Consider the following 57,671-nt stretch of genomic DNA (forward strand, 5'->3'; position numbering starts at 1 on the left):
CAAGGAGGCCGACCAACACAAAGCACCGCCGCCGCCCAAGAACTACGGTGCGGACATTTCAACACTCATCCGCATGATCGAGGCGGGGGAGCTTTGATCCCGTTTCAACCCACTTTTACGAATAGCCTGTTTTTTAAGCGCCTGAAGTGATTCTAATGAATCAGTTCTGATTAGGGTCAACTTTGTGAGGAATAAATTATTCTTTCACTGTCATCTTTTGTGAACCACAAGTATCTGACTATCAAGTAAAAATGTTCGTAGCACGGCGTGCTCTATGGACAAACGCCTGTTTCGCCCCTCAAAGAGAGCTGGGATTCACATCCGTTTCAGTATTTGGCCGCGTGCAGCCAAAGTGCAACAGTGCAACCCGAGCCATCGAAAATCACCCTCATCAGAACTGATCGACATGATCGCATCAACATACACGGATGTCGATCCATGCGGCGAGTCCGGACTCGGGCTGCGGCATCGGCGCGACATGCTGGGCGCTTTGGGGGCCAAAGTCCCGCATTCCATACATATAAGTCACAGATAAAACGCATTTCGCGTGATTGATTCGCCAAACAGTTCGCAATACAGTGTCATATCACGATGCCAGAGCTTTCCTCGGGCTGCAGCATCCCGCTTTCCAGTAATTCAAGGTAGAGGTAGACACACCATGACCGATCGCATTGCCGTTCACGGCCTTCAAGTCGCTTCCGAGCTGTACAACTTCGTGGACAAGGATGTCCTGCCGGGCACGGGCGTGGACAGCGCCTCGTTCTGGAAGGGTTTCGACGCGCTGGTCGCCGACCTCGCGCCCAAGAACGCCGCCCTGCTGGCCGAACGTGACCGCCTGCAGAAGGAGCTGGACACCTGGCACAAGGCCAACCCCGGCCCCATCACCAACATGGCCGCCTACCGCGACTTCCTGACGAAGATCGGCTATCTGGTCGAGCCGCCCAAGGGCGCCAAGGCCACGACCGAAAACGTCGATGCCGAACTGGCCAAGATCGCCGGCCCGCAGCTCGTGGTGCCGATCCTGAACGCACGCTACGCACTGAACGCAGCCAACGCACGTTGGGGCTCGCTGTATGACGCGCTGTACGGCACCGACGCCATCAGCGAAGAAGGCGGCGCTGAAAAGGGCAAGGGCTACAACCCCGTGCGCGGCGCGAAGGTGATCGAATTCGCTCGCAACTTCCTCGACCAGGCCGTGCCGCTTGCCAAGGGTTCGCACAAGGATGCAACCGCGTACAAGGTGGTTGCCGGCAAGCTGGAAGTGACGCTCAAGGACGGCTCCACCACGGGCCTGAAGGACGCGGCCAAGTTCGTCGGCTATCAGGGTGATGCAGCGGCTCCGCAGTCGATTCTGCTGATCAACAACGGCATGCACATCGACATCCGCATCGACAACACCACCGCCATCGGCAAGACCGACGCGGCGGGCGTGTCCGACGTGGTGGTGGAAGCGGCTGTCTCCACGATTCTCGACCTGGAAGACTCCGTGGCCGCGGTGGACGCTGAAGACAAGGTGCTGGGCTACAGCAACTGGCTGGGCATTTTGAAGGGCACGCTGACCGAGTCGTTTGACAAGGGCGGCAAGACCGTGACGCGCGGCCTGAACGCCGACCGTGAATACACCGGCGCCGACGGCAAGCCGCTCAAGCTGCATGGCCGCTCGCTGATGTTCCTGCGCAATGTGGGCCACCTGATGACCAACCCTGCAATCCTGTGGGGCGCGGACAAGAAGGAAATCCCCGAAGGCATCATGGACGCCGTGGTCACCACCGCCATCGCCATCCACGACCTGAAGGGCCACGGTGCCAACGGCATCAAGAACAGCCGTACCGGCAGCGTGTACATCGTCAAGCCGAAGATGCACGGCCCCGCAGAAGTCGGCTTTGCCAACGAACTGTTTGGCCGCGTCGAGAAGCTGCTCGGTCTGCCCGAGAACACCGTCAAGCTCGGCATCATGGATGAAGAGCGCCGCACCAGCGTGAACCTGAAGGCATCCATCGCCGCAGCGCCCGCACGCGTGGCGTTCATCAACACCGGCTTCCTCGACCGCACTGGCGACGAAATGCACACCGCCATGCAAGCGGGCCCGATGGTGCGCAAGGGCGAGATGAAGACCAGCGCATGGCTGCAGGCCTATGAGAAGAACAACGTGCTCGTCGGCCTGACCATGGGTCTGCGCGGCCGCGCCCAGATCGGCAAGGGCATGTGGGCCATGCCTGACCTGATGAAGGCCATGCTGGAGCAGAAGATCGCCCACCCCAAGGCCGGTGCCAACACCGCCTGGGTGCCATCGCCCACCGGAGCCACGCTGCACGCGCTGCACTACCACCAGGTGAGCGTGGAAGACGTGCAAAAGGAACTGGAGAAGACCAGCGCCGACGACGTTCGCGACGACATCCTGGCCGACCTGCTCCAAGTGCCGGTCGCCAAGGACCCCAAGTGGAGCGACGCCGAGAAGCAGCAAGAGCTGGACAACAACGTGCAAGGTATCTTGGGCTACGTGGTGCGTTGGGTGGATGCAGGCATTGGCTGCTCCAAGGTGCCGGACATCCACAACGTCGGCCTGATGGAAGACCGCGCCACGCTGCGCATCTCCAGCCAGCACATCGCCAACTGGCTGCTGCACGGCATCGTCACCAAGGAACAAGTGCTCGACACGTTCACGCGCATGGCCAAGGTGGTGGACGGGCAGAACGCCGGTGACGCCAGCTACATCAGCCTTGAAAAGAACCCCCAGGGCGCCGCCATGCAAGCCGCGCAGGAACTGGTGTTCAAGGGCGAAGAGCAGCCTTCGGGCTACACCGAGCCGCTGCTGCACGCATGGCGCCTGAAGGTGAAGGCCGGCGCTAAGTAAGACGCGCCACCGTCCCTCGACCTCTCAAGAGCCCGCTGTTCGCAGCGGGCTTTTTTTGTTTCCCGAGCGGCACCGCTCTCCGGGTGGCTTCGCGCCATCCCAGTCATCCTCAGCCATCTCCCGCCCTCTCCCATGCCGCCTCGGGCCATGCACCGCAGGAGGAGCGCCGCGCCGTGCACCACTGACTGGCGGGGCGTTGGGCCAAGTCTTTGCTTTTGCTTTTGCTTTTGCTTTTGCGTTTGCTTTTGCCTTCTCAGCCCCACCACTGGAAAACATCTGTGATGTGTCGGCTTTTTCGGTCTTGCGGCCCTTTGCGCGCTTGATTGCAAACAAACCTTACGAAGCCTCCCCAGAACTGGGTATTTCCAAATGCTACTGCGCTTCCCGCTGGGTAAGAAGTTCAAGCCGGGGTGAATCGCAACGTCGGATGAGAGTTTTCGAGCGCAATATGTGTGAGCGATCACTCATTGAGAAAGCGCTATGAATTATAGATTTTCCATAGATTGATTTTTTCAACCGATATTTTGGTCACTCACAAAAGCAACAAATCTGTCACAAGTAGGCACGGGTGACCGGTTGCGTAATTGCTCGAGAAGTCAAAAATACAGACTATTGAAAACAACTTTTCAATAGATTTTGCGAGGAGCCCGCCGATTGAGGCGGGGTTGAACACCTTCTGCAACGCGCATGAAAAGCGCGTGCAACGAAGGGCCATCAGGGGGGGATTGCCCAACGGCAATCGACGACAAGATGAAGAAGATTCTTTCCGTCTTTGGTACACGGCCTGAAGCCATCAAAATGGCGCCGTTGGTCAAGGTGCTGGATCTGACGCCAGGCATCGAGAGCTTGGTGTGCGTGACCGGTCAGCATCGTCAGATGCTGGATCAGGTGATGCAGCTGTTTCAGATCCGGGCCGATTTCGATCTCGCCGTGATGCAGCCCAACCAGTCGCTCAACGGCCTGTTCACCCGTGCGATGTCCGGCGTGGACGAGGTGATCGCCAATGTGCGTCCGGACGTGGTGCTGGTGCATGGCGACACAAGCACCGCCTGCGCCTGCGCTCTGGCCGCCTTCCATCGGCGCACGCCCGTGGGGCATGTGGAGGCCGGGCTGCGCACCGGCAATCTCTCGATGCCGTTTCCCGAGGAAATGAACCGGCGCACCGTGGACGGCGTGAGCGAATGGATGTTCGCGCCCACCCTGACGTCCAAGGCCAATCTGCTGCGCGAGAACCTGCAGGGCCGCATCCACGTCACCGGCAACACCGTCATCGATGCCCTCGCCTCCACCTGCGACACGCTGCAGAAGGACGCCGTCCTCGGCGCCCGCATGCGGGCCGACTATCCGTGGATCGACCCTGAACGCAAGCTGATTCTCGTGACCGGCCATCGCCGCGAGAGCTTCGGCGACGGCTTTCGCTCGATCTGCGCGGCGCTCGCCGAACTCTCGGTGCGCCGCGACGTGCAGATCGTCTACCCGGTGCACCTGAACCCGGCCGTGCGCAACGTGGTGATGTCCTCGCTCGGCCAGTGCGACCGCATCCATCTGATCGAGCCGCTCGACTATCTCGACTTCGTCTGGATGATGCAGCGCGCGCACATCATCCTCACCGATTCGGGCGGCGTGCAGGAGGAGGCTCCGTATCTCGGCAAGCCGGTGCTGGTGATGCGCGACGTGACCGAGCGCCCCGAGGCCGTTGCAGCCGGCACGGTCACCATCGTCGGCACCCGCACCGAGCGCATTCATGCCGCCGTGACGCGCCTGCTGGACGACGCGCACTACCACGCATCCTTCGCGCGCCGCATCAACCCGTATGGTGACGGCAAGGCCTCGCAGCGCATCGTCGCGGCCCTGCTCGGCCGCAGCTTCCGCGAGTTCGGCGCTGGCGTGGACGAGAGCCCGTCCATCCCATCGGCGCACGCGGTGCCGATGCAGTCCGGCGGCTGAGGAGCCCACCATGTCCTCGCACAAGACTTCGCCTGCCCGACATGCGCCGGTGGGGCGGATCGTCGCCCACGCAAGCACCGCCATCGCCGCCACGGCCTGGTTGCTGACCAGCGTTTGCGCGCACGCCAGCCCGCTTGCCGAAGGACTGCAGCAGCTCGGCCAGGGGCAGCGGTTCGAACAGCGCATTTCGCTCACGGCACTGGGCGTGATGGGGCAATCGGTGAACATTCCCGCCGATTCGCTGCAGGAGTTCTACTGGCCGCAGCATGGTGCGGACAGCACACGTTCGCTGGTGATCACGACCCCCGCGAACCAGCCCGCACCGGCCCTTGCCGTCAACGGCGCGGCCACTGCCCTGCCACCCGTCACTCCGGGCAAGCCCGACGAGCTGGTGCGCACTGTGCTGCCGCTGGCCGGCTCCGCGCCCCTGGCGCGCATCGGCATGCAGGTGGGACCGCAGGCCCCCGCCACCTGCGACGCGAAAACCACCGGAGCGGTGGCGCTGAATCCGGAAACCTATCTGTCCTACCACGGCGCGGGCATGCCCACGCCCACGCCGAAGACCGGCACCTGGTCACAGGCCGTGGCCGCGATGCCCGAGCGGCCCTTCCTGCTGGTCGCTGCGCCTCCGTTGAGCCGTGAAACGTTCGACACCGCATGGCGCGTCGGTCTCGCGATGGCCAGGCAGGGACGGCAGGTCTCGGTGCATGCGCTGCCCAGCGTCGGCGACATCGTGGACACGCGCACGCTGAGCGTGCCGCCCGCACTCATGCCCATCAACGCCTTCGCGGCACTGAACGATGCGAGCGAACACCACGCCATCGCGAGCGCCGCCGAAATCGGCGCGCTGCTGATGCTCGATGCGGGTGGCCTGCTCGCCGACGTCGTCGTCGTGGACGCGCATTTGCAAAGTCAGCTGGCGAGCGCGCTCGATGCGCTGCAGATGCAGATCACCGACGAAGACGCGCTCGCCGTGTTCCAGCAGTGGCGCGACAGACGCATGCCGTTGGCCCGGGCCTCCGGCGCGCTTGCCGCGCTCGTGCCGACCCCGTTCGGCGCGCACAGCGCCTGGGCCATCAAGGCCGACGGCGCGGCCAGCATCGCGGCGCTCGACACCCACGCGCAATGGCAGCCGCTCACGGCTGTTGCCGACGGCGCCGCACGCCTTGCCAGCAGCCAGGCCCATCATCCGCTGCTGCGCGAATCCACCAACGGCCAGGCGCCACAGCAGCGGCAGCAGTTCACCGTGCAGGCCCCCCAGAACTGGGCCGCGAGCTTTGCGCTCACGCCGCCGCTGGCGTCCGGCCATACGCCGTCGCACATCCAGGTCAGCTTTCAACTGCCCGACAACGCCAGGCAGCAAAGCCCCGTCGGCGTGCTGCACTGGAACGGCATTCTGCTGGCGGCGCGCAATCTCAAGGGCTCGGGCGAGCGCGAAACGCTGGCCGCCGACATCCCCGTCTATGCCCTCAGCGCCATCAACGTGCTGCAGGTTTCGGTGAAGCAGGATGCGCCCTCCGGAGGTTGCACGCCGCCCACCGCGATACCCGCAACCGCGCTGCAGTTCGACGTGCGCTTCAACGCGGGCGCGGCGGCAGGTGCCGGCACGCAATCCACCGACAGGCCCGCGTTCGCCGACGTCATCAGCAGTCTGGGCAGAACGGCCGACATCGCCGTTCCGCAGAGCTATCTCACACAGGCGCGACGGGGTATCACGAACACCATTCAGCTGACTGCGGCCGCCAACGTCTCGCCCATCGCTTCGCGGCTCATACTGGTCGACGAAAAGAAATCCTTCGCGCCCACGCAGCCCTTCGTCGCGCTCGATGTGGACCTGCCCGGCACGCCGCGCGCCTTCGCGCTGCAGGACATGCAGGTCGCGCTGCGCGGCACGCCGATCAAGGGCCTGCCGTGGCCACGGGCCAGTGGCGTGACGGCGGTGCAGGCGGTTCACGCCGGCGGCCAGAACGGCCTGCTGTGGTATCCGCTGGGTGCAGAGACACGCGTGCGGCCCACGGGCCTGCTGGTCAATCACGGACGGCTCGCGCTGCTCGGCCCGGGCACCGAGGTCGCCTGGGTGAACGCCACCGGCTCCGTGGTGAGCGCCGCCGACGCCAACACGGCGGGGACCATGTACGAGTGGCGCAGTCTGTTTTCCTGGGGTGTCCCGGTGACGCTGGTGACGCTGGTCGTCTTCTTCGCGCTGCTGGTGGCCGCGGCCATCGCGGCACGCAGAGCCAAACGCAAATCGCAGGCAATGGAGGGAGCAACATCATGATGTCATCGCACTACTGGCCGTATCTGGTCGCCGACTACTACCACTGGCTCGAGATCGCCGGTGTCGTCGTGGCCCTCGTCATCTTCATCTCCAGCGTGGACGACCTGTTCGTCGACGCGTGGTTCTGGATCCGCAAGCTGTACCGCCGCTTCTTCGTGCGCGTGCGGCATGCGCCGCTGAGCAGCGAAGCGGTGCGCGCCAAGCGCGAGCAGCCGCTGGCGATCATGGTGCCCGCCTGGCTCGAATATGACGTCATCGCGATGATGCTCGAGAGCATGGTGAGCACGCTCGAATACAAGAACTACATGATCTTCGTGGGCACATACCAGAACGACGAGCGCACCAAGAACGAGGTCGAGCGCATGCGCCGCCGCTATCGCCAGCTGATCCGCGTGGAGGTGCCGCACGACGGCCCCACCTGCAAGGCCGACTGCCTGAACTGGCTGGTGCAGGCCATTCTTCAGCAGAACCAGCGGCAGGAAACGCCGTTCGCGGGCCTCATCCTGCACGACAGCGAGGACGTGCTCCACCCGCTGGAGCTCAAGTACTACAACTACCTGCTGCCCGGCGTGGACTTCATTCAGCTGCCCGTCGCATCCATCGAGCGCAACTGGTATGAACTGGTCGCGGGCACCTACATGGACGAGTTCGCCGAATGGCACACCAAGGACCTCGTCGTGCGCGAGAGCATGTCGCACATGGTGCCTTCGGCGGGCGTGGGCACCTGCTTCTCGCGCCGCGCGATGGACGCTCTGGCGCGCCAGACGCACAACCAGCCCTTCAACACCGACACGCTGACCGAGGACTACGACATCGGCGTGCGTCTGTCGCGCATGGGCATGAAGCAGATCTTCGCCAGCTTTCCCGTGGATCACCCCACCCGCCGCCAGACCTGGTTCGGCTTCGGCCCGCTGAAGGAAGAGACTCGCAAGCTGCCGCTCGACATCCGCGAGTTCTTCCCCAACACGTTCAAGACGGCCTACCGCCAGAAGGCGCGATGGACGCTGGGCATCGGCCTGCAGGGCTGGAGGCAGGTGGGATGGAAGGGATCGCTCGCCACGAAGTACCTGCTGTTCCGCGACCGCAAGGGCCTCGTCACGTCGTTCGTGGCGATTGCGGGCTACCTGCTGCTGCTGAACTTTCTGGCGTTCTGGCTGGCGGACAAGATGGGCTGGTGGCAGACCTATTTCCCGACGCAGTTCTCTCCGCGCGGCTGGGTGGGCACGCTCATCCTGCTCAACGGCATCGCGTTGGTGCTCAGAACCGTGCAGCGCGGCTTCTTTGTCAACCACCTCTACGGCTGGGAGCATGCGCTGCTCTCCGCGCCGCGCATGGTGATCGGCAACTTCATCAACGCCGCGGCCGCAGCACGCGCCTGGAAGCTGTTCATCGTGCACATCTTCACCGGCAAGCGCCTTGCATGGGACAAGACCATGCACGACTTCCCGTCCGCAGACCAGCTCGTGCAGCAGCGTCAGAGTCTGGGCGACCTGCTCGTGAGCTGGAAGGTCATCAACGACGAACAGCTGACCCACGCGCTGCAACGTCAGAAGCAACTGGGACTGCAGCTGGGTGAAGTGCTGATCCAGCAGCATCTGCTTGACGAGGACACCCTGCAGGAAGCCATCTCCTACCAGCTGTATGTGGAGGAGGTGTCGCGTCCAGCCCCACTCATGCCGGAGCCTGCATGATGCGCACGTTGCTCGTCAGCGCCAATGCGGCCGTCGCGCTCACGCTGGGCGCGGGCGCAGCCCATGCCGCGCCCCATGCGGCACCCGCGACAGCGGCGGCAGCGACTGCTCCCGCACAGGCCGCAGAGCGATCGCTCAAGGGCCAGGCCTACCGCACGGCAAGGCAAGCCTATGCGGCCTATGACGCCAAGCGCTATCCACAGGCCGAACAGCTCGCGCGTCGCGCGATCGCGTTGCGGCCCGACGTGCTGCGCTTGCGCATGCTGCTCGTCTACGCGCTGCAAAAGCAGGGCAAGATCGAGGACGCGCGCGCCGCCATCAACGAAGCGCAGGCCTATGGCCTGCGGTCCGACGAGCTGGATCAGGCCAAAAGCAATCTGCAGGCCGCTGGCGGCGCGGTGCAAAGCGACGCCTTCCGGCAGGGGTTTCCCATCGCCACGCAGGCGTTTGTGGACTACAACGCGCAGAAGTACGCGTCCGCCGCTCAGCTTGCCGAAAAGGCCTTCCGGATCGACCCATCGCAGGGCAACTGGGCACTGCTGTGGATCACCGCGCTCGAGGCGCAGAGCAAATTGCAAGCCGCCGTGGACGCGGCCGATGCCGCCATCGCGCTCGGCGCGCCGAACCACAATGACCTGCAGGCACGCAAACAGGCGCTGCTCAAATCCATGTCGGCAGAGCCGGCCGTCGGCGCCTATCGGGCACTGGGAGAGTTCCAGAACGACAACGCCGTCGATCTCGCCCGCAAGGCCGTCGACCTCGCGCCGGACACGCAGAGCCACCGCTTGCTGCTGCTCACCACGCTCGTGCTCGCCAACCGCATGGCCGAAGGCGAAGCGGCCGCCAGCGACGCGCTCTCGCAGGATGTGGAGGACACCAACGCGCTCGTCATGCGCGCGTATTTCCGCCAGCGCCAGCTCAAGACCGAACAGGCCAACAAGGACTTCGACGACGCCATGGTGCAGGACTGGCTCGACGACGTGCAGCGCACCGGCATCCGCCTCGTCGCCACCGACGCTGCGCTCGCCGTCGGCGATTTCGAGCGCGCGAAGGCGCTGCTTGCGCCGCTGCCTGCGGACGACCAGCCCGTGGCGCGGCGCCTCCAGCAGATCGCGGACCGCGAAGCGCCGCCCAAGGAGCTCACCCGCGCGAGCTACCCGCCGCCCAACATGGACTGCCACCTGACGCCCTACGGCTCGGTGTGCGACATGAAGCCCGCCGACGAGGCCAACACCGCCAGCGCCAAGGCCTATGCGGCCTACGGAAAGCAGGACTGGCAGGAGGCCATCGCCCAGGCGGAAAAGGCCGTGGAGCAGGACCCCGACAGCCCGCTGATGCAGAACCTGCTGACCATCACGCTCGCGACGGGCAACACCGCGCAGCAGTCGCGCGCGCTCGAGCGCATCAACGCCGAACTCCAGACCAAGCCCGGCGACGCCAACCTGCTGATGCAGCGCGCCTACATCCGCCAGCGGCGCAATGAATCGCTCGCGGCGCTCAAGGACTTCCAGGCCGCGCGCGCCACCGGCAAGGCGCCACCGCTCGCCATCCTCGACGAGGGCTATGCGCTCGCGCGTGTGGGCCGCAAGCCGGAGGCGGTGGCGATGTTCAAGCAGGCCATCGACCAGAGCGACGGCAACGAACTTGAGCTCACACCCGAGCAGCGCTACAACACACGAAGCGCCATCGCGGGCCTGTCGCGCGAATGGGGCGCGTCGGTGTCAACCAGCTACCGGGGCGCACGCGCTGCGGGATCGGGCCTCAACAACACGCCGATCACGACCGGCTCGGACTCGGTCTTCGGCATGGCCGATGTCTACTGGCGGCCACCGCAGTTCCTCAACGAGGGCAATCAGATCTTCGAGGTCTACGGCCGCGTGATGAGCACGCTGCATGCGGGATCGTCGAGCGCGCCGGAACAGTCCGTCATCGACCCCTGCACCGGCCGCCCGATACCGCTCGGTGCCAGCCGATACGACGGCGTCTCCGGCATGCCGACCACCATCGGAGCGCTGGGTGTGCGCTTCACGCCATCCACCGACTACGCCTTCTCCGTCGGTCTGGAGCGGCGCTTTCTGCTCGGATCGACAACGCGCTCGGGCTCGGTCACGCCCGCCTCGGCCGACCTGCGCTGCAAGCTCAGCGGACGCGATCCATCGCAGCCCGGAGCCCCCGTCGTCGGCAATGCGCAGTCCATCCTGTTCGACGCAAACGCGAGCCAGGGCGGATGGCTGGCCTACGCGACCTATGGCTTCTATCGCGGCACGGCGCTGCGCCATGACATGCCGAGCTGGTTCACGATGGAAGGCTACGTGCAGGGCGGCTACTACCGCGAAGACCTGTCCGCCAATTTCTGGATGCGCGACCAGAACACCGGCACCGACGGCGGACGCCAACGCGGCAAGTACCGGCGCGACCAGTGGTTCGCCAACGCCGAAATGCGCGTGGGCCGCAGCGTCCGCATGGACTCGGTGAGCGAGCGGCTGATGCTGTTTCCGCACTTCGTTCTCGCGGCCGACTACCAGCGCCAGAACTACCGCGCACGCGTTCCGCAGTTCAGCGAGGAGATGCGCGTGCTGGGCAACGGCTCGACCTGGTCCGCAGGCGCGGGTGCCGGCGTCAGCGCGCGCTACGCCTTCCGCGAGGATCACTACAACGCGCCGCGCTCCTACGTCGACTGGACCGTGCAGTACCGCACCAGCCTTGGCAGCGGCCAGAAGGACCGCGCCAAGGGCTGGTTCATGAGCCTCTCGCTCTGGTACTGAAACGGGCCATGGATGAGGCAACGGATGAGGCAACGGACGCACCGCAGGAGACACCACAAATGAAGCAAGACACCCATCACGATGAAAGCCTGCAGGCCCCGCAGCACACGCGTCGTGCGGCGTTGCGGATGGCCGCCGTCGCCTCCGCCATGCTGCTCACCACGCAGATCGCCTGGGCGCAGAACAACGCCTCCTCACTGGTCATCAAGGGCAAGGACGGATGGCTCTTCGCGGGCTGGGGCAGCCTCACGCAGGTGGACACGGCGGGCATCGACCGCTCCGTGCAGCTCGTGGGCCGCGTCAATCAGCTGCTCAAGGAGCGCCACATCGCACTGCTGCTCGTCATGCTGCCCGACAAGGTGCATTTCTACGCCGACAAGCTGCCCGATGGCACGAAGGTCAGCCCCGCCGTGGAGCAGCGCTATGCGCTCATCCAGGACAAGCTGCAGCGCGCCGGCGTTCGGACCTTCGACGATTTCGCCGTGCTGAAAAAGGTGAGCGCATCGGGTGCCGACGTGTTCTACCGCACCGACCAGCACTGGACACTCGACGCCGCCGACGCGACCGCTCAGGGCACGGCCGACGCGATCCGCCAGATCCAGCCGCAGCTCTCGGGCAGCACGGGCACGGGCACGCCGCTCGGCGCGCTCTCCAAGGAGCGGCGCTACGGCGATCTGGCCGAGATCTTCCTCACGCCCGAGGAAAAGAAGCAGGTCGGTCGCGAGGTCTATACCGTGCGCCGCCAGGCCGAGGGACAGGGCCTGCTCGACGATGCTCCCGCTCCGGTGCACGTGACCGGACACAGCATGGTCCAGCCGTATTTCGGCTATCCGCAGAAGCTCTCCAACCTGCTGGATCGTCCCGTGTCTTTGAACTGGAAACCCGGCAACATCGGCCCCTGGGTGATGCTGCTGGAATACCTCGAATCGTCCTCGTTCAAGCAGACCAGGCCGCAGGTGCTGGTCTGGCAGATGTTCGAGCCCAGCTTCAATCAAGGCCCCGATGCTGCGGGTCTGTGGGACAACGCGGCCGTCATGCCCGTCGACACATGGACGCAGCGCGTCACCCGCGCCCTCGGGAGTGCCACGCCATGACGCCGCGCGAAAACGCCCCGCCCTCCGCCGATCCGCCCAGCCGGGGGCATCGCGCCTCCGCCCTCGTCTGGATGGCGCTGCTGGTGGCGGGTCTCGGAGTGGGCATCTGGTCGCTCGCGCAGACCGAACTCAAACCTGAAAAATCGACGCGCGAGGCGTGGATGAACGGCAGCGCGGAGACCGCCATCAACCAGTCACTGCGCCTGCCCGGCCAGAGCTGGATCGAGATGGCAAGCGCTGCCACGCGCTACCGATTTCTGGGTGATCTTGGCGAGCAGGTCGTGCTCGGCTGCCCGCAGTGGATGTTCTATCACGACGGTCTGCGCGCGCAGCCGGGCACCGCGCCCGAGGTCGTTCAGCAGCGCCTTCAGCTGCTCGAGCACTGGCATGATCGTCTGCAGGCCCGCAACGTCAAGACGCTGGTGGTCGCCGTGCCCGACAAGGCGCGTGTCGAAAATGAATACCTGTGCGGCCGCACGATGAGCCGCAGCATGCAGGCGCGCTACGACGAACTGAGCAACGGGCTGTCCAAGCGCAGCATCCCCTTCGCCGATCTCCGCGCCACGCTGGAAAAGCAACCGGAGGACATGTACTTCCGCACCGATGTGCACATGAACGCTGCGGGCGCGCAGCGCGCAGCGCACGCCGTCGCGGCCCAAGCGATCGCGCTGCTGGGCGGCCAGCGCGGCGATCAGCGCTTCGACATCTCGGCGCCCAGCGCACCCGCGCCGCGCATGGGCGATCTGCTGGTGCTCTCGGGTCTCAAGGACGCGCCCGAGGGCTGGCGGCCCGAGATCGAATCCGCTCCTTCGCAGACGATCACCCCGGTGCGCAGCGGCGGACTGCTCGACGACACGCCGCCGCCGCGCGTGCTGCTGGCCGGCAGCTCGAACGGTCTGCGCAGCAACTTCGCCGAATGGCTGGGCAACGATCTGGGGCAGGAGGTGTGGAACCTCAGCATGGACGGCGGCCAGTTCGCCGGCGCGATGATCAAGGCGCTCAAGCAGGAGTCCAGCTGGCCGCAAAGCCTTCAGCTCGTGATCTGGGAGTTCTCTGAAAACACCTTGTCGCTGCCCTTGACCGACGACGAAAAGAAGGCGCTCAAGGAGATCACCGTGCCGGTTCTGGCAGCGGCCTCCACGCAGGGAGGGTGACGCACCATGCTGTTCAATTCCTACCTCTTTCTGCTGCTGTTCCTGCCCATCGCGTTGATGGGCTACTACGCCGCAGGCCGCGTCAGCCTCCGGCTCGCGGCGCTCTGGCTGTGCATCTCGTCGTTCATTTTCTATGGCTGGTGGAACCCGCAGTTCGTCGCGCTGCTGTCGTGCTCCATCGTCTTCAACTACCTTGCCGGGCTGCTGATCCTGCGCTTCTCGGGATCGCCCAGAAAGCAGTTGCTGATCACCGGCGCCAGCGTGATCGTCGACCTCGCTGTGCTGTTCCACTACAAGTATTTCGCGGCGCTGTTCAACTTCCTCAGCGAATGGGGGCTCACGCACGGCGCGATGGACACGCTGATCCTGCCGCTGGGCATCTCGTTCTTCACCTTCACGCAGATCGGCTTCCTGCTCGATTGCCGCTCGGGTCTGGTCAAGGAAAAAGGCTTTCTGAGCTACGTGCTCTTCGTGACCTTCTTCCCGCACCTGATCGCCGGCCCCATCCTGCACCACAAGGAAATGATTCCCCAGTTCGCGGACCCCGCGAACTACCGCTTCAAGGCCGAGAACCTGTCGATCGGCGGCGTGCTGTTCGTCATCGGCCTGGCCAAGAAGGTGCTGCTCGCCGACGGCATCGCGCCCTATGTGGACGCAGGCTTTGCGGCGCCCGGCGAGCTGCAGTTCTGGGGATCGTGGGCCACGAGCCTCTGCTATGCGCTGCAGATCTACTTCGATTTCTCGGGCTACTCGGACATGGCGCTTGGCCTCGCGAAGATGTTCGGCATCGGCTTTCCGCTGAACTTCAACTCGCCCTACAAGGCGGCGAGCATCATTGATTTCTGGGCGCGCTGGCACATCACGCTCACGCGCTATCTCACCGCCTATCTCTACTATCCCGTGGCGATGGCGGTCTCCCGCGCGCGCGAAAAACGCGGAATGAGCGTGGGCTCCAGCGCCGCCAGATCACCGGGCGGATTCGCCGCCACCATCATCGTGCCGACGCTGTTCACCATGGGCCTGGCCGGCGTGTGGCACGGCGCGGGCATGCAGTATCTGGTGTTCGGCATCTGGCACGGGCTGTGCCTGTCGATCAACCATGGCTGGCGCATCTTCGTGGTGGGCAAGAAGCCCGCCAACCAGCGCCACAGCGGACCGCTGATGCAAGTGGCCTGCGTGCTGATCACGTTCGCGGCAGTGCTGATCGGCCAGGCGTTCTTCCGCGCCGATGGCATGGGCAAGGCCTGGCAGCTCATCGAAGGCATGTTCGGCCTGCGCGGCTTCGAAGGGCTCGAATCGCTCGGGCACGCGGTGGGCATGTCGTTCGGGGACGCATGGCGGCTCGTCATCGGCCATCACCTGCAGGGCGTGTACATCGCGCTGCTGCTCGCCATCGCCTGGTTCACGCCGAACGCACACCAGATTCTGGGCGGCTTCTCGCCCGCGCTGTTCAAGACATTGAAAAACCCCAGCCAACTGCTGAGCTGGCGGCCCAGCCTCGGCTGGATGGTGACCACGCTGCTGCTGCTCGCGCTGTGCGTGGCCAACGTGCACAAGGAAACGCGTTTCCTGTATTTCCAGTTCTGACCCCCCGTTTTTTCAAAGAGAAGGAGCACCCCATGAGCATGAACGAAATCGAATCCCGCGCCGCATCGCTGATCGAGGGAATCATCATGACGCCCGTCGACTCGGAAACCCTGCTGATCGACTCCGGTCTGGTCGATTCGCTGTCCGCCGTCGACGTCACGCTCGCCGTCGAGCGCGAGTTCGGCGTGAAGATCCCGCCCTCGGAGATCGACGTGCATCTGCAATCGGTGCAGACGCTGGCGCAGTACATACAGGCGCGGGCACATGCCTGAGCACGATTGACAAGAAAACGGACTGGAATTCCGTGCGGGAGCGCCTGCTGAGCGGGCGCTCCGCGAAAGGAGAGCAACATGCGGTTTGACTTCGACACCTTCGAGTTCAGTGAACTCTCGGAACACCCCCGGCTTGCGGCGATCCACGACGCCTGCGGCCCCATGAGCTGGCAGGCGCTGCGCACCGCCGTGGACGTGTGGATGATGATGGCGACCGAGGCCGGTGCCCGCGCCGATCAGCCGCTGGTGATCACCGGCCACAAGGAGTCCGACTTCGTCGTCGCGATGCTCGGCTGCCTGCGGCTTGGCGTGCCCTTCGTTCCCATTGACGTCATCAACCCCGCCGAGCGCGTGCGTCGCATCACGGAACTCGTGCATGCGCGGCTCGTCTACGACGCGCAGACGCACCGCTTTGCCGCCACCGGACAGGAGGGCGCGGAGCTCGCCGAGAAGGGCGTGGCCTACATCATGTTCACCTCCGGCAGCACGGGCGATCCCAAGGGCGTGCAGATCGGACGCGAGAGCATGGGTCTGTTCGCAAGCTGGGTGCGCGAGTGCCTGCAGCTCGGCCACGCGCCGGTGTTCATGGACCAGATGCTCTTCAGCTTCGACTTCTCGCTGTTCAACTGGGTCGGCGCGCTGACCTGCGGCGGCACGGTGGCACTGTGCGCACGCGAGACCATCGAGGACAGCACCGCGTTCATGGACTATCTCGCGAAAAGCCGCGTGTCGATCTGGGCGTCGACGCCCTCGTTCCTGCGCCAGCAGATGCTGAGCGCCGACTTCACCGCCCAGCACCTGCCCGATCTGAAGGTCTTCGTGTTCGGCGCGGAGTCGCTCACGCCCACCATGGCCGAGGCGATCTGGGAGCGCTTTCCCGACATCCGCATCATCAACTCGTATGGCCCGACCGAAGCGACCTGCTCGACCACCTGGGTCGAGGTCGATCCCGTCATGCGCCGCGCCGCGCCGTTGCCCTTCCCCATCGGCCGTGCCAAGCCGTATGCCGACGTCTTCATCGAGGACGGCGAGATCTGCATCGCGGGCGACCATGTGATGCGCGGCTATCTGAACCGCCCCGATCTCAACGAGACCCGCATGTTCGTGCGCAACGGCAAGCGCGGCTACCGCAGCGGCGACATCGGCGACATGGATGCCCAAGGCCTCGTCACGTTCCGCGGTCGTCGCGATGACCAGATCAAGCTGCACGGCTACCGCATCGAACTCGCCGAGGTCGATGCGGCGCTCGCGCTGCTGCCCGGCGTGCGCGCAGGCGCGGCCATCGCGCTCAAGCGGCCCGACGGCGTGATCGTGCGCATGATCGGCTTCGTCGATCCGGACCACGCGGGCCCGCCCGGCCTGCATGCGCCCGGCGCCGGGCTTCAGGACTGGAAGGCGATTCTCGCGCGCCGCGTGCCGTCCTACATGGTGCCGTCCGAGCTGCTGGTCTGCCACGGCTTTCCAATGTCGCAGACCGACAAGGCGGACCGCAAGAAGCTCGAGCAGATGTACCGCGAAAGTCGCACGCCCGCCGCCAGCCGGCCCGTGCCTCGGCCGGATCAGCTCACGGGACAACCGGCATGAACCGCGCCCACCGCTTTTTCCCCGGCCTCGCGAGCGCGGCAGGCTGCGCGGCGCTGACCGCCGTGGGCACGCTGGCCATGCTGAGCACGCCCGAAGCGCTGGCCGAGGGCGCCTTCGGGCAGCTCTACGCCTCGCGTCCACCCGCTGGCTCGTCGTTCGTTCGCGTGATCAATCCGGGAACGGCACCGCTGCGCGTGAAGATCGCCAGCGGACCCGAGCAGACGCTCAAGGGCGACGTCGTCGCTTCAAGCTACGCCATCGTCAAGGGGCAGACCGAGTTCGTCGTGACGATCAACGGCAAGGCCTCGGCACCGCTCACGGTCGCGCCCGACAGCTTCACCTCGCTGATGCCTTCGTCGCCAACCAATGCCACGCAGCTCAAGGTGCTCGACGACTCCGCCGGCGCACCGCAGGATGCGTTGAAGGCCGGACTGCGCTTCTACAACCTCAGCGCGGACTGCAACGAGGGCGCCGTGGGCATCGCGCCTGCAGGCACGCCGCTGTTCAGCCCTGTCGCCTACGGTGCCACCACGGCGCGCGCCATCAATCCGGTGAAAGCCAGGCTGGTGGGCCGCTGCGCGCAGGTGGACACCGCCACGCTCGAGTTGCCCGCGCTGCAGCCTGGCGAGCATTTCAGCCTGTTCCTCATGGGCAGCGCGAGTCAACCCGTGCTGCGCGGCCAGCGCAGCTCAACCGATGGGTACAAACCGTGACCAAGAACCCGCCCGACCCTGCCTTGGAATCCAAGCGACCGCCGATGAACCGCACCGTTCTGCGTGAAGACCACCTGCTGCTCCAGACGCAGGTGGAGCGCTTCGTCAAACAGGAAATCCTGCCCTTCTACGCACAGTGGGAAGAGCTCGGCGTGACGCCTCGCGGACTGTGGCGCAAGGCCGGTGCGAACGGGCTGCTCAACTGCGCGATCCCCGCGCCCTGGGGGCAAGGCGGAGATTTCGGTCACGCGACCGTGGTGCTCGAAACGCTGGCGCGCAACAACTGCCTGGGCATCGGCTTCTCGATCCACTCCGACATGGTGGCCCCGTACATCCTGCATCTGGGCACGCGCGAGCAGAAGGACCGCTGGCTCACGCGCATGACCGACGGCGAATGCATCGGCGCCATCGCGATGACCGAGCCCGATGCGGGCAGCGATCTCAAGGCCGTGCGCACCCGCGCGCGGCGCGAGCGCGGCCACTATGTGCTCAATGGCACCAAGACCTTCATCACCAACGGCACGAACGCCGACATCGTGATCGTCCTGGCCAGCACCGCGCCGGACCTCGGTGCGCGCGGGCTCTCGCTGTTCGTGGTCGAACGCGGCATGCCCGGCTTCTCGCATGGCGTGCCGCTCAGAAAGATCGGCCAGCATGCACAGGACACGAGTGAACTGTTCTTTGACGATGTCAAGATACCGCTCGAAAACCGGCTCGGCGAAGAGAACGCGGCCTTCGAGCATGCAAGCGTCGAGCTGGCGCAGGAGCGCCTCGCGATCGCGCTGCGCGCCGGAGCGAATCTTGAAGGCATGATCGATGCGACCGCGCTGTACGTGAAGCAACGCAAGGCCTTCGGCCGCCGCGTCGTCGATTTCCAGAACGCGCGCTTCAAGCTCGCCGACGCCATCGCCCAGACCACCATGCTGCGCACGTTTCTCGACGATTGCCTTGGCAAGCACATGCGCGGTGAGCTCGATCCCGTCACCGCCGCCATCGCCAAGCTCAACGCCACCGAGATGCAGAACAGGCAGCTCGACGAGCTGCTGCAGCTCTTCGGCGGCTACGGGTACATGGCTGACTACGGCATCGGCCGCGCGTGGACCGACGCACGCGCGCTGCGGATCCTGGGCGGCACCAGCGAGATCATGCGCGACATCATCGGCAAGCGCATCTGAGGTCTTACCGACCGCTCGAGCGCGCCGCCGCTCAGCGCTGCTGCCTCTGCTGCGCGCGCATGGAAGACTTCCACACATTGCGCAGCTGCACGCCCTCGGCCGTGTCCTGCGAGACCCAGGGTTCGAGCGCGAACGCCACGACGCGCCTCGAGCCATAAGCCTGCGCCACGTTCCACTGCGCACGCAGGCGCTCAAGCCCGGCGGTCTGCGCGTCGAATTCGCCGGTCACGTTGGCCGCGCCCTGCTTCATTTCGAACAGCTCGACGATCAGATCGAAGTTCGCGCCGCGCTTGAGCAGCATCTGATGCAGAGGCTCGAGGTTGGTGTAGTTGTTCATGCCGTTCACGCCGACGCCGTCCTGGATCATCGGGCGCAGGACCACGCGGTCGAGGATGTAGCTCCACATGGTGGCCAGCTGCTCGGGCGTGCCCATGACGCTGTAGTAGGTCGACACGCTGGGCTCGCGGCCCGAGGTCTCGATGGCCACGTCCGACAGCTGCTTGAGCCAGCCCGCCACCATCTCGAGGCGCGCCTGCGAACGGCCGAAGTCGTACTGTTCGAGCTCATACGGGATGTACCAACCGGCGAACGCGGGATGCCTGGGCCAGGTGACCGAGCGCATGTAGGCGATGGAATTCGCGGCGATGTTCTGCAGGTAGTTGGCGACGTCGGCATCGCTCTGGCCGATCGCGGTCCACCAGCTCTCGTTGTAGGGCAGGCCGATGTGAACGCCCATGCCGAGCTTGGCGGCCTCGTCCATCAGACGCTGCAGCATGCGGCCACGCGCGTCCCACTTGTCCAGCGACTCGCCCTCGATCCCCACCCATTGCAGGAACAGCGAATCACAGCCGAGGTCCTTCATGCCGGAGAGAACACTGCGCCAACGCGCGTTGGTCCAGTCCATGTGCTCCTGCCAAGGCTGCAGGAACGAGCCGCCGGTCATCTGGGTGGTTTTGCAACCGGCCAGCGTCATGGCGCTGCCCAGGGCTACGGCTCCGGAAAAACGCAGCCAGTCGCGACGCGACAGGCCGTTGGAAACGAGGTGAAGTTTTGAAGACATGTCAACAACTTTAGCAACCGCATTACGAACATGCGGGTTTTTTGAAAAAGTTGGTCAATGGATGTGTCTACATGTTTTAACCTATTGATTTACATAGGTTTTTTTGAATTTTCCGTTCCAAAAACGAGTACCAGTCTTGATTCGAGTCAATTTTCACACGTGCTCTGAATCTTATATGTTCCACTTACTGGAAACTTACCGTCAATTATTTACAAAAGTTGCAATATTCAACCTTCGTGAGACGGCAAGGACTACATCCATTTCAGGCTGTTTGTGCTAGCTCCCCTCAGGGCGCCTTGCGCAGCACGAGAACGTCGATGCGGGATGGCACGCCGAGGCGCACCGCAAAGCCTGCCCACAGCCCCGCGCCGTTGCTCACGAAGAGCTTCATGCGATCCACGTCGTAGGTGCCGCGCACAAAACCGTTGTTGACCGGCGCGACCAGCCAGCGGTCCATGCCGAGGATGTGACCACCATGCGTATGGCCCGAGATCTGCAGCCCCACGCCCTGCGCCGCGTTCTCGCGCGCGAGCTTGGGCTGGTGCGCGAGCAGCAGATGGAAATCCGCACCCTTGGCCTGCTTCGCCACGGCGGCGATGTCGGGCGGCAGCCCCTCGGGCACGCCCGGGTCGGCGTTCTGCTGCGAGAGGCGGCCATAGGCCGGGTCACCGATGCCCGAAATCGCGAGCGTGCGGCCCTTGATCTTCACGCGCTGGGTCTGGTTCTCCAGATAGTTGAGGTGCTGCGCGCGGAACACCCGCGCCCAGGCTTCGTAGCCGCTGTAGTACTCGTGATTGCCGGGCGCGGCGAACACGCCGTACTTGGCGCGCAGCTGCGCCAGCGGCGCGAGGTTGCCCGCCTGGGTGGCGACGTCGCCGTCCACCATGTCACCGGGCAGCACGATGAGATCGGGCATCGCCGCCAGTGTGCGGTCGACGATGCCGTGCACATAGCGTGCGTTGTTGATCGGACTGGCGTGGATGTCGGCGATCACGGCCACGCGCAGCCCATCGAACTCGGCGGGCAGGCCGGTGAGCGCGATGTCCTGCTCGTGCACGTCCGGCAGCTTGAGCGCCTGCGTCACGCCAAAGGCCGACACCAGCAGCGAGATCACCACGCCAAGCCCCGTGGCGAGCCCACGCGCGCGCGGTGACATGCCCCCACCCACCAGCGCCAGCAGCAGACCGACGATGTCGCGCACCAACGCCATCACAAACGCCAGCGCGAGCGCGCAGAAGACCCAGCCCGCAGCCACCTGCAGCGGTGCGATCACGTCGTAGGCCAGCGTGGTGCTGCGCATCGCCCAGATCAGCGCGGCAGGCATGGCCCCCAGCAGCGCGGTGACAAGGAACGCGAACCAGAAAGCGCCGCGCTTCTCGCGCTGCAGCAGAGGCCACCACAGCCACAGGGCCACGGGCAAAACGATCAGGCTTGCGTAGAAAATCATGTGCTTGCTTTGAAAAACCGGACACTCCACTGCCGATACACTGCGCCTTGGAGTACCCCATGAGCCCCGCAGAACACGACGCCCCAGACACCAGCCACTGCCCACTGTGCGGACAGGCCAATCAATGCGCGATTGTCGCAGGCCTGCCGCCCGAGAGCTGCTGGTGCATGAATGAACCTGTCTCGCGCGAGGCTCTGGCACGCGTCCCCGAGGAGCAGCGCGGCAAGGCCTGCATCTGCCCGGCCTGCGCCCGCCCCGCACCCGCATCGGATTGACGCCAGAGCGGCCATTCACACCGCAGCGCGAAAACTGCGCATTTCGTGCCCTCGAACGGGCCCCCGTGCCTGCAGATATCACCAGCAGCCGATATGATTCGCGCTCGCTTTTTTCACTTCTGCAAAGGACCCGAAATGCCAACGTACCACATCGAAATGATGGAAGGCCGCACCGTCGAGCAAAAGCGCAAGCTGGCCGAAGAGATCACCCGCGTGAGCGTGGAAGTGCTGGGCGGCTCGCCCGAGTCCGTCGACATCCTGATCACCGACGTCAAGCGCGAGAACTGGGCCACCGGCGGCAAGCTCTGGCTGGACCGTCAGTGAGATGAAGGGTTTCCTGCAGGCCACCTTCAGTGGCTCTGCCTCGGCCAGCGCGTTGCGCGAGCGCTATGGCGATCGCTACCGCTGGCTGCTGCTGCTCTCCGTTCTGGCGGGCACCATCGCTTCGCTGATTCCCTCCACCAGCGTGAACGTGGCCATTCCGGCCATGAGCGCGTTCTTCGAGCTCGGGCAGGCTCGCGCGCAGTGGATCACCTCGGGTTTCATGGTGGCCTCCACCGTGTCCATGCTCACCACGCCCTGGCTGCTCACGCGCTTCGGCTACCGCGCCACCTATGTGGGCGCCGTTCTGCTGCTCATGGTTGGTGCGACCATCGGCGGCTTCGCACAGAATTTTCCGATGGTGCTGATCTCGCGCGTCGCCGAAGGCATGGCCGCGGGCATCATCCAGCCGATTCCGGCCGTCATCATCCTGCACGCCTTCAAGCCGCATGAACAGGGCCGCGCGGGCGGACTCTTCGGCATGGGCGTGGTGCTGGCGCCGGCCATCGCTCCCGCCCTCGGCGGCGTGCTCACCGACCTGATGGGCTGGCGCAGCACCTTCTTCATGGTCGTGCCGGTCACGCTGCTGTCGCTGTGGCTGGGCCTCAAGCTCGTGCCGCACTCCTCGCCCGGCGGGGCCGCCGTGGGCGAAAACACCTCGGGCCTCGACTGGATCGGCCTCTCGCTCGGCGCGGGCGGCACGCTGAGTCTGCTCAACGGCATGGCCCAGCTCCACCACGAGCCACGCGGCCCGGCGCTGCTGCTGCTCGCTCTCGCGCTGGCGCTGCTGGTGGGATTCGTGCTCTGGCAGAAGCTCATGCTCGCGCGCGGCCGCAAGCCGCTCATGGACCTGCGCCTGTTCCGCTGCCGCCCGTTCGTGATGGGCTGCATCGTCTCGGCGGTGTACGGCACCGCGATGTTCGGATCGACCTACCTGCTGCCGCTGTTCATGCAGATGGGCATCGGCCTGTCGGCAAGCTACGCGGGCAATCTGCTGCTGCCCGCCGGCATCGTGCTGGCGATGACCTTCCCCGTCGTCGGGCGCATGGCCGACCGCCAGCCCACGCACTGGCTGGTGAGCATCGGCCTCGGGCTGCTGGCGCTGTCGTTCGCGCTGATGATCTTCGTCGGATCGAGCACGGCGCTCTGGCTGCTGGCCGCCTTCATCATCGTCGGCCGCATCGGCCTCGGTTTCATTCTTCCGAGTCTGAACCTCGGCGCCATGCGCCCGCTCGACAAGTCGCTGATCGCGCAGGGATCGAGCACCATCAGCTTCATCCGCATGCTCGGCGGCGCGGCGGGCGTGAGCCTGTTCGGCATCGTGCTGCAGTGGCGCATGGAGGTGCACGAGGCCGACGTCGCGCTCGGCACCAAGGCCGCGCACCTGATCGCCTTCCACGAATGCTTTGCGCTGCTCACCGCGCTGTGCCTCGTCGCCATGGCCGCCGCCACACAATTGCGCTCTCCGCACCCCGCGACCGTCCGAAGCGACTGAGTTTGTACTAACCTATAGTGGTCACCAACCGGCCGCGCCTTGATGGGCCACGGCCGAACGAACGAACTGCGAAAGCCCCCCACGCATGTGCCAGCTATTAGGAATGAACTGCAACACCCCGACTGACGTGCGCTTCAGTTTCTCGGGGTTCGCCCAACGCGCGGGCAACACCGGCGATCACACCGACGGCTGGGGCATCGCGTTCTTCGAGGACAAGGGCCTGCGCCATTTCGTCGACCACGAGCGCGCCATCGACTCGCCTGTCGCCAAGCTGATCCGCGAGTACCCGATCCGCAGCAAGAACGTCATCGCCCACATCCGCAAGGCCACCCAGGGCGTCGTGAGTCTGGAGAACTGCCACCCGTTCGTGCGCGAGCTCTGGGGGCACTACTGGGTGTTTGCGCACAACGGCGATCTGAAGAGTTTCAGCCCCAAGCTGCACAGCCACTTCCAGCCGGTCGGCAGCACCGACAGCGAACAGGCCTTCTGCTGGATCATGCAGGAGCTGTCGAAATCGCACGCCTGCATGCCCAGCGTGGACGAGCTCACGCTCACCCTGCGCGAACTCGCGCCCGGCATCGCCAAGCACGGCACCTTCAACTTCCTGCTCTCCAACGGCCAGGCGCTCTGGGCGCACGCCTCCACCCACCTGTACTACCTCGAGCGCAAGCACCCGTTCACCCAGGCGCAGCTCTGCGATGAAGACCTCAAGGTGAACTTCGCCTCCGAAACCACGCCCGACGACAAGGTCGCCGTGGTCGTGACCGCGCCGCTCACCACCAACGAGGAGTGGACTGCGTTCAAGAGCGGCGAGCTCAAGGTGTTCGTGAACGGCGAATTGCGCTGAGAGGCTTTCAGGCCTTGATGCCCGCCGTCGTTCCCACGCCCGCCGCCAGATAGCCGCCATCCACCGGCAGCAGCACGCCGTTGACGTACGCCGCTCCGTCGCCGCAGAGGTAGACGATGGCGTTGGCGATCTCGTTCACCTGACCCATGCGCTTCGCGGGGATCATCGCCTCGAACGCGCGTTTGGTCTCGGGCGTGTAGTTCTTCTCGGTCATCGGCGTGAGCACCGGACCCGGCGCGACCGCGTTGACGGTGATGCCGTGGCAGCCCAGCTCCATGGCGAACTGGCGCGTGAGCCCCGCGATGGCCGTCTTTGACGTGCCATAGGCCACGCGGCCCACACCCGCACGTTCGGAGCTGATCGACGCCAGATTCACGATGCGTCCGTACTGCTGCGCGATCATGCCCTTGGCGGCGCGCTGCGAGCACAGGAAAGTGCCTCCCACGTTCACTTCCATCGCCTTGCGAAACAGCTCGTAGGAGCACTCCATCACCGAGGCCACCGGCATGATGCCCGCGCTGTTGACCAGCACATCGGCCGCCTTGCCGAACTGCTGCTCGACCGCGCCAAAGGCCGCATCCACCGACGCCGGATCGCTCACGTCGAGCGCCACCGCCATCGCGCAGCCCGCGCGCCGCGCGTTGAGCGCTGCCGCCACCGCACGGGCGTTGTCGATCTGGATGTCGAGCAACGCCACGCGATGCCCCGCATCGGCCAGCTGATGCGCCACCGCCTCGCCGATGCCCGAACCACCGCCGGTCACAACGGCCACGCGCGTCGATTCATTGTTTGTCATGGATGCCTCATCTCCGAATGGTGGAACTGACTTCGCCTCAGTGCGTCAGATGCACCATACCCGGAAATCGGCCCATGAGACAACTGGCGCGGAGGCCTGGTTTTCACGAGCCCGTCGTGCGAGGCTTTGCCAACACCGAGGCATGAAAATGATGCTCATCGGTGTTGTATCGCTTCGCGTCCTCGTTGAACTTCGTCGCGTAGGCCACGGCTTTTTCCTCACTGGGAAATTCAAGGCGCTCGTCCAAACGCATTCCCCATCCCGCTTCAGACTCAATGATCTCGACGCACCAGGTCTGAGGTGGAGAAGGCTTTGGGCTCTTCTGCGATTTCGGTCGAAACCTGGATTTCATTCCTGACATGTCTCCTCCTGTTGCGTGCGATGTGGACGCCATTGCAGCGGCGCGTTGGTTCGGAAGCTGGCGATCCTGCAGCCGTACTTCAGTTCCATGGCGGCGCATGGATCGGGTCGTGCATTTCCATCCAAAAAAATGCCACGGCCATAGCGCTCATACAGCTTCGCGACCTGCATCAGCGGCGCAACGGGAAACCGCCCGCAACCGCGAAATCCGATGTACGTGGAGGCGGGCGCAGCATGTCGAAACGCCTCGTGGATACCCGCGTGGATTTCGTCATTCCCGACGCGAAACCCGCTCTCGTCGGGAATCAAGCGCGCGAACGCGTAGTGAAACTCCCCGGAGCCCGTCCAGCAAACGGCATACACGTCCGCGCCATGATCGGAGTCGCTCACCTCCACTCTGACGCGCGCGGGCAGGCGCTGCAGATAGCGCGAAAAGATCAGCAGATCGGCTGAATGCCCGATCAGATCGCTTTCCGTCGTAGACGGTGCGCAGGGCTTTCCATCGGCGTTTTGCGTCGTCATCGTTGTCCCTTTCGAGTCAGTCAAATGGGCCGTGGCTCTTCATCGCGGCGCCACATAGCCGGGCGCCAGCGCGGCGCTGCCAGCGCCTTCGAGTTCGGCCGGGTCCGCCAATCGCAACCTGATTTCCTGCCCCCGCATGCCTGCGTCCGGGCTGCAATCCACCTGCCATTGGCGCATGACATACCCCGCAACCGCACCACGCAGCGACACCCGCAGGCGCCCTTGCTGCATCCCGAAGTCCTTCGCGATGACGTCCGGGTGCGGACGCGATGGATGTGGCACCAGGTTCAGCGTGAACAGGCGGTTCCACTGCACGTCGGCGCCGATCTGCTCGTCCTTGGAAGGTGGACTGGCGTCCTCCACGGCACGGGCGTCTTCCACGCGCGTCAGCACCAGATCTCGGAAGTGCCCCTTTGTCCGATCAAACGCGCGGATGTGCCAGCGCAATCCGGAATCCACCAGAGAATGGGGAACGATGACACGGGGGCTGGGGCCCTTCTTCATGGACAGATAGGTCAGCGCCAATGCCTGCCCCGCGTGAATGGCTCTGGTCACGGTCGCCAGCGTGCTCAGGTCGGGCTGGTTCAGACGCTTTGGCGATGCATGCGAAATGGTTTCACTGCTGCCCCCGGCATCCGCCGCCGATGCGCCCGTCGTCAGGGCCGCCAGCACCTTGTCGGGATCGTGTCGGAACAAGGGCTGGAAGGACGGCAGATAGCGATACTGCTTCTGTTCGTAGCTGACGTTGTGCGGCGCGAGTTGCCGGTACAGGATCAGATCGCGCGTGCCGGCGGCGGTCGCCACTTCAAAACGCTCCACGACGTGCTTTCGGGCCACCTCTCCGTAGAACCACACGCGAAACTCGATGAAGGCCAGACGCAGCCGTTGCGCGGCGGACAACGCGGACAGGGAATGGTCGTGCTCCATGGCTGTGTGCATGTTTCTAGTTGGACTCCGCAGCCATCAGGATCGCACGAACCTGCTCGTACTCGCGAAGTCGCTCGTAGTCCTTCGCGGTGGGGTTGGGAATGCGTGACAGGTCCATGTTGTCGGCGTTGTCAGCCAGCTTGACGGTTCGCGCAAGAGGGTCTGCCGCTGCGCGCCTTGCAGCTTCCAGACGCGTTTCACCGGGCCGCTTTGTCAGTGCCTCGATGGCCCTGACCACTTCGGGCGGGAAACCTTCACGCTTCAGATCGTCCAAGGTGACGCTGGTGTCCTCCACGACGTCGTGCAGAACAGCCACCATTTGCTCGAATTCACTTCTCACGCGGCGCATGACCCGAATCGAATGGAATATGTACGGTCGACCCGCCTTGTCCAATTGGCCCGCATGGGCGTTCTTGGCGATTTCGATCGCTCGCACCAAACAAGAAGAAGACATGTGACTCCTCAAAGCAAGTACAGGCCATCATACAACAAAAGATCAAAATGATTCTATTTTTCAAATCTTTTTGATTCGATTAATAACAGCAAGGCAAGTCCAGGTGTCTTGAATGCACATGCGTCTGCGCGACTCCAATGCCGGGGCGGCGACATCAGGAGGCCGCCTCAAGCGTGACCTGGTTTCGCGGAGCTTGTGGGTGGGCATTTCCGTCCACCGAATGCGCTGGGTGGCAGAAAAAAAAGCGGTATGAAAGTCTCCGTATGAAAAAGTTATTCAAACCCAAGTGTTCATGCGCACTGGCTATTGAAGGCTTTGAGTATTGTGGGAATTGAGGTGATGAATGCCCGGTGAATGCAGGTCATCTGATGGAACTCGACGGTCGCTTGGATTGCCTTTTTCGCGCCCATGGGATGGCTGCTGGGTGCCTCTATCGCCATGGTGTTTCTGTGTCCTGCCATGGCGCAGACCTCCATGAGCTTTGCCACGGCCCAAGAGGCACTGTTGAGCAACTCGGATCAACTGGGGGCTGCCACCAAAGCGGTGGACAGCGCCCGCCTGCGTCGTCAGGGCAACGAAGGGCTTGGTGGCCCGTCGCTGGCGGTCACCGGCATGGCCTACCGCTACTCGGTGAACGCCAACCTTGATCTGGACCCGGCGCGCCGCATGCTCAACGGCACGCTGGGCATGCTTCCAGGTGAACTGGGCGAGTCGGCGTCCAGCCTGCCGCAGTTGCCGTCCAACGTGGCGCTGCAGCGCGAAAAGAACAACGCCTCGGCCAGCCTGTCGTTGGTCTGGCCGCTGTACATGGGCGGGCTGACTGGCGCCGTGCGCAGCGGGCTCGATGCCGCCACGGATGAGGCGCTGGCCGATGCCGCGAACAGCCGCGAGTCTCTGCACGCGCTGCTGGTGCAGCGCTACTTTGGCGCGCAACTGGCCGAGCGCGCCGCTCAGTTGCGTGCGCGTGCGCTGGACGCCGTGCGCCGACACGATGCGGCCGCGCAGAGCATGCTCAAGGCAGGCGTGATTGCCAAGGTGGAGCGTCTGCAGGCGAGCGCGGCGCTGGCCGATGCCGAGCAGCAGGCGCGCAAGGCACGCGACGATGCCGAGCTGGCCGCCGCGGCGCTGGCGCGCACGGTCAAGGCTCAGTCCAAGGTGCTTCCGAGTTCTCCGCTGTTCGTGAGCAGTCGGCCGTTGCCACCGCTCGAGGAGTTCGTGTCCACCGCCGAGCGGCGCCACCCCGGCCTCGACAAGGTGCAGGCCAAGCGCCGCCAGGCCGAATCCTTGCATGACGCGCAGCAGGCCTTGCGCAAGCCGCAGGTGCTGGCCTTCGGCTCGCACGAGCTGACCACCAGCGGCAAACCCAACTGGATCGCAGGACTGGCTGTGCGCTGGACGCTCTGGGACAGCGTCGACCGCGATGCGCTGGCTGCGTCGTCGCAGCTCAAGATCGAACAGGCTGATCTGATGGAGGCGCAGGCGCGCAGCGACATTGCACTGCTCGTCGAGAAAAACTGGATGGGCGTGGAGCAGGCCCGCCGCCAATATCAAGCCCAACAGGCGCAGGAAAACCTCGCCCGTGAACTGCTGCGTCTGCGCGAGGCGGGTCTCAAGGAAGGCACCAGCACGCTGCTGGACCTGATCGACGCACAGACGAATCTCGCCAAGGTGGAGACACAGCGCGCCGAGAGCGCGAACCAATACATCCAGGCGCTGGCGGCCTTGCTGCAAAGCTCGGGACAGAGCGACGCTTTCCAGCTGTACATGGCCCAGGCTGACATCTTGATCCCTTCCGATGCACCATGACCTCAGACACAACAACTTCCCCTGAACCCAATGCGGCGGCGGCACCCCGTGACAAACGCCCTCTAGTCGCCATCGTGGTGGTGCTGCTGGTGATCGCGCTGGTGGCCTGGGGCTTCTGGCGCGCCGCGCAGCCCGCGCCGGCCTATTTCCAAGGCCAGATGGAGGCGCGCGAGGCCGACATCGCCCCCAAGGTCACAGCCCGCATTGCCAAGGTGCTGGTCAAGGAAGGTCAGCAGATCAAGCCTGGTGAGTTGCTGGTCGAGATGGACAGCCCCGAGGTGCGCGCCAAGCTGACCCAGGCGGAAGCCGCGCGCGATGCTGCCCAAGCCGTGGCCGACAAGGCTCAGGCAGGTGCCAGGCCGCAGGAAGTGCAGATGGCGCGCCTGAACTGGCAGCGCGCCCAGGCCGCTGCCGAGTTGGCCGACACCTCGTATCGCCGCGTGCAGAGTCTGTTCGACCAAGGCCTGGTAGCGGCGCAGAAACGTGACGAGGCGCTGACCAATTTCCGCGCTTCCCGCGATCAGGCACTGGCTGCCAAGGCGCAGTACGACATGGCGGCATCGGGTGCTCGCCAGGAGGACAAGGCCGCAGCCCACGCCCAGGCCCGTCAGGTTCAGGGCGTAGTAGCCGAAGTGGAGGCGGCGCGCGCCGAGACCCAATTGCGCAGTCCGGTAGGAGGCGAAATCAGCCAGGTGCTGGCCAAGGAAGGCGAACTGTCGCCGCAAGGCGTGGCCGTGGTCACCGTGGTGGACCTGAGCGACCAGTGGGTGGTGCTGAACGTGCGCGAAGACCAACTGGCCCGCTTCGCCCAAGGCAGCCGCTTTACCGCCCGCCTTCCGGCGCTGGACAACCGCGAGGCGCAGTTCGAGGTCTATTACCTCGGCGTGCTGCCCAACTTCGCCACCTGGCGTGCAACCCGTGCGGGCCAGGGCTTCGACGCACGCACTTTCGAGGTGCGGGCGCGTCCGGCCGAGCCCATTGCGGGAGCGCGGCCCGGCATGAGCGTGGTGGTCGAAGCGGCGCGTTGAGTTCCATGGCAAGCCCCTTGCTCGCCAGCCTGCGCCGCGAAGCGCGGCTGCTGCGCGGCCGACCCTGGGATCTGGCCATGATCAGTTGGGTGCCGCTGCTGGCGGTGCTGCTGTTGGCCTGGATATTCGCAGCCGGCCTGCCGCACCGGCTGCCGATCGCCGTCTGGGACCAGGACCACAGCACTCTGTCACGCCAGTTGGTGCGCATGCTCGGCGCGACACCGGGGTTGTCGGTGCGCGCGCAGGTGCTCAACGCCTCGGAGGCGCAATGGGAGCTGCAGTCCATGACCTCATACGCGGTCGTGCAGATACCGCCGGACTTCGCCCGCGACGTGAAGCGCGGCCTCGCTGCCAACGTGGTGCTGATGCACAACGCACAACTCGCCACGCATTCGAGCCTGATCCAGCGCGACGTGCGCCAGGTGGTGGGCACGCTGTCGGCCGGCGTGGAGATGCAGGCCCGCGCCAAGCGTGGCGACCCGCGTCAGGCGCTGCAGATGCGCATCGAGCCTGTGCGCACCAGCTTGGTGTCGCTGTTCAACATCTCGACCAACTATGAGCAGTTCCTTGCGGCGGCGCTGATCCCGGCGCTGCTGCACATTCTGGGCATGACGGCCGGTGCGTGGAGCGTGGGGCGCGAGTTGCGCGACTGCACGCTGGGCGACTGGGTACAGGAGTCCACGGGCGGCCGGCCTGCGGGGTGGTCTGAGGTGCTGAGCGCGCTGGCCGGCAAGCTGGCGCTGCCCTGGCTGAGCCTCACGCTGTGCGGAATGCTGGCGCTGCTGTGGCTCACCGTGGGGCGCGGCTGGACGGTGGCCGGCAGCTTTGCCTGGGTGGCGCTGGGCCTGACGGCGCTGGTCGCGGTGAGCTTGGCCATGGGGGCCTTGCTTGCAGCGCTCACGCTATCGCTGCGCACCGCGCTGTCGGGCGCGGGGCTGCTGTCGGCACCGGCCTTCGCGTTCAGCGGCGTGGGCTTTCCACTGCTGGCCATGCCTGCCTCAGCGCGCGGCTGGGCGCTGTCGATGCCCTATACCCACTATGCGCGGCTGCAGCTGGAGCAGTTCCAGATGGGCGCCTCCATCGTGCAGAGTCTGCCTGTGGTGTGCGGCCTTGTGCTGGCCACGCTGGTGCTGACGCTGTTGGCGACAGCAGGATTGATGCGGGGGCTCAAGCGCCCCGATAAATGGGGAGGACGCTGAGCATGGCGGGCCGTTCTTCCTTCCTGCGAGCCTTTCTCGATGCGCTGCGCGCTGTCATCAGCGACAAGGGCGTGGTCATGCTGCTGGTAGGCGCGCCGGTGCTCTACGGCTTTTTCTACCCCTGGTTCTACGGTCAGGAGGTGGTGCAGCGTGTGCCCGTAGCCGTGGTGCAGCAGGACGGTAGTGGCCTGGCGCGGCAGGTGCTGCGCTTTGCCGAGGCCAGTCCGCGCATCGCCGTGGCGCTGGTCACCGGCGACGAGGGCGAGGCCCAGCAGGCGCTGCTGCGCGGCGAGATCATGGGCTATGCGCTGCTGCCCGCCGACATGAAACGCGACGTGGTGCGCAGTCAGAACGTGGTGGTTCCGGTCTATGCCAACGGCGCCTATCCGCTTGCGGCCAAGCAAGTCCAGTACGGCTTTGCCGAGGCCGTGGGTACGGTGTCGGCCGGCATCGAACTGCGGCGCCTGCGCGCGGGCGGACAGAGCAGCCTGCAGGCCGCCAGCAGCCGTTCGCCCATCAACCTGCAAATGGACGCGCTGTTCAACCCCACCGAAGGTTACGGCAGCTTCGTGGTGGTGGCAGTGGCGGTGTTGATCTTGCAGCAAACCCTGCTGATGGGCGGCGCGCTGCTGGTAGGCACTTGGCGCGAGCGCGGCGAAGCCGCTGCACCGCCGCACGTATGGTTGGCGCGTCTGCTGGCGTTGTGCGCTCTGGGATGGCTCTCGGGCCTGTATTACTTTGGCTGGATCTTCGTGTGGCACGACTTCCCGCGCGGCGGCAACCCTTTGGGCGCAGTGTTGCTGCTGGCGGTGTTTGTGCCAGCCGTCGCAGGCCTGGCCGCGCTGCTGGGCTGGTGGCTGGGCAACCGCGAGCGCGCGATGCAGATGCTGCTGTTCACCTCGATCCCACTGGCCTTCCTCGCTGGTTTCAGCTGGCCCGCCGAGGCGCTGCCCACGCTGCTGCAGTGGCTGCGCTGGCTGTCGCCAAGCACGGCCGCCATCCAAGCCTCGTTGCGCCTGAACCAACTGGGCGCACCGGTGGATGCCGCCCTGTTCCAACTGACAGTGCTGCTGGCTCTTGCGCTGGCGGCATGGCTGGCGATTCTGTGGGTGGGACGCAGCAAAGACAAAGATTGAAATCGGTACACTCAGGATGCTCAAGGCGTTTGCAAGTCTTCCCACCTTGGCATGGTTGGACCAATAACCTGTTTCGTCCAACTTGACTAGGTAGCTCGCCTGTAGACATTGCGCGAATTTAGCGAGCGTCGTCTACAGGCTGGGAGTGACAGTCCCGAGTCAGCGGCACGGATTGAACATCACGAAAACTAGCTGGAAGCACGCATCTGGGTGCGACCATTCACCATAGACTGAGAGATGACATAAGAGCTTCCACATCGAGTGTCGGCGGCGATCAACAGCTGAATTTGATGCTCCCTGACTGCAATCACCAAGAATCGGCATTCAAGGATTTCCGCAGCCCTTGACGCCGACCACTCCGCCCCGGCCCCTTGGCGACGATTCAGCATCCATTCGGGCAAAATCCAGCCGATAGGAGTAGCCTGGAGTCAGGTCTGCCGGGAAGCCCACCTTGAAGAATGGAACAACATCAATGGCACTGACGAAAAAGGGCGAGTTCATGTACGGGACGACGTCCGGCGACACCCAAGCCGAGCTGCGCAGCTATAGCGTTGCGAATGGCCATGAGGCCGTCCGGTTTGCCTCGTCCAAATGCGATTGCGGGTGCCGGACTTTTGCGCTGCAGACAGATGAAAACGCCGGCGTGGCAATCCGCACCTGCAGCGACTGCGGGCAGGAACACCTCATGGGCGACAGCGCGGACTACGTTGAAGAGGCCGCCCCCGACGGGCACGTGTGCGTGTGCGAGAACGAGGTGTTCGAACTGGTATCCGGAGCCTCCGTGCACAAGGGCACACATGACGTGCGTTGGTACTACATCGCTTGCCACTGCGTGGAATGCAATCTGGTTGGGGTCTTCGCAGACTGGAAGTGTGAACCAGGTGATGCGGCGGCCTTCCTCGCCAAGGTGTGAGCGCGCCCCCCGCTGAGATCCTGCTCGTAGGCTCGAGCGGCCGAGTAGTGTCATGAGTTGGTTGGTGAACTTGGCTGTACTAATGACGGCAATCGCTGCAGACCCGCGGTTGGTGTTTGGAGGCCCGTTTAGGCTGGCTCCAGTCGTTCGAGATGTACCCAGGAAGGATCGCTTCCACGAATACCGGCCAATCGTAGCCATTAGCGTTGAACGACTGTTGCTCATTCAACAACGGTCGCTTGAGTGTGGAAGGCGCAAGCTGTGTAATTCATTGCGGTCAGGGATGCAAGCGTGCCGTGCCCTAGATCAGCGCCAAGAGAATGGATATAAAGAAAGGAGACGGCGCGATGAAACTCTTGGCCCAGGGCACACAAGCCTTGCGACCACATTAGTCACAAGTTTTTGGGATCGCTAGCCCTAGAAAACTGCGAATGACCGGATTGATTAGATGAGGGCATCTTCGCAAAGCAGCAGCGACGAGCATTACCGTTCCCGCAACGGTCAAAGCGATGGGTCATGGAAGCGATACTGGCGTCCCCGCTCATTAACAATGCTGACATGGCGCAGAGCGTCAGCGTCAGCGAAACCTTGCTGCCTAAGAACGGCATAGAGTTGGTAAAACTCGCCCTTGAGGTTGCCGGCGAAGATGCCTGGATCGTCAGAGCCGAGGGATACCATGATAGGCGTGTCGCCATCTTGCACATGGCCAGGAATGCCCATCCAGCGAAAGGCATGGTGCTCTTCAAATCGTTCGTATTGACTGATGCGTACGTTACTACTTGGCAGTGTTTCAATGACAACCCGGCGATCAGCCACATGTCTCATGAGGGCCTGCTGCAGTCGAAGATAGATGGCAGGTGTGAAAAGCGTATCTTGGACTTCGATGCTGAGGAGTGATTCACTGCGCTTCCAAAGCTCGCGGTCATGCTGCCACTGCCATAAAAGCGACAACGCTTCCCCGTCTTGTTCGTTTGCTTCACTCACCAGCCGAGCTTCTTCGCGCAGGCTGTCGACCAGTGAGGTATTTGTCCAGCGCCAGTCGGGATTATTCTGCAGCGAAGCCACGAACCCCATGTGTAGACCGCGCAAATGCATTGCCCGTTCAAACAGGTGGGTAGAAATAGGTGCTTTGAATACCTGTTCAAGCAAGTGCTTGAGTGCCAGCTCGACCTGATACGCCTGTACAGTGGTGTCTTGCAGTTCGCGCAGCAGTTTCCAGGCGGCCAAGAGGTCTAGGAGTCGCTCACTGCGTTTCAGGTGGAGCGTGCTGGGCATGCGCTCCAGCCATAGTTCCGGTTCAATGCCGAGTGCTGTGCCGTGGCCAATGCGTGCACCATCGCGCAGATCCAGCAGCTCCAAAGCATCCAGCATATGTCGTATGCCGGTCAGAAGGTGAGGAAAGTCTTCACCGACATGAAAACTGCGGTGCCCAAGCCCCGCGCGTGTAGCTTGCCGGAAGATGCTGGCAAATACCTCTGGCGGCGCATGCAACTCGTTGGCTGCGCCATCGACGCCACGAACCCAGCGATGCAGCCTTGGATGATCTTTCAGCGTCGTACGCAGCTGTGCCATCTGCACCTCCAGCTTGCGTCGTAGCTTGTAGTGGCGGTACGAGCCGCCTTTGTTGATGTCCCAGTCTACCTTGATGAAATGCGCCACCAGCGCCAACTGCTGGCGACGCGGCCATCGCACTTCGGCGCTTTTGCTCACGATGTCCAGTGCTTCGAGCACGCTGCGCAGAGAGGTTTTGTCGACGTCCACCCTGCTGTCATTTCCCTCCTGCAAGTACTCCAGATAGTCCAGCAGGATGATCTTCAGTAGCTGTGTATTGTCGGTAGCAGTGGATTTTGGGGCAAACCGTCCTTCCAGATAGCTGCTTTGGCTTCGCTGCGCATAGACGCCGTGCATGTCTCGTAGCCGCTGTAGATAACGCTTCTCAGCGAGGCTACGCAGTTCGGTGTGGGTGAACTTCTGGAACTGATCGAAACCGTACAACTCTTCACCTTGCACCATCAACGAACGGTACTGGTTCTGCAACAACAGGTACAAATGCAATATGCGATCCACCTGAGGAGGCACGGAGTGCTGGCGCAGCAACTGAGTCATCCAAGCTAATTCCGCTGTCAATGCGTCTGCAAGGGTGTTGTGCAGCGGATTGAACTCCTTTGGCAACGTGGGAGCTGGGGCCGATCGGGTCCATCCGCGCAAATCGTCTGCTCGCCAAGGTAAGGGGGAGTGATCCGAGGAAGGCTGCTGCGCGAAATACACTAGCCAGCCACGCAACTGCCTTGCCAGCATGAGGTCATGCCGAAACTGCGTCGGGTTGAAATCGGTGTCGTGCAGTCGAGCCAGCTCGTGCACCCGTTCACTGGCAGCACTGCGCTGTGCCTCCTGCCACAGGGCACTGAATTGTTTCACCTCTTGGTCTGGCCGGGCCATGGCGCGTAACCAACATTGCTCTGCAAAGCTACTGCCGTTCAGATGTAAGTGACTTTCGTGCAGACCTTCGCGGCTAATGTAGTCCTCCACCGCAGCATCGCGTGGCGTGATACACGGCAGCAGCGGTGGCTGGCCGCGCCCAGGGAGTTTTTGGGTAGACAGATGCTCGACAGCTAAATGACCTCCCCGCTTGAGATGCAGCGCCTGCATGGCAGCCATAATAGGCATGCCGCTCACGCGACTCAGTACGCTTTGCTGCCACTCGCCGAAAAAATTCAGGCGAACGTGCACTTCTCCATGTTGTGTCTCCAAGTAGCGCTCAGCCAGAAGTCGCAAGGCGCTGGTAGCGAGTTGACCGTCCTTCAACCCCTCTGCCTGCGCCGCCTTAAAGCCCAGATCGAAGACATGATCCGGCAACCGTGCCTGCCAGGGTTGATTGCTGAGGTAAAGCTGTTGGCGGAGATCTTGTCCTTTTTGCGGTTTGGACCAGTCGCTGGTCAGTAGGTGCTGACGGAGTAGTGAGCTGCTTAGCGTGCGGCAGCACAGCAGGGCAAGTTGGGGTGTATGTACTGTGGGCATCGATTAGCCAGACACAATGGCGCCTAAATCGTTGCCAACTGCCTCGTAGATAAATGAATTAGGTTGAGGTGCGGTCATCCGGAAACTGTGGTTTGTCCAATCTTTTCCCAGACCGCTTCGCTGCACAAGGTTGATTCAGCGATCTCAAGGGAAATCTTTGCCGTCTTTAATTTTGCATTCAGACTTCTGATGAACTCCTTTGTATCCTCCTCATCCTTGATTAAGCCCAGCACAAGTGGACACGTCGCTATCATGAAGGTCAGAGGTGCGATGTCTGGTGTGACATCCACACTGCCGGCTGAGGTCTCACTAGCAGGAGTCAGAAACTTCTTTGTCACTAAGCTGCGAGCGGTCCTAGGGTTGCGCCTGTCGATAGTTCCGTGCGTCGATTTGTCTTTTCTGTGGTGATAGTCGACTTCTTCAACGAGGCATGCGTTGATCAGGGCCAGAGCAAACAATTCCATAGCTTTGCTGCAGCGCGCCTTGTCCTGTGTATTCGCGCGCATGGCTGATGAGATGTTGTCCAGGCTGAAATACAACCGATTCCAGATCTTGCCCATCAGCACGGCTGAAGGACTGAAAAGTTTTTTAAGATCTTGGCTAGCTTTCAGCCAGTGTTCGATCTGAGTTAACAGAGAGTCGATTCTCGTCTGTTCGACACTGTCGTCATCCTCACCATCGTCAACCTCTGTGTCGGCATCCTCATCCCAGTTGGGCATTGAGACGGTCTGCACCCCCATGATTTTGAACAACTGCCTCCTAATGCCGTCGGTGTCGTTAACGTCAAAATCTAGCAGATTGGAAATCAGACCTAAAGTGTTAAAGATGGACAGGTAACGCTGGGTGTTACTAGGGCTTTTGACGGCGGATTGACTGAAAGCGATGGCGGGGTAGGTACTATCCGCGCTGCTATCGAGTGCGGCGCGAATTTGCGCATCAAAAGTTTTGACATCCTTAGCATTTTTGACACGCACACCAATAATGCCTTGGCGTAACTGCAGACCTTTAGCGGTTCTTGCGCCCAGCAGTGCGGCGGTGGCATGCAGGGACCAATTAAGCGCGTTGTCTTTTCGGCCAACAGACAGGTACTGCTTTACCTTTAGCTGCAGTGCGTTTTCCTCTCTCGCATCGTTGGCACCGCGTGCCCCAGGTTTTTTGGAGATACTGACCGCTGTCAAGTGGAGGATATGGCTGCTGCCGACCATGCTCACCATGTAAGTGATGGCTTTAGCCGGATCGTGCTCACACAGCCTGGCCACATCTGCCGCCAGCGACACGTAGGCATTGCGTAGCGTAGCGTCGCGTGACTGTGGTCGCAGGTAGATGGCAGTATCTGGCTCGCCGTCCAACTGGCACAGATCGAAGGCGGCATTGATGGCCGCATGCAGATCGCCTTCTGCAATGTTCTCGACATCAATGTCATGCCGGTATAGGCTGCTCAGCGCCGTGGCACGCAAAGCGCCGGCGGCGGCTTCACGCGCAAATGCGGTGCCCTTGGAGCTCAAATGATAGTAAGAGAACAAGAGTTGCAGCACGGAACGTACGGGCAGCTTCAGGACATACTCGCGGAACAAGTCGAGGTCGAGGCGATCTCGCAGGCGCAAGCCCTCGGTAGCAATGGCATCAATTGCCTCTGGCAGATACACCTCTTTCCCATCCCCTGGCCTTTTGACAATGAATGCTGGTAGGCCGCTGCGCACCTTGTCTTTACGCTTTCTTTCGGTGAGCGTGTGCAGGGTCTTCAACTGGACCCGCCGCTGGATAGGGAAGAGCTTGAGCAGGTATTGCTCTTCCAAGTGCGTCACCATACGAGTTTGCTGCGTTTTGCGCTCTAAGGAGAAGCCCTTTTCATTGCTGGCGAAGTCTTGCTGGAAGTGGTTCTGTACCAGAAGCGAGTACATTTCCATGTCTCCGGTCACTAGTACCACCATTTGTGGTGTGTCCAAGTATTTGCGGATGCATTCCAGTATCTCTATGGCATAAGCGAACTTGGTGTCCGCGTCGTCAATGGCCAAGAGCAGAGCTTCGGAGTTGTGGGCCTTGCAGACCAACGCAATGGTCTGGTGCAACAGACGGCGCAGGCGTTGGCTGTCAGCCGCACGGTCCAGGCCGTAATCTAAGAATAGTTCTGCGTCCAAGTCTTTGAGGCTGTCTGTCTTGGAGACAAACAGGTGCAAACCACCGGCCATTTCCTTGAAGAGGGCCCGGAACTCCTCCTGGCACTTCCCCCAAGCGTGTCCGCGGTGATGGCTGCTATCCATCAGGCGCTTCAGGTTCTTGAGGATATGCAATAGCACGATTTCGCTGGACTCGATGCGGCTGGGGTCCAGATATAGCAAGGGCGTAACAGACACTGTGCCACCCTCTTTGTATTCTGCCTGTCGCTCATTCACATTGGCGTATGTGTATCCCAGAAAGGTGGATTTTCCCGCGCCTCGTGTTCCGTCAATGAAGTAGGTCAGGCCACTTCCGTGCGGGTACAGTTCTTCTTTCTCAACATTGTTTTGGGCCTCCACCGTGGAGACCTTGGATTTGGCTTGGACTAAGTCCTTGCGGATCTGCTGAAGCAGCGTGTCAAAGGCTTCACGCTGAATTAATTCAGCACCTGAACTCACCGGTCGGTTGTGATTGCTGGAATTAAGGTTGATCACAATATCGCTGTCGGACATAGCAGGTGTATGAGTTCGTTGGGGAATTGGTCATCATAGCGTTACAAACCGTATCACCAAGCTCATCTGCGCATTCAACGGCGTCCGCTCGGTGTTGATTTTCATCCAGAAGTGATCACTAGCTAAATGGTAACTGATCACCAGAAACCAGAGGTTGGATCATTCGCAGCACCGGCGCTCGGATGATCGCTGAATAGCCATCAGTGACAGTTGTGATGCGGCGGTGAACAGCAGCAACCGCCGCAAAGCGGGAGTTCGCGGATGGACGCCTGACTCACAGTGATTGCTGCGCCCCGCTATTGACAAGTCTTTAACTGCATCCAACCAAGTAGCGGTCAATTCAACCGCTTGTCCGATCAACTGATATATACGCGCGGAGCGATGTTAAGCAACATACCCCACGCATTCAGCCTTCCCTCAAAAGCTCGCGCGCATCCCCAGCATCACGCCCGTCTGCCCCTGCCCAGCCACGGCAGCACCAGAGCCACTCGCAGCACTGCTCACGGAGGTGGTCAGAGCTCCGCGATTGTTCATGCGCCCGGCTGTGGCGTAGACCGATGTGCGCTTGGACAAGCTGTATACGGCCCGCACGGCGAACAAGGTTGAGCGGTCTCCTGTGGGGCTGTCTTTGAACGACAGTCGACCCACCATGGCCTCAAGCGACACCGAGGGGGTGGCCGCATAAGCACCTTCAAGGAAGTAGATGTTGCTGCGAGGCTGTACGGCGTTGCCATCGTTGTCGCGGTAGATCATGCCACCGCCAACTTTGAATGGGCCTTGCTTCACGAAGCCATTCAATGTCACGCGCATGTCGTGTTTGTCGCTGGTGACAAGCCCTCCAGCCGCTCCTTTGGCTCCTTTGATTTGGCTGTAACCGGCGGCCACACCCCAGCCCGGAGTAACGTACTTGACCATGGCGGACATTGCTTTGCAGGCCTGTGCGTCTGCAGAATTCTCGCCTGCGCAAACGGTGCCTGTGGCGGAGGGCACGGTGTCACGGCCAAAGCTGTAGTTGGCAGCCACGGTGAGGTTATTGAATTTTCCATTGTAGGCAATGGCGTTGTCAAAACGTGCAGCTGGAATGTAGGACTCCAGAGAACTCAGGCTGTAAGCATTCGGTCCGAAGACCGTGTAGTCGTTGAGTGCCAGAGAGAAGTTGTCGTACTGACGGCCGAGGGATACTGTCCCCCAGTTGCCGCCGATGCCAACGAACGCCTGACGTCCGAACATGCGCCCACCTTGATTGAGTGAGCCTGTATCGATGCCGAAGCCGCTTTCCAGCACAAACTGCGCATGCATGCCACCGCCCAGATCTTCAACGCCACGAAAGCCCAGGCGCGATGGAACGGAGCCGCTCAGATTGGGCATGCGAACCAACGATTTGCCGCTGGGACCTGTCTTGCTCAGGTATTCGACTCCGGTATCCACCATGCCGTAGATGGTCACGTTGGGAACAAGCCTTTGCACGGGCTGGGCATGGCTGACCATGCTGGCCGTCGCTATGCAAATGGCGGTCACCAGTTTTGCGTTTGGGTGGTTCACTGTTGTCTCCTGTTGCCTTGAAATTTTGGACTGGCGCCTCGTCAAATCATGCGCCGCATCCGCCTCTACTGCGGCCCGACCGGTGCGCTTTGCCGCGCCGGACACGGCCCCTCCTCCGGGCGCTTCACATCGCCGGAAATTCGTGGTTCTCATGAAACCCGGGCTTGATTGCCCGGACAGCGGATCAGTTGTTGTCGACTTTCAGCCCCATACGGGCTGCGATCAGATTGCGTTGCATCTGCGATGTGCCTGCACCAATGGTCACGCTGCGTGCATCGCGGAAATGACGTTGCATGTCGAACTCCATGCAGTAACCGTAGGCCCCCAGAATCTGCATGGCGTTGTTGGCCATGCGCACATACGCTTCAGATGCAAAGAGTTTGGCAATGGAAATTTCCTTGAGCGCATCTGCCCCACTGGCAAGCGTCCATGCGGCACGCCACATCATCGTGCGTGAGACTTCCAGATCGGCCTGCATGTCCGCCAACATGTGAGCGATGGCCTGGTTGGTGCCAATCGGACGTCCGAACTGCTTTCTGTCCTTGGCGTATTGCAGGGCATCATCCAAGATGGCTTGCATACCGCCGATGTAGCCTGCAGTCACGGTGACACGCTCCACTTGCAAGCCAGCCATCACCACCTGCCAGCCGTTGTTCTCGCCGCCCACCAAGCGGTCAGCCGCCACGCGCACGTCGTTGCAGTGGATCTCATAAGTGCCCGTGCAGCGGCGGCCGAGCATGTCGAGCTTGCGCAACTCAAGGCCTTCGGAACGGTTATCCACCAAAAAGAGCGACATTCCCTTCCGGTAGTGCGCCTTGGGATCGGTTTTCACATACATGTGAATGATGTTGTCTGGCGCACCAGCCGATGTGGCCCAGAGTTTCTGGCCGTTGATGAGCCAGTCAGTGCCGTCGCGCACGGCGGTGGAGCGCATGGCTCCTACGTCGGAGCCTGCTTCAGGCTCGGAAATCGAGACCGAAAATTTCACCTCGCCTGCGAGCAGCTTGGGCAGCAACTGGGCCTTTTGCTCCGTAGTGCCTTTGGCGAGTAAGTTCAGACCGCAGAACAGCGATGCGCCAAGCGCTGTGAAGAAGTCAAAGCTCTTATATGAGATGGCCTCCGCCATCACGGCTAGATCAATCACGTTGCCGCCCATGCCGCCATATTCTTCAGGGAACGGCAGACGCAGCAGCCCCAGATCCACCCACGCCTTATAGAGCTCTTCAGGAAAGCGCTGCTCACGATCGCACTCGCGGATGTACTCCGGCGTAGCCAATTCGTTCATCACCCGAGTCACGCCGTCTCGCAGCATGCGCTGCTCTTCGGTAAAGCTGAAATCCATGCCTGTCATCTCCGTTGTCTGAGTTCTCGTGCGCAGTCATCGCTTTGCGGTCAGATCCTTGTGCCCCGAATTCACGAAGCGTGTGCTCAGTGAGCACACGCCCCATGCCCCACCAGGAGAAGGTTGCACGCCGGTCCTGCGGCTGCTCTGCGTCTGGATCGCGGATGCCTTTGTTGGCGTTGGAGTGCATCCGTTACGTCGAATGCATGAAGTCTATGACGCACATCTATAAAAATCAATATGCTGACCTTTTGGTGTTTTCCCTTGTTGTAAATTAAATCATTAGGTCAGACTATTGACCTAAAAATGACACACGCAATCATCAGTCACAGGTGATGCGCGTGGCATGAATCAATGAACCAACGACAAACAGGAGACGCCATGAACCCTTCTTCCCCCCCTTCAACGAAGCGACGCTGGATCAAGGCTGCAGCGCATCTGACGCTGGCCGCAGCGGCCGTGCTGACGCTGCCTGCACACGCACAGACCTACCCCAACAAGCCCGTGCGTATGATCGTTCCATACGGTCCCGGCACTGCACCCGATGTGCTGGGTCGCATCACGGCAGATGCCTTGCAGCGTCGACTGGGACAGGCCATCGTGGTGGAGAACCGCGCTGGAGCAGGCGGCAAGATCGGTACCGAAGCGGCAGCGCAAGCGGCTGCTGACGGATATACCTTGTTCCTCGGAACCAAGGATTCGCAGAGCATCATCCCCAACCTCTACCCCACCTGGAACGTCAAACCTCATCAGGCGCTGACGCCCGTGGCAAGCCTGGCCCGGATCGAGAACGTGCTGGTCTCTCACAATGGCTCCGCCATCAAGGCCTATGGAGATATGGTGAGCCAATCCTCAAAGCGCGAGCTGTCCTACGGCTCGCCAGGCATCGGCACCAATCTGCATCTGATGGTGGAGCTGATCAAGGCTCGCCAAGGACTGCAGCTCATGCATGTTCCTTACAGCAAGAGTTTTTCCGAAGCCATTCCCGCATTGATGCGCAACGACCTGGATTTGGTGGTGGCCGGTCTACCCCCAATGTTGCCTTTCGTGAAGGATGGCCGTCTCAAGGCCATCGCCATCACCGGCACCAGCCGATCGCGCTATGCGCCCGATGTGCCGACCTTTGCCGAGCTGGGAATTCAAGATCTGGAGACTGGCGGATGGTTCGGCGTCTTCGTCCCCACGGGCACGCCCGCTGCAGCTGCCACGCGACTGAATCAGGAGCTGGCCGCAATCGTGAAGAGCGACGAGTTCCGCACCCGCCTGGAAACTCTGGCCGCCGAGCCATGGGCCGCCTCCCCAGCCGATCTCAATCAGATCATCGAGAAAGAACGCACGCGCTGGGGCAAGCTCATCCAGAGCAGCAATATCGTGCTCAATTGATCTGCTCGTTTTCCTGATTCACCATTCAGTTGCGCTGCAATGCAAGACCATGCATTGCACGCAGCTCTGAACCCCATGGAGGTCAGATATGACCGGCTTTGTTGCACCCCTTAGATTCATGAGCCTGTTGGCAAGCACACTCGCGATCTGCCCCTCCGCGGCTATGGCAGACACCTTTCCCAATGCACCGGTTCGCATTGTCGTGACATTTCCGCCAGGCGGCGGTGCTGACTCGGTGGCTCGCCTGATTGCGCAGCAACTGGCGCTGCGCCTCAAACAACCCGTGGTGGTAGACAACCGCGCAGGAGCAAATGGCTCGATAGGCGCAGCCTCGGTTGCCAAAGGTGCAGCCGATGGCTACACCTTGCTGCTGACCGACCGCGGTGCTCTGGGTATCAACCCCAGTCTGTACCGCAGCCTTCCATACGACCCACTCAAGGACTTCACCTACGTAGGCATTGCGGCACACTCCCCCTATGTACTGGTACAACGCGCAAACCTCGCACCGCGTAAGATGAGTGAACTTGCAGCCATGGCCAAGTCCAGTCCTTGTCAGCTCAACTACGCCAGCTTTGGGCAAGGTAGCCTGCCGCAATTGGGCATGGAGGCGCTGAACACCAGATATGGTGCCTGCATCACGCACGTTCCTTACAAAGGCGGAGGCCCGGCGCTGGCTGCCGTGGTTTCAGGCGAAGTGGATCTCGCGCTGTTGGCGCTTGGCCCTGCTGTCCCGCAAATCAAGTCCGGCCGCATCGTGCCGCTTGCCGTGGGTGGACAAAAACGCTCCGCATTGCTTGCGCAAGTCGCCACCACCGCTGAGCAGGCTGACTCGGCGGACCTATTTCCCGCAACCTGGTTCGGATTCGCTTATCCCCGGCAGACATCACCCGCCATCGTCTCGCGCATGTCAGGCGAAATCCGGGCGGTGTTGCAACAACCAGAAATCCGCAAACGCCTGCAGGAAGACGGCTACGAACCCGGTCTGGCCGACGCGCAGGAGATGACTGCCGCCGTCGTGGCCGACGTCACGCGCTTCGCCGGCGAACTGGGCCGACTTGGAATTAAGCCAGAATAGAGACTTCCATGTAGCATCTACCCCCATGGCACAACGTCTCCAAATAGAAAAAAGCAAGATTGCACGTTACCTTCAGCTGGCAACTCTCTTTCGCAGCCGGATTACCAGTGGCCAATGGGCGGTGGATGAACGCATTCCCAATGTGGACGATCTGGCGTTGGAGTTCAACGTCGCCCGCGGCACTATCCGCGAAGCGTTGGACGTCATCGCAGAAGAAGGCTTGATCGAACGTTTCCGCGCAAAAGGTAGTTTTGTGCGGAAATCGCCGGCGGTCAACGTCGTGCATCACCTTGAGACCGACTGGAACTCGCTGATTGGCACACACAAGGATGCCAAGGTCACGGTGCTCGACCATGTTCATGGCGCCAATCTGCCTCACTACGCGCTGTCCGAAGGAACGCCCGTCAACGAGTACGAAATGATGCGCCGCCTTCACAAACGTGATGGCATTCCTTACCTGCTGGGTCGTTTCTATCTGGATCGCGAGTTGTATCAGTTGGCCACGCCCAAGCAATTTCGCACCGAACCAGTGCTCGCAATACTGCACAATGTTGCCAACGAAAGGATTGCTCACGCAAGGCAAACGCTCACCATCGCGTCTGCCGATCTGGAAATGGCAGAGTTATTGGACATCCCGCTCAACGCCCCCGTTGCCAAGGTATTCCGCGTCGCCGTCGACCATGCAGGCAATCTGATCTACGTGAGTGAAGGCTTCTACCGCGGCGACATGGTGAAGCTGGAAATCAAATTGAGATAGAAGGGACGAGTTTCTTGATCGTCCTTGGGCTCATGCGAGCTTTAGGGGGTCGAGCTACTTCGCATTCAGGTGCAAACAAATCGCCCAGGTGCACCTGAAACCCTCAATAGACTGGACGCTCAATTGCACGGCTAGAGCGGGGGCAGGAATTCGAGGGAAACATTACATGCATCCGCATCGAACTCCAATGAAGCCATGTCCGTACAGGAATCAAGCATCATGCAGACACATGAAATCCGGTGCGACCGAGTCCTTCCATCTCCACCGATACATATTGACCTCGCTTGATCCACTCCGCGGGGGTTGCACCTCCTGCCAACACCACCCATCCCGCCTGAAGCGGCTCTCCAGCTGATGCGGATAAACGCGCTGCGGCCACCAACGAGCGTAGCGGGTGCCCAAGAATGGCGGCAGTGGAGCCGATCTGGATCAGAGCATCATCCATCGACATGACCAGTCCCAAGTTTGAAAAGTCACATTTCGGATCGTGCCATGCACCGATAACGTAGCCGCTGGATGACGCATTGTCTGCCACCACGTCAGGCAAAGAAAACTTGAAATCTTCGTAGCGTGAGTCGATCACCTCCAATGCGGGAGCAATGGCTTCGACAGCTGCCAATGCTTCCATCAAGGTCGCGTCTGGTGCTATGGGGCGTTTGAGCATGAACGCCAACTCAGGCTCCACGCGTGGATGCACGAAGCGACTGAAATCCAAGGTGCCACCGTCCTCGATCAGCATGTCGCTGGACAGGCGCCCCCAGATCACGTCATCGATGCCCATCTGAACCATCTTGGCACGACTGGTGAAACCCATCTTCACGCCCGTGCGGCGGGCTCCGCGCGCCAAGCGCAGTTGCATTGCGGCGGACTGAATGGCGTAGGCATCGTCCATGCTGAGTTTGCCCTGCGGATCAATCTGTGCGATAGCGCGGCCTTCATGCGCGGCGCTGTCCACCTTGCGGGCCAGGTCGTTGATATTCATTGCGAAGCTCCCTCTTTTGAACTGGTTTCGAATTCAGCGCGAACATTGCCAAGACCGTTGATGCGCACGTTGAAGATGTCGCCTGCATTCACCGGCACCATGGGGCCGAGTGCGCCGGAGAGGACCAGGTCACCCGCACGCAGTGGTGTGCCCAGACGTGCCATGGTGCGAGCAAGCCACACCACGGCGTTCACAGGATTGCCAAGACACGCAGCACCCGCGCCGACAGAGACGGGTTCGCCCTTGCGCTCGATGAGCATGCCGCACAGACGCAGATCGATCTCACTGAGCTTGCGCGGTGTGGTGCCCAGGATGAATGCGCCGGATGATGCGTTGTCCGCCACCGTATCCACAAAGCGGATGTTCCAGTTGGCGATACGGCTGCCTACGATCTCCACCGCTGGAAGAACATAGTCCACGGCATGCATGACGTCAGCGTGCCCGGGGTTGGTCATGTCCAGATCACGCCCCAGCACGAAAGCAATCTCCGCCTCCACCTTGGGCTGATGAAGCTTGTGAAATGGCACGGGCTCACCATCGCCAAAGCTCATGTCGTCGAACAGCACGCCGAAGTCCGGCTGATCCACACCCAACTGCTTTTGTACAGAACGTGCCGTGAGACCGATCTTGCAGCCCACCCGGCGGTGACCGGCCTGCATGCGCAGTTCATTGTTCAGGCGCTGGATGGCATAAGCCGAGTCAGCGTCGAGCGTAGAAAATTGCTCTCTGAGCGGCTGAATGAACTGACTGTGGGTGCCCGCATCGCGCAGCATCTGCGCCGCGAGCTGGATATCTTGAGAGGTCATTGAATGGTTTCTTGCTTCAAAAAATCGGATGAAATGAACAAGCCTCAGCGAAGCCCGATCTCCAAAGTGAACGTGTCGCCGCGGTACAAACCTTCGGCCAAATAGATCAGTCGACCATTGCAGTCCACCGCCGTCCGACAGACCTTCACGGTAGGCGCGTTCAGCGGCAATTCCAGCAGTCGTGCCACTTCCAGATCGGCCGTACCTACCGTGAGTATCTGATTGGCAGAGGCGATCTGGTCACCCGCGATGTCTTGCAAAATAGGCAAGGTGGGCTCGCGCAGAAAGCGCTTGGGCGGTCCCTTGCGATACAGCTCGCGGTCAAGGTAGAAGCGCCCCACCAGATAGGCATGCTGATCACGCAGATGCAGCCGCAGCATCATTTCGTACTCCGGCGCAGGCTCGCCCATTTGCGCGGCGTAGGCTGGCAGCGTTTTGACATGAGCCTGTTCCAGCACCCTGATCTCCACCCCCTGGTGCGATTCGATCATGGACTTCCAATCGCTCTCCAGGTGGTGAATGCCCTTGGGTGCTGGCACTTTGATGACGAAGCTGCCTTTAGCGCGAAAGCGCTCGATCAGTTCTTCTTCGGCCAGCACGCCCAGAGCCTCGCGAATGGTCCCGCGTGCCACCTGGAACTCATCCGCCAATTGCTCCACATTCGGAATGCGCTCGCCCAAAGGCCACTCTCCCGAAACAATGCGGTTGCGAAACAAGGTGGCCAGTTGCAGATAGCGTGCAATGCGGCTGCGGCTGATGTCAGAGTAAACAGGCATATCCCAAGCACTCCCAGAATTCAGCGTGCCTCAACGGCACACGAAGTTGGCCGCATCATCGATGCTGCCGGAACCCGAATAGCGGGCAACGGCCGGGTACGAGCACAGCGGACGGGTCCGACCAGCGGGTATGTTGCCCAAGCCGTTGTTCTGAGCGGCCGTGCCCGCCGTGGCCACTATGTTGTCAGGAGTCTGCCCCTTTTCAACCCAGGCGACCAAGGGGGTGAGCAGATCGAACTGATCGGTGGCCGGTCCACCGCTGCAGTGATTCATGTCGGGCACCGCGATCAGGCGTGCATAGTTCTGCACATTGCCCGCGTCGTTACCCTGCTTAAGGCCCTCGTACCAAGCAACAGAGTCATTGAACGAGAACACCGGGTCTGCCGTACCATGGAAGACGATGATCTTGCCGCCACGGTTCTTCAGCACGCTCAGATCCTTAGGATTGGGCGGTGTCATGAACTCCATCGGCGACTGGCTGAAGACCGTCGTCGTACCGGTTACGGCAGCCTCGGCCTTGTCAAAATCGTAGTGGATCGCAGAGTCCAGCAATGTGGCACCGAGTCCTGTCAACACACTCGGATCCGCAGGGGGCGTGCTGAAAACGAAGGCTCCTGATACAGCACCCCGCGCGAGTGTCTGGCCGTATTTGTCTGCGCCTTTTCCTGCACCATCGGTCGTGCCCGTCTTCCACGAGCGCCAGCCCGGCGCATCCAACCCCGACGTCAAAGGCCAATCGCTGTAAAGCGTCTTGCCCGCAGAATCCTTGGGGCCTGCAAAAATTTTCTTCACTGCGCCCAGTTGGGTGGCGGTCAGACAACTGCCATCCGCAGCACCGCCGGGAGCACAGACAGCCACGTCCTTGTCGAGCGAAAAGGCCGTCTGGCAGGCCTTCACATCCGCCACCATGCCGTCCGTTGCACCGTCCAGCGCATCGCACTTGGCGACGATCTTGCTGTTCAGATACGTCAGATCACCCTTGCCAAGAGCCGACCAGATGGCCGGGCGCTGTGTGACCGGATCGGTTGATTGCGCTGCGTTCATCAGTACTTGAGCATCCCAATACTGAGCCACTGCAGCACGGGGCAGATTGATGCCTGGATTGCCAGCGAGAATGCCGTCGTACTCGTTGGCGAACCGGTAGGCAGCCACCATACTCAAACGCCCGCCGTTGGAGCAACCCGCCATGTACGAGCGGTCTGGTCCGCGTCCGTAAGCTGCCGCGATCAATCCCTTGGCCATCGGCGTGAGGGCACCTGCTGCTGCGTAGCCAAAATCTGCCCGAGCCTGTGGGTCCAGCCCGAAGACCAGTGCAGAGATGCCAAGGCCGGTTTCGGCGTCATCGGGATAGGCCTTGTCCGGCACGTGACCCGAGTCCGAGGTGAGCACCGCGTAGCCCTCCATCAGTCCATTGCTCTTGGGTGCGCCGCCCAGTTTCTGCCCGAAAGCGCGGGTGGAATCCGTGGTGATCACCCCTCCACTTCCGCCATTGGCCTGATGGAAGAAGCGTCCATTCCACTGCGCTGGCAAGCGCATCTCGAAGCCGATCGCATAAGCCTTGCCGTCAATGCCTGTGCGCGAGTTCATGTTTCCGCTGATCAGGCAGTGTGCAGGCATGCTGAGCGTCACACCACCGACGGAACTGCTGACCTCGCCCGCAGCCTTGCTCACAGCAGAGGCGATCCTGGTTCCGGTGAAAGAGTAGCCCGTCAACGTCTCGCAAGATGCAAGTGTTCCGGGGCGTGCCTCCGTCAATTGCGGTGGCTCTTCATCGTGCGAGTTGCTGCCAGAGCACGCAGCCAACAGCAAGGCGGAACCAACGATACCCAGGGCCTGCAAGCCCGCAATGGAATTCAACTTTTGAGTCATAGCGATACTGAAAAGACAGGGACGGGAAAATGAACGAACGAGCTCACCCGCACCACGGATGTGGTGAGCTCGGGAGTCGTGCGATGGTTAGCGGGCTTGCTGCGTTGGCGCTGCCGGGTCGATGCCCAACTCGCGCAGCACTTCGGCCGTGTGTTCACCCAGCACGGGTGGCGGATAACGCGTAGGCTCGCGCCCACCGTCGAACAGCACAGGACGCTCGATGCAGGTCACATCGCCCATTTCGGGATGCGTCACGGTGCGGAAAGTACCGCAAGCCTGCAACGCCGGATCGGCCATCACCTCATCCACACGGCGCACTGCGGAGTGCGGCACGTCGGCATCTGTGAGTGCCTTCAGCCAGTATTCACGAGGCTGCTTTGCAAAGTATCCACGCAGCACTTCGGTCAGCACCTTGAAGTTCTGAATGCGTGCCCCACGGTTGCTGAAGCGTTCATCTGCTGCCAGTTCTGATGCCTGCAGCGCCTTGGTGAAAGACTGCCAGAACTTCTCGGGTGACGAGAGCTGCACGCCCACCAATTCACCATCCGCGCAGCGGAAGGCAAACGTGTGCGAGTAGGCTGCGCGGGTGGTCGACTCCATCAGCGTGCCTTCCCGCGTGAAGCTGGCGAAGAAGTCCGGCATGAAGGACATGGCGGTCTCCGCCATGTTCACATCCACTCTGCGCCCTTCACCGTTTGCGGCTCTGCCTGCCAGTGCTCCCAGAATGCCGTAGCAGGCGTACATGCCAGCCACCTGATCGGCAATCGTCGGCCCACGCACTTCGGGGTCCTCCGGATCGAGAAATGCGTTGAGCATGCCGCTCTGCGCCTGACCGATGGCGTCGAACGCGGGACGGTCAATGCTCTCACTTCCCGGTGGAAATCCTGCAATGGCGCAATACACCAAGCGCGGATTGCGAGCGCGCAGCACATCGCAGCCAATGCCCAGTTTGTCTAGGCCGCCGGGGCGGAAGTTCTCCAGCACCACGTCGGCCTGATCGGCCATGGCGAGAAAAACCTCGCGATCCGCAGGGCTCGACAGATCAAGCTTCACGCTGCGCTTATTACGGTTGTACGCCACGAAGTTGGGGCTGTACTGTCCGCCTCTGAACGAGCGGAAGGGGTCACCCTCCGGTCGTTCGATCTTGATCACCGTAGCACCAAGATCCGCCAGAAGCAGCCCCGCATAGGGGCCGGTGATGAAGCTGCCAAGCTCCAGCACTACCACACCAGCCAGAGGCTCGGTGCGGGCCGTCACGGTTTGTGCGGGAGCTTGGCTCAAGATGCTTCCTTTTCGCCCTGCTCTTCTGCGCCACGCTGGTACTCACCGTAACCGGGGCGATAGGTCTTCTCATCCAGGAACTGGGTCATGGCTTTCTCGCGACCACCTTCGCGATCAAGGAAGCGCATCTCGCGCTCCTTGGCCAGCAGGTAGTCAGCCGCCTGATCCACGCTCATGCCACGCACCAGACGCAGGCTTTCCTTGATGGTACGAAGTGTTTGTGGGTTCTTCTTGGCCAGTTCCTGCGCCAGTGCTTCGGTGCGTGCGCGCAGTTGCTCGCCAGGAACAGACTGCGTCACCAGCTTGATTTCTGCAGCCTTCTTGCCATCGAGTTGCTCGCCGGTCATCGAGTAGTACACGGCGTCGCGATAGGACAGACCGTCCACAATCACCTTGCCCACCAGGCCACCCGGCAGAATGCCCCAGTTGACTTCGGAGAGACCGAACAGCGCCTCATCCGCAGCAATGGCGAAGTCACACGCGAACAGTTGCACGAACGCACCGCCGAAGCAGTAGCCGTGCACCATGGCAATGGTGGGCTTTGGGAAGCTTGAGAGCAATGTCCAGCGCCATTCGTGATTGGCCAGACGCGCCAGATGACGCTCACGTGGCTTGTCGTCAAGCTCGCGGAAGAACAACTTGATGTCCTGGCCCGCGCACCAGCTCTCGCCCTCGCCGCCCAGCACCAGCACGCGCACCTTGGGATCCTCTGCCAGTTCCTTGAGCACATCCACCATCTCGAAGTGCAGATCCGGGCTCATGGCGTTGCGCTTATCCGGACGGTTGAGGTTGACCCACGCGATGCCGTCATCGGAAATAGTGACTTTGACGTTTTTGAGTTCGTTGAAATTCATGAGAGTGTCTCCTGTGGACTGAAAATTGAAATGGTTGAATCAGAGATTGATGTGGATGTTCTTGACCTGCGTGTACGACAGCAATTCTTCGAACGACTCCTCACGGTTGTTGCCCGATTGCTTGGTGCCGCCGAAGGGTGCGGGGAAGAAATGGCGGGCCGCGTTGTTCACCCACACATAACCGGCTTCCACGCGACCATCGGCGCGGTGTGCAGTCGCCAGGTTGGTGGTGTAGATGCCTGCAGCAAGGCCGTACTCCACGTTGTTCACGTCCTTGAACATGGCATCTTCATCGCTCCACTTGATGATGGAGAGCACCGGGCCGAAGATTTCTTCCTGTGCGATGCGCATGCCCATGTTGGCGTCGGCGAACACGGTCGGCTCGATGAAGAAACCATTGGCGAGATGTGCGCCTTCCGGATGCTTGCCACCTGCTACCAGACGGGCGCCCTCCTTTTTGCCCAGCTCGATATAGCTCATGATCTTGTCGTACTGCGCCTTGGAAACGATGGCACCCATCGTGGTTTCCTTCTCAGTAGGAATGCCAGGGCGGAACGCCTTGACCCCCTCCACCACGCCTGCAACCACCTGGTCGTAGATGGACTCGTGCACGAACAGGCGGGTCGTGGAACTGCATGCCTGTCCGCACCATGTGAAGCACATGCCTGACACAGCGCCCGCGATGGCGCGTTGAATATCCGCATCCGGATAAATCACCAGAGCGTTCTTGCCACCCAGCTCCAGACTCACATGTTTGAGCTTGTCTGCAGCACCACGTGCAATCGCTTTGCCAGTGGAGATGCTGCCGATCAGCGTGACCTTGGGAATCAGGTCGTGCGCCACCAGCGCCTCGCCACAGGCCTGTCCACCAGTGATCACATTCATCACACCGGCAGGCAGCACGCCGTCAATGAGTTCCATGAGGCGCAAGGCGGACAGAGGTGCCTGCACCGGCGGCTTCATGATGACCGTGTTACCCGCTGCCACCGCGGGTGCCATGCGGCTGGCAGTGAACATCAGCGGATGGTTGTATGCCACGATGCGAGCGCATACGCCGAAAGGCTCGCGCACCGTCATGTTCACCACATCGCGCCCCATGGGAATGGTTGAGCCACGCTGCTCATAGACCAACCCTGCAAAATAATCGATGAGCTGGGTAGCGATATCCACGTCATGCATTAGCGCGGTCACGGGGTTGCCGCAGTTCATGGCATCGACGGTGGCCAGCTCTTCCTTGTTGGTGCGCATGATGTGCGCGATCTCGCGCAGCGCCTTGGCACGTACGTCGGGCGATGTCAGACGCCATTCCTGAAAGGCCTTGTGGGCTGCTGTAGCTGCTGCATCCACGTCGGCGGCATTGGCCTCTGCGCACTGGCCCAGACTCGCTCCGGTGGCGGGGTTGAATGTCTCAGCATAGCCTCCCTTCGGCTTGTGCCATGCGCCGCCGTAATACAGGTCGCGTTGTTTCGGCAGGTATTGCGCGATGTCTTTTTCACGGGACGAAGCGTTGTTCTCGTACATGTCTGGGGTCTCCTTGGGAAATAGTTGAATCGTGTCTGTTTGAGTCAATGATTACGCAGGAATGCGCCAATCACCTGAATAAGCCCGCTCGGGTTGTCACCGGGCAGGTCGTGCGAGCCCGTTATCTCGGTCGTTAGCACGCGTGGATTGACTTCGCGAACCTTCGTGAGCGTTTGCGGTGAGAGCATGTCAGAAGTGCTGCCCCGCACCACTGCGGCAGGCATGGAAAGCCCGGCCACCATGCCCCAGAGGTCCTCTTTCACCGGCTGTGATTTGCCTGTGAGAAGCACCTGCCTGAACTGGTCGCGATAGTGAAGATCGCGCTTGAGAGATAGCCCCTGCTCCGTAGGCCGCAGGAACGCTTTGAAGCGAAGATAGGTCGACGAATCCGGCAGCTCGCCCAAAATGCCGTGGTATTCCAGTGCGTCATCCACACTGGCGAAGAAGTCCGGCTGGTTGCCGATGCGCAGTGCCACGTTCCTGCGACCCGCAGCCTCCACATCGGGAGCAAAATCCAGGCACATCAGGCCTTCCACACGCTCTGGATACCATGCTGCGGTACACAGGCAGATGCGCCCACCCATCGAGTGCCCCACCAACGTGGCCCGGGGCCATGCCAAATGGTCCATCACCGCCACGATGTCTTGCGCCATGGTGCGCAAACCGTAGTCACGTGTCGGGCTCCAGCCGGACTCCCCGAAGCCGCGCAAATCAATGGCCACCACTTCGCGATCGATCGCCAGTTCCGTAGCGACACCAATCCAGTCATACGAGAAGTAAGACAGTCCATGCACGATGACGACAGGCGTCTCCTTCGCTGCGCCGTTGGCGGGCGCAAAGCGCCGGTAATGAATCTTGACGTCACCCGACGCCACACTGCCGGTCTCGCCATATTGCGGGTTCATTCCACAATCCTCGGTTCGTTGATTCGATAACATTGCATTCACGCCTCAGCCGTCATGACGCCCATGCCGGTCAGCCATTCGGGAATGGCATCGTAGTAACGCTCCTTGGGTGTCAGCGGTGTACCACCCGCGATCTCCTGCGCGGCAGCGGCAGCGGCAACCCAGCAGCGCACCTCGTGCCCGCCGAAGCCCGCGCGGGTATCGATTTCGAAATCGTCGATGGCATCGAGCGCATCGAAATCCAGCTTCTGCATGTGGCGCATGAATGACTGGTCCCACGCCACATCCGGCGGCATGCAGGGCCCGCGCCCCACAACCAAATCGCGCGCTGCCTTCACCACGCGAGCCTCGCGAGCCTGCAATTCCTCTACGCTCGGCGTAGCACGCTTGATGAGTCGGCGAGCCACTTCATAAGAGGTCTTGGCCAGCCTTGGCGTTGGTGGATCGTGCGAGAGACCGCCAGAGCCCAGAACCGCAACACGCAGCGATTGAGTGGCGAGAAAGCGTCCGATCTCCGCTCCCAGCTGGCGAATACGCCGCATCGACGGTCGCGGATCCGCGGCGCAGTTGATGAACACTGGCAGCACGTCATAGCGCGCCAGCGCTCCGGTCAATTGCACCAATGGAATGGTGAGCCCATGATCCACCTTCATGTCGTGCGAGATGCTGATGTCGAAATCCTTGCCATGCAGATGCCGCACGCAGTCCATCGCAAGATCACGCGGCACACGCAGCGGCCCGCCCTCTGCGCCCCAATCCCGCGAGCCTTCCGCTGCTGTCCCCATACAGAACGGCGGCATCATCTCGTAGAAGAAACCATTGAAATGGTCTGGTGCAAACATCACCACCACATCGGGCGCAAAGGCCTGAAGCTCCCGGGAGATCGTCTCCATCGTGCCAAAGAAAGCAGCTTGGCTGTCTCCCTGAGACTCTTCGATTCCGGTGAGCATCAGAGGGCTGTGAGAACAGCAGATCATCTGTACGGACATGGCGTCACCCCTTTAAACGTGAACATCATCCAGCGTGCTGGCAGCGAAAATTTCATCCACCGACAGCTTGCGTACCGCAAGTCCCTGCTCGAAGGAGTAGCGTGTCATGGCTTCGAGAACCTTGCGATTCTGCGCAACGCCATACGGCCAGAAATCTTCACCCATGACTTTTTGCGTGCTTTCCAATTCGGCCGTCACCCAAGGCAGACCAATCTTGAGCGCGGTGACCTCCATGAGTTCCTGATCCGCAATGCGTTTGGCCTGTGCAAATGCCTTGTAGACACTGGCCGCAAGCCACGGGTGCTTCTCTGCCATGTCCTTGCGTACACCCACGGCGTGCATCAGCGGAAACAGACCCGTGCGACTGAAATATTCCTTCTCTGCCGCTCGGTAATCTTCAAACAGGCGCTTGACTGGCACGCCCGGTTTGCCCAGGCACGACGGCGCACGAGCCGAGATCACAGCATCCAATCCCCCGTTCGCCAACAGCTCCGAAAGCGAGGACGAACTGGCCGATGTGAGCGGAAACCCTTCAGGCAGATTCAGCGGAAACTTGTCCTTGCGGCCATGCTGCTCCAGACCACCTTGCACCCAGTGGATGTCGTGCGCCTCGATGCCAAAATCATCCTTGAGAAAGCCACGCACCCACAGCGCCGCCGACTGCTGATACTCCGGCACACCGATGCGCTTGCCGCGCAGATCTGCAGGCGAATCAATACCACGATCCGAGCGTACATACACCGCCGAATGCCGGAAAGTGCGCGACACGAACGCAGGCACCGCCACATAGGGTGCAATGCCACGCGAGAGTGCGATCAGGAATGGGCTCAAACCGATCTCCGCCACATCGAACTCACCATGAAAATAAGCACGATGAAAACACTCTTCAACCGTCATGGCGAGGAAATTGACATCGCATCCTTCTACTTCAACCCGCCCGTCCATAAGCGGACGAACCCGGTCGTAATCCCAGGTAGCGATGGTGATCGGCAACCGCGCCATTTCGTATTCCTTGTTTGATTGATGATGGGATGAAGTTTATGTCAAAAAATCAAAAGTACATAGTTTTGATCTTTAGGTGCTTACACCAGTGACCAACGAAAGCCAAACAATCAAACTATTGATCTTTTAAAGAAGTGCAGAGACAGACAAAGATGCAAAAGCAACGACACCCAAGCAGGCTCCTCCCTTATAAAATCACCCCTCTTTCAGCATGTCTGGTGGGCGTGTTGACGGTAGGAACCGCTATCTCCTGCCATGCACAGCAGCAGCCCTATCCCACCAAAGCCATTCGAGTGATCGTCCCCTATGGCCCCGGCACCGCACCAGACACCATCGCACGCATCGCCAGTGACGGTTTGCAAAAGCGCCTTGGCCAATCGCTCGTGATTGAAAACCGCACGGGCGCGGGCGGCAAGATCGGCACTGAAGCAGCTGCGAATGCAACGGCAGACGGTTACACCCTCTTTCTAGGCACCAAGGACTCGCAAAGCTACCTGATCCACTTGCATCCGACCTGGTCCGTCAAGCCCGATCAGGCCCTCAAACCCATCGCGGGACTTGCCAAAATCGAGAATGTCCTGCTCACTCGCAACAACGCATCAGCCCCAGCATCGCTGAGCGCCATGCTCGATACAGCGAGCAAAAAAGAGCTCACCTACGGATCGCCTGGCGTGGGCACCAATCTGCACCTGATGGGTGAACTCCTGAAATCCGGGCAGAAGAATGTGAAGCTGCTGCACATTCCCTTCAGCAAAAGCGCAGCAGAAGCTCTCCCTGCAGTCATTCGGGGTGACCTCGATCTGCTCTTCTCAGGCCTGCCACCAGCACTCCCTCTCATCAAAGACGGCAAACTCAAGCCTCTCGCCATTACTGGCACAGTACGTTCACGCTATCTGCCCAACGTGCCGACGTTTGCGGAAAGCGGCATTCAGGGTTTTGAAACAGGCGGCTGGTTCGGCCTGTTTGCACCATCGGGAACACCCGCTTTCATGCTCAAGAAACTCGAGACGGAAATTGCATCGGTAATGCAAGAAGCGAGCTACAAGGAAAGACTGGAAAGCCTCTCCGCGGAAGTCTGGACCGCAAGCCCCGCCGAGCTAAGCCGCGTAATAGAGGTGGATGGGATGCGAGCGGGGAAATTGATTCGAGAGAATCGGATCGCCGCTGAGTGAGTTGCATGGTCGCAAGCCAACCCATCGC

General features: G+C 61.8%; 46 protein-coding genes. 25 read left to right on the plus strand and 21 right to left on the minus strand.

Annotation, left to right across the window (positions count from 1 at the left end; all coding sequences use genetic code 11):
• Nucleotides 1-658: 658 nt before the first annotated feature.
• The 12 genes from ISG32_RS25985 (at nucleotide 659) to ISG32_RS26040 (ending at nucleotide 19,114) form a co-directional block, all read left to right on the plus strand.
• On the plus strand, nucleotides 659-2,854 hold the full coding sequence (locus ISG32_RS25985; protein WP_194773919.1) for a malate synthase G: 2,196 nt from the start codon (nucleotides 659-661) through the stop codon (nucleotides 2,852-2,854).
• 750 nt (nucleotides 2,855-3,604) lie between these two features.
• Entirely contained in the window at nucleotides 3,605-4,801 is a 1,197-nt protein-coding gene (gene wecB / locus ISG32_RS25990; RefSeq protein ID WP_194773920.1) for a non-hydrolyzing UDP-N-acetylglucosamine 2-epimerase, read from the plus strand.
• A gap of 10 nt (nucleotides 4,802-4,811) precedes the next feature.
• Nucleotides 4,812-7,079: a hypothetical protein gene (locus ISG32_RS25995; RefSeq protein WP_194773921.1), complete on the plus strand. Its 2,268-nt coding sequence runs from the start codon at nucleotides 4,812-4,814 to the stop codon at nucleotides 7,077-7,079.
• On the plus strand, nucleotides 7,076-8,770 hold the full coding sequence (locus ISG32_RS26000) for a glycosyl transferase family protein (RefSeq protein ID WP_194773922.1): 1,695 nt from the start codon (nucleotides 7,076-7,078) through the stop codon (nucleotides 8,768-8,770). The genes ISG32_RS25995 and ISG32_RS26000 overlap by 4 nt, the downstream gene beginning before the upstream one ends.
• Complete coding sequence (locus ISG32_RS26005) at nucleotides 8,767-11,535, plus strand: NfrA family protein (RefSeq protein WP_194773923.1); 2,769 nt, start codon at nucleotides 8,767-8,769, stop codon at nucleotides 11,533-11,535. Before ISG32_RS26000 ends, ISG32_RS26005 begins: the two co-directional genes overlap by 4 nt.
• A gap of 59 nt (nucleotides 11,536-11,594) precedes the next feature.
• Complete coding sequence (locus tag ISG32_RS26010; RefSeq protein WP_194773924.1) at nucleotides 11,595-12,629, plus strand: alginate O-acetyltransferase AlgX-related protein; 1,035 nt, start codon at nucleotides 11,595-11,597, stop codon at nucleotides 12,627-12,629.
• Nucleotides 12,626-13,783 carry an alginate O-acetyltransferase AlgX-related protein gene (locus ISG32_RS26015; protein WP_194773925.1) on the plus strand — a complete coding sequence of 386 codons (1,158 nt, stop codon included), beginning with the start codon at nucleotides 12,626-12,628 and terminating at the stop codon, nucleotides 13,781-13,783. The genes ISG32_RS26010 and ISG32_RS26015 overlap by 4 nt, the downstream gene beginning before the upstream one ends.
• Before the next feature lie 6 nt (nucleotides 13,784-13,789).
• Nucleotides 13,790-15,370, plus strand: coding sequence for an MBOAT family O-acyltransferase (locus ISG32_RS26020; protein WP_194773926.1), 1,581 nt, complete (start codon nucleotides 13,790-13,792; stop codon nucleotides 15,368-15,370).
• A 32-nt stretch (nucleotides 15,371-15,402) separates the two neighbouring features.
• The gene (locus ISG32_RS26025; RefSeq protein WP_194773927.1) at nucleotides 15,403-15,642 is read left to right on the plus strand and encodes an acyl carrier protein; all 240 of its coding nucleotides are present in this window, start codon (nucleotides 15,403-15,405) and stop codon (nucleotides 15,640-15,642) included.
• Between the two features lie 78 nt (nucleotides 15,643-15,720).
• The gene (locus tag ISG32_RS26030; protein ID WP_194773928.1) at nucleotides 15,721-17,226 is read left to right on the plus strand and encodes an AMP-binding protein; all 1,506 of its coding nucleotides are present in this window, start codon (nucleotides 15,721-15,723) and stop codon (nucleotides 17,224-17,226) included.
• Entirely contained in the window at nucleotides 17,223-17,939 is a 717-nt protein-coding gene (locus tag ISG32_RS26035; RefSeq protein ID WP_194773929.1) for an alginate O-acetyltransferase AlgF, read from the plus strand. The genes ISG32_RS26030 and ISG32_RS26035 overlap by 4 nt, the downstream gene beginning before the upstream one ends.
• Before the next feature lie 44 nt (nucleotides 17,940-17,983).
• Nucleotides 17,984-19,114 carry an acyl-CoA dehydrogenase family protein gene (locus tag ISG32_RS26040; protein WP_194773930.1) on the plus strand — a complete coding sequence of 377 codons (1,131 nt, stop codon included), beginning with the start codon at nucleotides 17,984-17,986 and terminating at the stop codon, nucleotides 19,112-19,114.
• A 31-nt stretch (nucleotides 19,115-19,145) separates the two neighbouring features.
• Here ISG32_RS26040 and ISG32_RS26045 read toward each other — a convergent pair whose 3' ends face one another.
• Both ISG32_RS26045 and ISG32_RS26050 read right to left on the minus strand, forming a co-directional pair.
• A complete protein-coding gene (locus tag ISG32_RS26045) occupies nucleotides 19,146-20,174 on the minus strand; it encodes a DUF4434 domain-containing protein (protein ID WP_194773931.1) in 1,029 nt (342 codons plus the stop codon).
• A 286-nt stretch (nucleotides 20,175-20,460) separates the two neighbouring features.
• Nucleotides 20,461-21,621 carry a metallophosphoesterase gene (locus ISG32_RS26050; protein ID WP_194773932.1) on the minus strand — a complete coding sequence of 387 codons (1,161 nt, stop codon included), beginning with the start codon at nucleotides 21,619-21,621 and terminating at the stop codon, nucleotides 20,461-20,463.
• A gap of 59 nt (nucleotides 21,622-21,680) precedes the next feature.
• Here ISG32_RS26050 and ISG32_RS26055 point away from each other — a divergent pair, with 59 nt between their 5' ends.
• From ISG32_RS26055 to ISG32_RS26070, 4 genes are all read left to right on the plus strand, one after another.
• Nucleotides 21,681-21,896 (plus strand): cysteine-rich CWC family protein, encoded by a 216-nt coding sequence (locus ISG32_RS26055; RefSeq protein ID WP_194773933.1) that lies wholly within the window; start codon nucleotides 21,681-21,683, stop codon nucleotides 21,894-21,896.
• A 93-nt stretch (nucleotides 21,897-21,989) separates the two neighbouring features.
• Nucleotides 21,990-22,220, plus strand: coding sequence for a 4-oxalocrotonate tautomerase (locus ISG32_RS26060; RefSeq protein ID WP_166309799.1), 231 nt, complete (start codon nucleotides 21,990-21,992; stop codon nucleotides 22,218-22,220).
• A 1-nt stretch (nucleotide 22,221) separates the two neighbouring features.
• The gene (locus ISG32_RS26065; protein ID WP_194773934.1) at nucleotides 22,222-23,712 is read left to right on the plus strand and encodes a DHA2 family efflux MFS transporter permease subunit; all 1,491 of its coding nucleotides are present in this window, start codon (nucleotides 22,222-22,224) and stop codon (nucleotides 23,710-23,712) included.
• A gap of 85 nt (nucleotides 23,713-23,797) precedes the next feature.
• Nucleotides 23,798-24,559 (plus strand): class II glutamine amidotransferase, encoded by a 762-nt coding sequence (locus ISG32_RS26070; protein WP_194773935.1) that lies wholly within the window; start codon nucleotides 23,798-23,800, stop codon nucleotides 24,557-24,559.
• Nucleotides 24,560-24,566: 7 nt separating this feature from the next.
• Here the strand turns inward: ISG32_RS26070 and ISG32_RS26075 are convergent, their stop codons facing one another.
• The 5 genes from ISG32_RS26075 to ISG32_RS26095 all read right to left on the minus strand — a co-directional run bounded on the left by ISG32_RS26075 (nucleotide 24,567) and on the right by ISG32_RS26095 (nucleotide 27,618).
• Nucleotides 24,567-25,355 carry an SDR family NAD(P)-dependent oxidoreductase gene (locus tag ISG32_RS26075; RefSeq protein WP_194773936.1) on the minus strand — a complete coding sequence of 263 codons (789 nt, stop codon included), beginning with the start codon at nucleotides 25,353-25,355 and terminating at the stop codon, nucleotides 24,567-24,569.
• A gap of 103 nt (nucleotides 25,356-25,458) precedes the next feature.
• Nucleotides 25,459-25,716: a hypothetical protein gene (locus ISG32_RS26080; protein WP_194773937.1), complete on the minus strand. Its 258-nt coding sequence runs from the start codon at nucleotides 25,714-25,716 to the stop codon at nucleotides 25,459-25,461.
• The gene (locus tag ISG32_RS26085) at nucleotides 25,704-26,237 is read right to left on the minus strand and encodes a hypothetical protein (RefSeq protein ID WP_194773938.1); all 534 of its coding nucleotides are present in this window, start codon (nucleotides 26,235-26,237) and stop codon (nucleotides 25,704-25,706) included. Before ISG32_RS26085 ends, ISG32_RS26080 begins: the two co-directional genes overlap by 13 nt.
• A 39-nt stretch (nucleotides 26,238-26,276) precedes the next feature.
• Nucleotides 26,277-27,164: a WYL domain-containing protein gene (locus tag ISG32_RS26090; RefSeq protein ID WP_194773939.1), complete on the minus strand. Its 888-nt coding sequence runs from the start codon at nucleotides 27,162-27,164 to the stop codon at nucleotides 26,277-26,279.
• Nucleotides 27,165-27,180: 16 nt separating this feature from the next.
• Complete coding sequence (locus ISG32_RS26095) at nucleotides 27,181-27,618, minus strand: HD domain-containing protein (protein WP_194773940.1); 438 nt, start codon at nucleotides 27,616-27,618, stop codon at nucleotides 27,181-27,183.
• Nucleotides 27,619-28,092: 474 nt separating this feature from the next.
• Here ISG32_RS26095 and ISG32_RS26100 point away from each other — a divergent pair, with 474 nt between their 5' ends.
• From ISG32_RS26100 to ISG32_RS26120, 5 genes are all read left to right on the plus strand, one after another.
• Nucleotides 28,093-29,424: a TolC family protein gene (locus tag ISG32_RS26100; RefSeq protein ID WP_228530129.1), complete on the plus strand. Its 1,332-nt coding sequence runs from the start codon at nucleotides 28,093-28,095 to the stop codon at nucleotides 29,422-29,424.
• Nucleotides 29,421-30,452 carry an HlyD family secretion protein gene (locus ISG32_RS26105; RefSeq protein WP_194773942.1) on the plus strand — a complete coding sequence of 344 codons (1,032 nt, stop codon included), beginning with the start codon at nucleotides 29,421-29,423 and terminating at the stop codon, nucleotides 30,450-30,452. Before ISG32_RS26100 ends, ISG32_RS26105 begins: the two co-directional genes overlap by 4 nt.
• A gap of 5 nt (nucleotides 30,453-30,457) precedes the next feature.
• Nucleotides 30,458-31,651, plus strand: coding sequence for an ABC transporter permease (locus tag ISG32_RS26110; RefSeq protein WP_194773943.1), 1,194 nt, complete (start codon nucleotides 30,458-30,460; stop codon nucleotides 31,649-31,651).
• A 2-nt stretch (nucleotides 31,652-31,653) separates the two neighbouring features.
• A complete protein-coding gene (locus ISG32_RS26115) occupies nucleotides 31,654-32,787 on the plus strand; it encodes an ABC transporter permease (protein WP_194773944.1) in 1,134 nt (377 codons plus the stop codon).
• Nucleotides 32,788-33,259: 472 nt separating this feature from the next.
• On the plus strand, nucleotides 33,260-33,700 hold the full coding sequence (locus ISG32_RS26120) for a hypothetical protein (protein ID WP_194773945.1): 441 nt from the start codon (nucleotides 33,260-33,262) through the stop codon (nucleotides 33,698-33,700).
• Between the two features lie 501 nt (nucleotides 33,701-34,201).
• On the opposite strand, the gene ISG32_RS26125 is transcribed toward ISG32_RS26120, so the two are convergent.
• The 4 genes from ISG32_RS26125 to ISG32_RS26140 all read right to left on the minus strand — a co-directional run bounded on the left by ISG32_RS26125 (nucleotide 34,202) and on the right by ISG32_RS26140 (nucleotide 42,271).
• Entirely contained in the window at nucleotides 34,202-36,718 is a 2,517-nt protein-coding gene (locus ISG32_RS26125; RefSeq protein ID WP_228530130.1) for an amidohydrolase family protein, read from the minus strand.
• Between the two features lie 74 nt (nucleotides 36,719-36,792).
• Nucleotides 36,793-39,387: a P-loop NTPase fold protein gene (locus tag ISG32_RS26130; protein WP_194773946.1), complete on the minus strand. Its 2,595-nt coding sequence runs from the start codon at nucleotides 39,385-39,387 to the stop codon at nucleotides 36,793-36,795.
• 417 nt (nucleotides 39,388-39,804) lie between these two features.
• A complete protein-coding gene (locus ISG32_RS26135; RefSeq protein ID WP_407645096.1) occupies nucleotides 39,805-40,896 on the minus strand; it encodes a porin in 1,092 nt (363 codons plus the stop codon).
• A 217-nt stretch (nucleotides 40,897-41,113) separates the two neighbouring features.
• A complete protein-coding gene (locus ISG32_RS26140; protein WP_194773948.1) occupies nucleotides 41,114-42,271 on the minus strand; it encodes an acyl-CoA dehydrogenase family protein in 1,158 nt (385 codons plus the stop codon).
• Between the two features lie 381 nt (nucleotides 42,272-42,652).
• On the opposite strand from ISG32_RS26140, the gene ISG32_RS26145 reads away from it, so the two are divergent.
• From ISG32_RS26145 to ISG32_RS26155, 3 genes are all read left to right on the plus strand, one after another.
• Complete coding sequence (locus ISG32_RS26145) at nucleotides 42,653-43,654, plus strand: Bug family tripartite tricarboxylate transporter substrate binding protein (RefSeq protein WP_194773949.1); 1,002 nt, start codon at nucleotides 42,653-42,655, stop codon at nucleotides 43,652-43,654.
• Nucleotides 43,655-43,742: 88 nt separating this feature from the next.
• A complete protein-coding gene (locus ISG32_RS26150; protein WP_194773950.1) occupies nucleotides 43,743-44,729 on the plus strand; it encodes a Bug family tripartite tricarboxylate transporter substrate binding protein in 987 nt (328 codons plus the stop codon).
• A 25-nt stretch (nucleotides 44,730-44,754) separates the two neighbouring features.
• Entirely contained in the window at nucleotides 44,755-45,486 is a 732-nt protein-coding gene (locus ISG32_RS26155; protein ID WP_194773951.1) for a GntR family transcriptional regulator, read from the plus strand.
• A 217-nt stretch (nucleotides 45,487-45,703) separates the two neighbouring features.
• Here ISG32_RS26155 and ISG32_RS26160 read toward each other — a convergent pair whose 3' ends face one another.
• The 10 genes from ISG32_RS26160 to ISG32_RS26205 all read right to left on the minus strand — a co-directional run bounded on the left by ISG32_RS26160 (nucleotide 45,704) and on the right by ISG32_RS26205 (nucleotide 56,471).
• The gene (locus ISG32_RS26160; RefSeq protein WP_194773952.1) at nucleotides 45,704-46,468 is read right to left on the minus strand and encodes a 2-keto-4-pentenoate hydratase; all 765 of its coding nucleotides are present in this window, start codon (nucleotides 46,466-46,468) and stop codon (nucleotides 45,704-45,706) included.
• Complete coding sequence (gene mhpD, locus ISG32_RS26165) at nucleotides 46,465-47,274, minus strand: 2-keto-4-pentenoate hydratase (RefSeq protein ID WP_194773953.1); 810 nt, start codon at nucleotides 47,272-47,274, stop codon at nucleotides 46,465-46,467. The genes ISG32_RS26160 and mhpD overlap by 4 nt, the downstream gene beginning before the upstream one ends.
• A gap of 44 nt (nucleotides 47,275-47,318) precedes the next feature.
• On the minus strand, nucleotides 47,319-48,050 hold the full coding sequence (locus ISG32_RS26170; protein ID WP_228530131.1) for a GntR family transcriptional regulator: 732 nt from the start codon (nucleotides 48,048-48,050) through the stop codon (nucleotides 47,319-47,321).
• Nucleotides 48,051-48,080: 30 nt separating this feature from the next.
• Nucleotides 48,081-49,919, minus strand: a complete 1,839-nt coding sequence (locus tag ISG32_RS26175) for a tannase/feruloyl esterase family alpha/beta hydrolase (RefSeq protein ID WP_194773955.1) — start codon at nucleotides 49,917-49,919, stop codon at nucleotides 48,081-48,083.
• Nucleotides 49,920-50,006: 87 nt separating this feature from the next.
• Nucleotides 50,007-51,200 (minus strand): CaiB/BaiF CoA transferase family protein, encoded by a 1,194-nt coding sequence (locus ISG32_RS26180; protein WP_228530132.1) that lies wholly within the window; start codon nucleotides 51,198-51,200, stop codon nucleotides 50,007-50,009.
• The gene (locus ISG32_RS26185) at nucleotides 51,197-52,054 is read right to left on the minus strand and encodes a p-hydroxycinnamoyl CoA hydratase/lyase (RefSeq protein WP_194773956.1); all 858 of its coding nucleotides are present in this window, start codon (nucleotides 52,052-52,054) and stop codon (nucleotides 51,197-51,199) included. The genes ISG32_RS26180 and ISG32_RS26185 overlap by 4 nt, the downstream gene beginning before the upstream one ends.
• 39 nt (nucleotides 52,055-52,093) lie before the next feature.
• On the minus strand, nucleotides 52,094-53,575 hold the full coding sequence (locus tag ISG32_RS26190; protein ID WP_194773957.1) for an aldehyde dehydrogenase family protein: 1,482 nt from the start codon (nucleotides 53,573-53,575) through the stop codon (nucleotides 52,094-52,096).
• A gap of 44 nt (nucleotides 53,576-53,619) precedes the next feature.
• Nucleotides 53,620-54,480 (minus strand): alpha/beta fold hydrolase, encoded by an 861-nt coding sequence (locus ISG32_RS26195; protein ID WP_194773958.1) that lies wholly within the window; start codon nucleotides 54,478-54,480, stop codon nucleotides 53,620-53,622.
• A 38-nt stretch (nucleotides 54,481-54,518) separates the two neighbouring features.
• Nucleotides 54,519-55,469 (minus strand): 3-carboxyethylcatechol 2,3-dioxygenase, encoded by a 951-nt coding sequence (locus tag ISG32_RS26200; protein WP_194773959.1) that lies wholly within the window; start codon nucleotides 55,467-55,469, stop codon nucleotides 54,519-54,521.
• Between the two features lie 12 nt (nucleotides 55,470-55,481).
• Complete coding sequence (locus ISG32_RS26205) at nucleotides 55,482-56,471, minus strand: PhnD/SsuA/transferrin family substrate-binding protein (protein WP_194773960.1); 990 nt, start codon at nucleotides 56,469-56,471, stop codon at nucleotides 55,482-55,484.
• Between the two features lie 152 nt (nucleotides 56,472-56,623).
• Between ISG32_RS26205 and ISG32_RS26210 the strand changes: the two genes are divergently transcribed.
• Nucleotides 56,624-57,643: a Bug family tripartite tricarboxylate transporter substrate binding protein gene (locus ISG32_RS26210; protein WP_194773961.1), complete on the plus strand. Its 1,020-nt coding sequence runs from the start codon at nucleotides 56,624-56,626 to the stop codon at nucleotides 57,641-57,643.
• Nucleotides 57,644-57,671 lie beyond the last annotated feature (28 nt).

Source organism: Diaphorobacter caeni, from assembly GCF_015354245.1.
Lineage (GTDB): Bacteria > Pseudomonadota > Gammaproteobacteria > Burkholderiales > Burkholderiaceae_C > Diaphorobacter_A > Diaphorobacter_A caeni.

What these genes read in the sequence shown, in the direction of transcription:
- ISG32_RS26170 (WP_228530131.1), bottom strand. Translation starts at nt 48,050, where the DNA reads ATGCCTGTTTACTCTGACATCAGCCGCAGCCGCATTGCACGCTATCTG.
- ISG32_RS26115 (WP_194773944.1), top strand. Translation starts at nt 31,654, where the DNA reads ATGGCGGGCCGTTCTTCCTTCCTGCGAGCCTTTCTCGATGCGCTGCGC.
- ISG32_RS26190 (WP_194773957.1), bottom strand. Translation starts at nt 53,575, where the DNA reads ATGTACGAGAACAACGCTTCGTCCCGTGAAAAAGACATCGCGCAATAC.
- ISG32_RS26035 (WP_194773929.1), top strand. Translation starts at nt 17,223, where the DNA reads ATGAACCGCGCCCACCGCTTTTTCCCCGGCCTCGCGAGCGCGGCAGGC.
- ISG32_RS26090 (WP_194773939.1), bottom strand. Translation starts at nt 27,164, where the DNA reads ATGGAGCACGACCATTCCCTGTCCGCGTTGTCCGCCGCGCAACGGCTG.
- ISG32_RS26140 (WP_194773948.1), bottom strand. Translation starts at nt 42,271, where the DNA reads ATGGATTTCAGCTTTACCGAAGAGCAGCGCATGCTGCGAGACGGCGTG.
- ISG32_RS26095 (WP_194773940.1), bottom strand. Translation starts at nt 27,618, where the DNA reads ATGTCTTCTTCTTGTTTGGTGCGAGCGATCGAAATCGCCAAGAACGCC.
- ISG32_RS26200 (WP_194773959.1), bottom strand. Translation starts at nt 55,469, where the DNA reads ATGTCCGTACAGATGATCTGCTGTTCTCACAGCCCTCTGATGCTCACC.
- wecB (WP_194773920.1), top strand. Translation starts at nt 3,605, where the DNA reads ATGAAGAAGATTCTTTCCGTCTTTGGTACACGGCCTGAAGCCATCAAA.
- ISG32_RS26120 (WP_194773945.1), top strand. Translation starts at nt 33,260, where the DNA reads ATGGCACTGACGAAAAAGGGCGAGTTCATGTACGGGACGACGTCCGGC.
- ISG32_RS26065 (WP_194773934.1), top strand. Translation starts at nt 22,222, where the DNA reads ATGAAGGGTTTCCTGCAGGCCACCTTCAGTGGCTCTGCCTCGGCCAGC.
- ISG32_RS26070 (WP_194773935.1), top strand. Translation starts at nt 23,798, where the DNA reads ATGTGCCAGCTATTAGGAATGAACTGCAACACCCCGACTGACGTGCGC.
- ISG32_RS26205 (WP_194773960.1), bottom strand. Translation starts at nt 56,471, where the DNA reads ATGGCGCGGTTGCCGATCACCATCGCTACCTGGGATTACGACCGGGTT.
- ISG32_RS26210 (WP_194773961.1), top strand. Translation starts at nt 56,624, where the DNA reads ATGCAAAAGCAACGACACCCAAGCAGGCTCCTCCCTTATAAAATCACC.
- ISG32_RS26030 (WP_194773928.1), top strand. Translation starts at nt 15,721, where the DNA reads ATGCGGTTTGACTTCGACACCTTCGAGTTCAGTGAACTCTCGGAACAC.
- ISG32_RS26000 (WP_194773922.1), top strand. Translation starts at nt 7,076, where the DNA reads ATGATGTCATCGCACTACTGGCCGTATCTGGTCGCCGACTACTACCAC.
- ISG32_RS26005 (WP_194773923.1), top strand. Translation starts at nt 8,767, where the DNA reads ATGATGCGCACGTTGCTCGTCAGCGCCAATGCGGCCGTCGCGCTCACG.
- ISG32_RS26060 (WP_166309799.1), top strand. Translation starts at nt 21,990, where the DNA reads ATGATTCGCGCTCGCTTTTTTCACTTCTGCAAAGGACCCGAAATGCCA.
- ISG32_RS26160 (WP_194773952.1), bottom strand. Translation starts at nt 46,468, where the DNA reads ATGAATATCAACGACCTGGCCCGCAAGGTGGACAGCGCCGCGCATGAA.
- ISG32_RS26125 (WP_228530130.1), bottom strand. Translation starts at nt 36,718, where the DNA reads ATGCCCACAGTACATACACCCCAACTTGCCCTGCTGTGCTGCCGCACG.
- mhpD (WP_194773953.1), bottom strand. Translation starts at nt 47,274, where the DNA reads ATGACCTCTCAAGATATCCAGCTCGCGGCGCAGATGCTGCGCGATGCG.
- ISG32_RS26050 (WP_194773932.1), bottom strand. Translation starts at nt 21,621, where the DNA reads ATGATTTTCTACGCAAGCCTGATCGTTTTGCCCGTGGCCCTGTGGCTG.
- ISG32_RS26175 (WP_194773955.1), bottom strand. Translation starts at nt 49,919, where the DNA reads ATGACTCAAAAGTTGAATTCCATTGCGGGCTTGCAGGCCCTGGGTATC.
- ISG32_RS26045 (WP_194773931.1), bottom strand. Translation starts at nt 20,174, where the DNA reads ATGTCTTCAAAACTTCACCTCGTTTCCAACGGCCTGTCGCGTCGCGAC.
- ISG32_RS26015 (WP_194773925.1), top strand. Translation starts at nt 12,626, where the DNA reads ATGACGCCGCGCGAAAACGCCCCGCCCTCCGCCGATCCGCCCAGCCGG.
- ISG32_RS26155 (WP_194773951.1), top strand. Translation starts at nt 44,755, where the DNA reads ATGGCACAACGTCTCCAAATAGAAAAAAGCAAGATTGCACGTTACCTT.
- ISG32_RS26040 (WP_194773930.1), top strand. Translation starts at nt 17,984, where the DNA reads ATGAACCGCACCGTTCTGCGTGAAGACCACCTGCTGCTCCAGACGCAG.
- ISG32_RS26075 (WP_194773936.1), bottom strand. Translation starts at nt 25,355, where the DNA reads ATGACAAACAATGAATCGACGCGCGTGGCCGTTGTGACCGGCGGTGGT.
- ISG32_RS26195 (WP_194773958.1), bottom strand. Translation starts at nt 54,480, where the DNA reads ATGAACCCGCAATATGGCGAGACCGGCAGTGTGGCGTCGGGTGACGTC.
- ISG32_RS26020 (WP_194773926.1), top strand. Translation starts at nt 13,790, where the DNA reads ATGCTGTTCAATTCCTACCTCTTTCTGCTGCTGTTCCTGCCCATCGCG.
- ISG32_RS26105 (WP_194773942.1), top strand. Translation starts at nt 29,421, where the DNA reads ATGACCTCAGACACAACAACTTCCCCTGAACCCAATGCGGCGGCGGCA.
- ISG32_RS26110 (WP_194773943.1), top strand. Translation starts at nt 30,458, where the DNA reads ATGGCAAGCCCCTTGCTCGCCAGCCTGCGCCGCGAAGCGCGGCTGCTG.
- ISG32_RS26080 (WP_194773937.1), bottom strand. Translation starts at nt 25,716, where the DNA reads ATGTCAGGAATGAAATCCAGGTTTCGACCGAAATCGCAGAAGAGCCCA.
- ISG32_RS26025 (WP_194773927.1), top strand. Translation starts at nt 15,403, where the DNA reads ATGAGCATGAACGAAATCGAATCCCGCGCCGCATCGCTGATCGAGGGA.
- ISG32_RS26100 (WP_228530129.1), top strand. Translation starts at nt 28,093, where the DNA reads ATGAGCTTTGCCACGGCCCAAGAGGCACTGTTGAGCAACTCGGATCAA.
- ISG32_RS26085 (WP_194773938.1), bottom strand. Translation starts at nt 26,237, where the DNA reads ATGACGACGCAAAACGCCGATGGAAAGCCCTGCGCACCGTCTACGACG.
- ISG32_RS25995 (WP_194773921.1), top strand. Translation starts at nt 4,812, where the DNA reads ATGTCCTCGCACAAGACTTCGCCTGCCCGACATGCGCCGGTGGGGCGG.
- ISG32_RS26055 (WP_194773933.1), top strand. Translation starts at nt 21,681, where the DNA reads ATGAGCCCCGCAGAACACGACGCCCCAGACACCAGCCACTGCCCACTG.
- ISG32_RS26010 (WP_194773924.1), top strand. Translation starts at nt 11,595, where the DNA reads ATGAAGCAAGACACCCATCACGATGAAAGCCTGCAGGCCCCGCAGCAC.
- ISG32_RS26150 (WP_194773950.1), top strand. Translation starts at nt 43,743, where the DNA reads ATGACCGGCTTTGTTGCACCCCTTAGATTCATGAGCCTGTTGGCAAGC.
- ISG32_RS26130 (WP_194773946.1), bottom strand. Translation starts at nt 39,387, where the DNA reads ATGTCCGACAGCGATATTGTGATCAACCTTAATTCCAGCAATCACAAC.
- ISG32_RS26145 (WP_194773949.1), top strand. Translation starts at nt 42,653, where the DNA reads ATGAACCCTTCTTCCCCCCCTTCAACGAAGCGACGCTGGATCAAGGCT.
- ISG32_RS26185 (WP_194773956.1), bottom strand. Translation starts at nt 52,054, where the DNA reads ATGAATTTCAACGAACTCAAAAACGTCAAAGTCACTATTTCCGATGAC.
- ISG32_RS25985 (WP_194773919.1), top strand. Translation starts at nt 659, where the DNA reads ATGACCGATCGCATTGCCGTTCACGGCCTTCAAGTCGCTTCCGAGCTG.